The sequence below is a fragment of the Pectobacterium versatile genome (assembly GCF_020166435.1).
Classification (GTDB): Bacteria; Pseudomonadota; Gammaproteobacteria; order Enterobacterales; family Enterobacteriaceae; genus Pectobacterium; species Pectobacterium versatile.
Genome location: NZ_JAINZP010000005.1, coordinates 57672 through 115342, shown reverse-complemented (window position 1 = coordinate 115342; position 57671 = coordinate 57672). Strand labels below are relative to the sequence as shown.

Below are 57671 nucleotides of genomic sequence, written 5' to 3'. Positions count from 1 at the left end.
TGTGGATTGAGGGGGAAACGCGGTGATGAGGTTCCCGCAGGGATACCTCGCACCGTGGTAGCCCCCGGTATCTCGATCTTTAAACGATCGGCATGAGTTTTATCCACGGTCATGCCACTTACCATAACAGTGGCACAAACAAGAAGAAGGATGGGAAAGGACGATGATCATCTCTGCTTCAACGGATTACCGGGCGGCGGCGCAGCGTAAGCTGCCGCCGTTTCTTTTCCACTACGCCGATGGCGGTGCGTATGGCGAGCACACGCTCAGGCGTAATACCGCCGATCTGGCGGATATCGCGCTGCGTCAGCGTATCCTGAAAAATGTCTCCGATCTGAGCCTGGAAACCCAACTGTTCGGCGAAAAACTGGCGATGCCGGTGGTGCTGGCACCCGTTGGCCTGACCGGGATGTACGCCCGACGCGGCGAGGTTCAGGCTGCCCGTGCGGCGGCGCAGAAGGGGATTCCCTTTACGCTGTCTACCGTTTCAGTCTGCCCGATTGAGGAGGTCGCACCCACTATCGATCGGCCGCTGTGGTTCCAGCTCTACGTGTTAAAAGACCGCGGCTTTATGCGCAACGTGTTGGAACGTGCGCAGGCGGCGGGGATCAAGACGCTGGTCTTCACCGTGGATATGCCGACGCCGGGCGCGCGCTATCGTGATGCCCATTCCGGCATGAGCGGCCCGAATGCGGCAATACGTCGCGTTTTGCAGGCGATGGTGCATCCACAGTGGGCATGGGACGTTGGCTTGAACGGCAAACCGCACGATTTGGGGAATGTTTCCGCCTATCGCGGTACGCCGACGACGCTGGAGAACTATATCGGCTGGCTGGCCGAGAATTTCGATTCTTCTATTTCGTGGCAGGATTTGGCGTGGATCCGCGAGATGTGGAAAGGGCCGATGATCATCAAAGGTATCCTCGACCCGGAAGATGCCAAAGAGGCGGTGAAGTTTGGCGCAGACGGCATCGTGGTCTCCAATCACGGCGGTCGCCAACTGGACGGTGTGCTCTCGACGGCACATGCGCTGCCTGCCATCGCCGATGCGGTGAAAGGTGAGATCACCATTCTGGCGGATTCCGGTATTCGTACCGGGCTGGACGTAGTGCGCATGATCGCGCTGGGTGCGGATGGTGTGATGCTCGGACGCGCGTTTGTCTACGCACTCGCGGCAGCGGGCGAAGCGGGCGTGGTTAACCTGCTGAACCTGATCGAAAAAGAGATGCGTGTAGCGATGACGCTCACAGGTGCCAAATCCATTGCCGACATCACCACGGATTCACTGGTGCAGGCGACCCAGCGGCGACTGGATGGCCTGTAAGCACGGATGATGCGGTGAGAGTCTCTCGCCGCGTGATGGCTTTTGAACCTTCCTCTGAACGTTGATAACCTTTACGGGATAGGACAACGTTGGGGAAGATAAGCGAATGGGCAAGCGCACGATTGCCGTGGTGGATTACGATCCACACTGGGTGACGAATTACGCAACAGAGGCGAGTGCGATAGCGCAGGCGCTCGGTGACGTTGCGGTGAGAATCCACCATATCGGTAGCACGGCCGTGCTGGGGTTACCCGCTAAACCGGTGATTGATATGCTGCTGGAAGTGGTTTCGCTGTCCGATTTGGATAGGTTGGATCACGTCATGGTCGATTTGGGCTATCGCCCCCGCGGCGAAAATGGGATAGCGGGGCGTCGTTACTACACCAAGGGCGGTGACGCTCGTACTCACCATCTTCACGCCTTCGTGGTGGGTGACGAACCTATTCAGCGACATTTGGCTTTTCGTGATTATCTGCGGGTGAATCCTGACGTGTGTGCGGAATATGCGGCAATAAAGCGCGCCGCTGCGCTGGCATGTGATAACGATGCTGCGGTGTATAGTCAGTTAAAAGATGACTTTATTGCCACTCATGAGGCGCTCGCATAGCCATCTCCTCAGAATCCGGCGTTTTTTCCTATATTGCAAACGCCCCACTTCGTTCTATATTTCGAGAGCAGATTGAACGAAGGGGAAATCGTTGTGAATATTAAAGGGCTTACGAAGGGATTCTTCATCCTTATCTTATTTATCGTCACGCTGGCGTTTTTTGACATCTTGGCACCGTATTATTCCGCCATCTTATGGGCAGCGGTGCTGGCCATTATCTTCCATCCGCTGAAAAGCAAAATTCGGCAAAAATTAAACGATCGCAACGGCGTTGCCTCGTTGCTAACCGTCCTGATCATCTTCCTGCTCGTCTTCATTCCGTTGGGGATCATTGTTTCCTCGCTGGTGGTTGAAATTAACGGGGTTTACACCCGATTGCAGGACAGTAATACGCAATTCCCGGTGGTGTTGGCGGAGCTAATTCAGCATCTGCCGAAGTGGGCGCGACATTTCCTCGCGGAACACAATCTGGATAACGCCGCCAAAATACAGCAGGAGCTGTCTCAGGTTGTGCTGAAAGGTGGGCAATATCTGGCGGGAAGCGTGCTGCTGATCGGCAAAGGGACATTCACCTTCTTCATTGGTTTTGGGGTGATGCTCTACCTGCTTTTCTTCCTCCTGAAAGACGGTGCCTATCTGGTCAACCTGATTTTGGAATCGCTACCGCTTTCTACCCATGTTAAGCATCATCTGCTGGTGAAGTTTGCTGCCGTATCTCGGGCGACCGTGAAAGGCACCGTGGTGGTGGCGATTGTGCAGGGGACATTGGGCGGGATTGCGTTCTCCATTGCAGGGATAGAAGGCAGCCTGCTGTGGGGGTCGCTAATGGCGTTCCTTTCCCTCATCCCCGCTGTGGGGTCGGCAATTATCTGGGTGCCGGCCGCCGCCTTCCTGTTCGCGACGGATATGCTCTGGCAAGCGATATTCATCGTCGCTTTCTTCGTGTTGGTGATTGGGGTGGTGGATAACGTTCTGCGCCCACTGCTGGTGGGGAAAGACACCAAAATGCCGGATTACCTGATTCTGATCGCCACGCTGGGCGGCATGGAAATCTACGGTATCAACGGTTTTGTGATTGGCCCGCTGATTGCGGCGTTGTTCATCGCCTGCTGGAACATCCTCTCCGGTCGCGACAATCAGGAGAATATTGAAGGCATCGACGAAGATTTTATCGAGGAAGGTCGCCAGCATCGTGTGGCGAAGCCGGAACAGAATGAGGTGCTAGAAAGTCAGGCAGCGGAAGGTCAGGAGGTTGAACGTAAGACCACGGAGTAAGTTCGCTGCGAGTGGTGATATCTGGTCATGAGTAAGAGGAATGGGTGCGGTTTGGCTGATTCTTCTTACGTCCAACTCTCTTGTCCCTCGGGCGTGATCCACACGACACCTGCGGGGGCTTTGGCTAAGAACCACAGGCCGTATTCGTCGACATCATCAAATTCATTATCGGACGTTTCAGGTGGAAAGGCGTTGCGGAGCCGATCGACCTGATTTTTCGGGTCACCTGGCAGAGTGTCTCCCTGACTGGCAAGTTTGATTCTTCCCTCTGCGATGAGCCGTTCCAGCAACGTAAAAAACAGAACCTGACGTTGGGTGTAGGTTCTGGGATTGCTCCGACACTCCACCGCAATATGTTGCCATATCGCGCCCATCGACAGCCCGTATGCGCTGGTTGCGACAGCATCGTAAATGTCGTTGTCGTCCATCTCGCCCTCCCTGTTTCCTATTTTTGTCAGAGGCTCACGTTTCTAACGCGCAGGGTCATAGGCATTGACCTCATGGCTCCACGGAATAGCACGATCGTCGACCGCGACGTGCCATTCACAGTGTGTCAAAACGCCGCGTATTTCGGATAAACACTGGCACCAGTGCTGTACGCCAATCCAAGTTGCTTCTTCATCATTGTCGGGAAGTTTGGTTGAACCGGAGAGGACAATCCCCCTCCTGAATACGTTACCGATTTTCACGTTGAGGGTGAAATCAAATGATTCCCAATTCAGGCCTTCACCGGTCGTCAGATATTTCTCAATGTGGTCATTAACGGAATGGCGTTGGACGATATCCTTCACGGCAGATATCTCTGTCTGGCTCAGAGATTTTTTACGTCGAGCGGTGTAATAGAGCGAAATTGCCACGTTGCCTCGTTTATACCCGTCATACTTCAAGCTGCTTGTGCGTTGGCTGCCCTTACTCACCCCAGTCACTTACTGCTGTAAGCTCCTGGGGATTCGCGCAGTTGCCGCCTTCACGCAACTCGAATTATTTAGGGTATATTAATAGTGTTTAAGGTGAGGTAATAGAGCATAAATTTTCGAATAAAAAACGGCGTAAAATAATCAGGAAGTTCTGATTTTATAAAGGTAAGGGATGGTTATGTTTGGGAAAATTCTTCTGATAGGAATAAGCGCGATATTACTCAGTGGATGTTCGGTTGCGACCTATAGTCATAAACTGGAGGATTATCAAGGCGCTGACCGTGTGGGTATGACGTTCGATAATCGCAACCTCGACTATGTTCGCGTTTATCCGACGACTGACAGATGTATTAATATTGATGCACCAGAAAATGGCTATACCAATAATGCGTTTGGGTTCCAAACTAAACTCAATAATAAAGAACTCGGTTTCCCTGAAATCCCAGAAACGCCAACGATGATTCGTGAATTTTGGGTGAGTGCGAAAAACAATATCGCGGTAAGAATGATTGCGGGCAATGGCGGATTTAGCACCGTGACGTTTAAACCTGTAGTGGGGAATTACTATTACGTCACTGGCAAGTTTGATGGACCTTATTCGCCCCGACGCATTGAAGTCTACGAAGTGTTCAAGACAGAGAAAGGCTACTACGACCGCCGCCCCGTTAAAGATTTGATGCTGAAAAACTGCGGCCAGTTTACTTCCAGAATGCAGAAATTCTAATGCCGCTCTTGGCCAGACGTGACCAGTCTGGCCGCCTCAACTGAGTTTTACGTCAGCTGTTTCCCGGTAAACGTACCGGCATACCAGGCATCCATCACCGACAGCAGATTTTTCACTTCCTCGACGGTCAAGCCATAAGAATCAGCCGTTTGATGAGGTTTAACGACGAGCAGTGCAACATCGGCACGCGTATGCAGATAATCGAACTGATATTCCACTTCGCTATTGTAAAACAGGCTTCCGCCTACGTTTCCGGCCTTACGTAGCTGCTTGATCTGTTTATCTTGCGCGTTCGGATCGTCTGCCCAAATCAGGAAATCACGCAGCGGCTGCGTCTGGCGGGAAAAATCATCACGCGTGAAGCCGAAATAGGCATAGCGTTTTCCTACCACTAATGCAATTTTGCTTTTATCGTCCGTAATTCTGACGTTAAAAGAACGCTTTTCTACGGTACAGTCGCGAAACTGCGGCTTGTACTCACAGGCGGAAAGATTCTTCGCTTCATACACTTCATAAAGCCGCATCGTGGCATATTTATCGAAGGTGGTAACCGCCTGACAGCCGGTTAAGGCAAAAAGGATGAGCGGGAGGACGAGATAACGCATGACGGTTGTTTTTCCCTGTTTTGCTGCTGGTGAAGACGTTCTAAAGATAGTGTCGGTGGTTTGGTGAATCGATTGGTACTGCGATGATGGGACTATATTCCCATTTTTGATGGGATTGTAGGAATACAGTCCTATTTTGTTGTATGTATTATCGGTCGTTCAGCGTTTTGATAGTATGACCATAGCGCTGCATGATGAGAGCAAATTCGGCGTCTAGCTTGGCATTTTGGCGATCTTTGGATACCGTTCTGCTGCTCGCCACTGTTACGTTTCTGTCCTGACGAGTAATTCCCACCGATTCTTCCGTTCATTCAATTATTTTTTCCACTCAATAAACATTTTTTCTGTAATGCCAAGTCCAACGATTGATCCAACATGAAGTTGAGCTAAATCACTGAGTGTCATGGTAATAAATTTATCGGCAGAAGGAATGTTATTTTCTGCACAATATTTCTTAAGATATTGTTCTGCAAACGGTTCATTAAGATTTTCCCGGATAATGCTCCCCATCGCCACTTTTCGTGCCGCACGATGTTGTATGCGATAAATATCAATTTCGCCAATCGACTCTTTTACTACATCATATTGTTCGCAAGATCTCGTATAGGCCCATTTGAACAGCTCTAAAGCGGGCAGGAGCTCATTGGTTTCATAGAAGTACAGCAGTGACTTAAAGTAATCCTCTTGCGGTACATCAATAAAACTTAAAGGGCAAAAATTGTGCTTAATAAAAGGGATATTGCAGGATAATCGAGCGGTTCGCTTGTTTACGTCTTCAAAGGCTTGTAGATAAGATAAATGAATGAATAAGAAAAAGCTTTGTTCAAAGGGGTTGTGGATTTGTTCTGCTTTGCGTAGCAATAGAGAGAAGTATTCCTCGAGTTGATGGGGGTTGTTTAGCGGAAAATAGGCCGATCTTCCAATAGAGACTTCTATTTGCCTGATATTACCGCATGCGTTGGGATTGGCGAGTAAATCTTGCGAAAGTAGGGCGTGAATGTTTCTGATCGTGAAGGCATTAATTATTATCTCTTCAGCATTTTCAATTAAAAATTCAATCGCTTCTTTGTGGTTCATGATCATGATGGTTTCTTCATGAACTTTACCATCGGCTGTCAGCCCCTGTTCTATAAGTTTTTGTGTATCAAGCTTGGAGTAGGTATTACCTTCTAGTCGACTAGAGTTATAAGACAAATCAATGAGTAGGCGTTGACTAATATTCCTCGCGTAAGTACCGGCTGCAAGTGTGTCATCAAATCGTTTCCCCATTTTCGCCAGCGTCGTTTGTATCTGATCCGGTAGGTACTGGGTTACGTTGGGTAAATAATTATTCAACATATCAAATTGATAGCTGGATTTTTTACGCGCGTATGAAGGCGTATCTAAATAGGCGAGCTGTGAGATAGCCTCTTTGGAAAAGATGGGGTGATTGTCCTCATCTGCCCGTATTGTCCCTATGTTGTTATCGGTAGTGTCCTTATCGAATGACTTAAGGACATGCAATGAAGGTGAATTGTCCTTATTTGCATAATATTTAGTATTGCGTTTTTCCCCTACCGTCACGATCTGTCCGTCGTCGTACAGCTCTTTAAGTCGGCGCTGTAGTGTTTTCTTATTTATTGAAAATAATAAAAATTCTTCAATTTCTCCCAAGCTTTTTGCTTCATCGAACTGAAGCATTGCTTTCAAAATTGATGTTTTCTCTTGCCGTATACGATTGTCTTGGCTCATTTTTATAAGGACAGAATGGTAGTAGGTGTCTCTAAATGTAGTAAAGATAAGGACAAGATGCAAACCAATAAGGACAGTTTATAGGAAAGTTGTCCTTATTGGCTCTGATAGGGACAGTTTAGGTGAGGTTTGCTGTGCGAACTGATGTGGCCTGTTCGCTGATTACCAGCAATGCCGGAATCAAATGTGCACAGGCGTTGAAATAGGCGCTGAGTTGTTGAAGATTTTCTGTGGCCAGCGATTCGCTTAGATACTGTAAACCGTGGCACAACCCTTCAACCGACTCTGCGGCGATTGCGCTGAGATCGTCCCGCTGAGCATGACTAAGGTGATCAATGGGTAACGAAGCGATCAGGTCGCGGAAAATGGTAATGGAACTCTCGGTAGCGGCAGCATTTATGGTAGTCATTGGCGATCCTCCTTGAAAGTCAGTGCCGCCAATTGTCGATGCTTTTTACGGGTTCAGATACTACGAGTTTCGTAGTCATGTAATCGAAATTGATGGCTTAAATCACTTTCGATTACATGGGGTGAAGAATACAATACTTGCCTAAGTATCATCAGATGATAATATGAATATTCATGTATAAATACACAGTTATATATTGCGGACTGAGTGTCAATGCCAACAGGTTTTTATAAAACCATGCCAGAAGTTGATGGCCGAAAACGCTGCGTTGTTGACATGATGGCTGCTGAAACACTTGACGTCTCCGTGTGTAGTAGAAAGAAATAGTATTGCGTAATAAAATAAATGGCTGTTGTGGCGAGATATCATAAATTTATTGTCTTAATTTAGGAGCTAGGATGAGCCTGCAAGAAAAATTTCAGATAATAACTAAAGGTTGGGTTGCGGCCACAAAAGAGGGGTTTACTAATAACCCAATTGCGAATTTATTGAGAAAAGAGTTAAAAAAAGAAATAGAAGATATAGTTAGTCAGTTTGATTTGACTTATGAAGTAGAGGCTAGTGCTGGAGCAGGGAATTGGGCAAATGTTCCTTGGATATCTATTCTTAATCCAAAAATTACAAGTACCACTCAAGAAGGAATCTATCCAGTATACCTTTTTAAAGCTGATGGCTCAGGATTTTATTTGTCCCTTCATCAAGGTACAACAAGCCCAGCTAAGAAATGGGGAAAGAAAGTTGCCGAAGAACGCGCTGAATATATAAAGAAACAGCTATTAAACAAAATCCCTGATTTAGAGCGCTGGGGCGTTAAGGATATAAATTTAAAAGCAGATACACCTCTTGGTAAATCGTATGAAAAACCAAGTGTTATCGCAAGATATTATTCTGCTGACAGTATTCCGTCTGATGAAATTCTAAAAAGTGATTTGTATTCATTACTGAAATTCTATAAAGAAATAGAAGGGATGGGATTTGAAATGCAAGAAATATCAATATCCACCAAAGAAAAATTGATTGGAAAAGATAGCGACAGTATTCCCCTCCCCAAACCTTTCCTACTCCTCGCCGGCATCTCCGGCACGGGGAAATCGCGTTTTGTTAGTAAACAAGCGGAAACAACGGGAAGCAGTGAAGAAACCTACTGTTTAGTTTCCGTCCGGCCGGATTGGCATGAACCCAGCGATTTATTAGGTTATACCACCCGCTTGAATAACAATGCCGAGTACGTCACCACCGATGTGTTGCAATTTATTGTTAAAGCGTGGAAAGCCATTGCAGAGACCGGTGTGCAAATCGCAGAGAACAAAACGGCAGGCCACCGTAATGATTTACACGCAATACCGCCGTATTGGCTATGCCTAGATGAAATGAATCTCGCCCCTGTTGAACAATATTTCGCTGACTATTTATCCATACTGGAAACCCGCGAATGGGAATGGAAGGGTGATGAATTTATCTACCAGTGCGACCCGCTATTAAAAGCCTCGGTGATTAAGTTACTTTCTCCTGATAAACAGAATGCGTTGTGCACGAGTTTGGAGTTAGACCCGACTTCTGCGTTATGGCTTGAATTTTCTGAGAATGGTATCGGCATTCCCTTTAACTTACTGGTGGCCGGCACGGTGAATATGGATGAGACCACGCACGGCTTTTCCCGTAAGGTGATTGACCGCGCACTGAGTTTTGATTTTGGTGACTTCTTCCCTAACGATTTCGACGAATATTTTTCACCCACCATCATTCCGAAAAAGCTGTCCTATCCCATTTATTCAAGTGCTGTGAAGAATAAAGCACGCTTGCCTGCAATTGATGCAGATGGCAAAAAGAGTATTGCCTTTTTACAATCGCTCAATATCGAGCTGGATAACACGTCCTTTAAATTGGCCTATCGTGCCTTAAATGAATTGCTGCTGAGTGTGATAAGCCTACAGCCCGAAAACGACGAAGCGCTACAAGCCGTTTGGGATGATTTTTTAATGTGTAAAGTGTTGCCTCGTATTGAAGGCGACAGCGATAAACTGGCTCAGCATAATATTGATCAGTCCTTGCTCGTGCGCTTATCCGGTATTCTGCGTGAGCAATTGTCTCTGGTGTGGCCTAAGCAACAAGCGTCGCCTGAGCAACAAAATTCACCTGCTGTTCGGCCCGATTTTTATCGTGAAAAGCAACAGGATGGCGCGACGATAATGATTGCTTGCCGCAGTCGCGCTAAAATTGATTGGATGCAAAATAAGCTTGTTCAATCAGGTTTCACCAGTTTCTGGCCATAACCCATAAGGCGGTACGAAATGCCCGAATTATTGCGAGTACAAACTGAGCATTTTGAACTGTCGATTTGGTGTAATGATATCGCTAAACGGCAACAGGTTTATCGTAATACGTTGGCTAAACGAACCCAGTACGCTGACGCGAATAATCCCCCTATCGTGGGCTCGACGGTGCGTTTTTCCCCTGCGATGGATTTACAGGAAGTGGCGGTTCTTGATGAAACCCTCATCTCTGACGCGTTGGGGAACGCGCCCAGTGTGCAGAGTGAATGTGTTAATTTGCGGGAACCCTTATTTTTTGAAAATGCGCAATATCAGTTTGAGTGGGTGTTTTTTAATGATGTGGAGCAAGCCTGCTTAACTCATCGCGTTAGGTTAGTGAATGAAGGTTTTCGCTTTGCGGCAAAGAAACGCGACATTCCCGCTCGCTTAACGGGCACCATCAACACCGGTAATGATGTGGGCTGGATGCGTCTGCCACTTAGCTATCACCTTGCAGGTCAGGATTATCGGTTTACCCTTGCTTTTGACGTGTTGCCGACCAAAATGGATTTACACCGTGATTTGCCCGAGATGTATCGCGTACTTGACGATAACTATCCGCTATGGCGTTTTAGCCTTGCCGAAAAAACCGAGCAAGAGGCAGAGCAAAGCAAACAGCGTGGTGATTTTCCGTTACTCTGGTTAGCTAATTTCACGGCACTGAGGCAGCGTTTCGAACAAAGTTTAAAAATTATCTGTCAGGCGCCTCATAGCCGCCTACAGCCCAACGTTTCATTTGTGCGTGCGGATCGTTTAAAAGGCCGGTTGCCTCATCGCTTAGCCGAAAACGTAATCAAAGACCTTGAAAAGGGTCAGTTCGATAAACGCTATCGCGTTGAAAAAAAGCACTTAAGTGTTGATACGCCAGAAAATCGTTTTATCAAGATGGTGGTCACCCAGTGCAAAAATCGATTAGCTGAGTTTGAACGTAAGCTGCGAAAAAATAATCAAGCCCCAGAGAATCAACGCCTTTCCGACTCGTTCCTCAACGAAATTGGCAGTTGGCAAAAACCATTGAGCAAAATGCTAAACCACAGCTTTTTACGCGAGGTTGGTGCATTTAACGGTTTGGCTAAATCCTCACTAGTCCTACAACAAAAAACGGGATACAGCGCGGTATATCGCATTTGGCAAGAGCTTAAATGTTATTTGGATGTTTTTGCCAATCAAACCAGTATCTCGATGAAGTCGGTTGCCGAAATTTATGAGGTGTGGTGTTTTCTGGCATTGCGCAACATTTTAGTCGACGATCTTGGCTTTAAGGATGTCACGCCGAATCGCCAAGCCTTAGTATTAAAAAATGACGTTGAATATCAATTAAAGAATGGCTTTGCGGGCGCGTTTGTTTTTGAACGCGATGATGGTTTAGTGGCGAGATTAGCGCACGAACCGAGTTTTACCCCAAATAGCAAGGATATTCGTTCTTACTTCGTCTCTCATTGTCCTGATATTGTCTTGAAGGTTGAATTCCCTACGCCGAGTGACAAATGCTTTATTTGGCTGTTCGATGCAAAGTACCGTATTCAAACCAAACCGAGCCAAGTGGATGGTAGCGATGCGCATAAATACGATATTGATAAAATCGATTTGGTGCCGGACGATGCGATTAACCAAATGCACCGTTACCGCGATGCGTTGATCCGTATTACGCAAGATAAATCGTCCACGATAGGCCATAAAAGTCGTCCAGTGTTTGGGGCCTTTGCCCTCTATCCCGGCTTTTTTAACCAACACGTGGACGACAACCCTTACCTTGATATGATTTCTGAGGTGGGGATTGGGGCATTTGCGCTTCTTCCAAACGACAAGGAGCAAGTTGGGTGCCGCTGGATGGTTGATTTTTTAAAGCGTCAACTTGGCGTTGCGGGAAGTGATTACAGCACGCAAAAATTGCAAGAGCGTTTATATTTGCAAGAAGCCGCACGAATCCCTTATTACGGTATGGAGCAAACGCTTTATCCCGATTTAGTGATGACGGCATCCTTGGGGGGTACTAAAGGGCGAGCCAGCACGTATTTTGATAATTTTGAAAACGGCACATCAGCATGGTATCACACCAGAGTTGAGACATTTAATCAGGCGATGAAGAATGCCAGAAGCCACATTGTCGCAGAAATACGCTACCTCGCTATCGCTTCAACGAGTGACCTTGATCACCACTGGAAATCGATTAAGAAAATATGGCCGATTAAAAGCCAGAGAATCGTTAAAAGGAATGAATTAACGGTGGAGCACGCAGGGAAACTAAGCATCGATTCATACGATTGTGTTTTGTTTGAATTAGGTAAACCATTGACGTTAAACACACCGATTGAAAACGTTCCTCATCGGCCGATTCGTCATTCGATGAAGTTGACAACATTAAGTGCGCTGGAGGCGGCTCAGCAATTTAATTCTGTGAAAGACGTCTATAAGGAAGCCTTGACGGTATCACATGCAGGAGAGGGTGAAGGGAAATAACGCGACAAAAACGCTCTGAGCGTTGTATCTAATACTGGCCACTTATCAAGCATAGTGTGAGCGCACCTTGCGCTCTTCAAAGTAAGCATCCAAAAGCATGCCTTGCCCATTCAAAATGGGTATCACCGTGTCCAAATTTTATAAAAATGCTCAATATGGGCATATTGGTGTCCCTGGCTGGCGATATACAAGAGTCGAGAGCGAAGGTTACTCAGGTTTAATAGGTCTACACTAAGTTACTTATCACGTAACAATCTGTAGACCTTTCTCTTGCGCAGGTCTACACTACATTACTTATTTGGTAATGTAGTGTAGACCTATGGCTAAATCTGATGAGCTATTAAGCGCGTTGGCTAAATCAGTGAACGCTGGCGGTGGCATTCACAGTGTAGCAGAGCTGGCTTTTATGCAGGGTGTGCCTTGTGACTCAGCCTTTAGAAAGTTCCTGGCAGATTGCGTAAAGAAGGGGTTGCTAAGACGAGTGGTGAAAGGCTTCTATGAAAGTGTTATTACACCACCTGAGCCTGAGACTGCCATTTATAAAATCATCAAAAAGTTGCGCAGTGGCGTATTGAACTACATCAGTTTAGAAAGTCAGCTCAGTCATACTGGTGATATTTCACAAGTTGTGATGGGTAGAGTCACAGTGGTGACTAAAGGTCGAAGTGGTTGTTTTGATACGCCTTATGGCGTGATCGAGTTTACCCATACTAAAAAGCCAGTCGAGCAAATTGCACCTAATTTGTACTATGACCCCGACATCAACATGTATCGCGCATACAAGGAACAAGCGATTGCAGACCTAAAGCACTGCCAGCGTAATCTACATATGTTGGAGAGCTAAGTATGGGGAAGTGTGTGGGAGATAACGTATGCTGAGGCAACAAATTCGCCAAATCGTCCAGTCAAACCCTGACTATGCCGCAGTGACACCCGTCATAGAAAAAGAGATCTTGCATCATGACATTATCGATGTGCTGATCAAACAGGGCGTCATGCAGCGGTTAACGTTTATTGGCGGCACCTCATTACGAATGTGTTACAACAGTAGCAGGCTATCAGAAGATCTTGATTTCAATGGTGGTCATGATTTCCAGCCCTCAGCGTTTGAGGGGCTGGAGTCCGAAATCCAAACCTATATTCAGAACAAGTATGAAACCGAAGTTTGGGTAAACAAACCTTCTGGCGAGCAGCAAGGGGATACTGTTTCTTGGAAAATTAGTATCGTAAAAGAAGCTAATCGTCCTGATTTGCCACGGCAAAAAATGCATATTGACGTCTGTGCTATTCCGTCATTTGATATTGAAAAACGCCCACTAATCAATCATTACAACATCGTTGTACCGACTGAAGGGATCTTGGTTCCGGTACAGTCGTTACAAGAAACATTGGCCGATAAGTTGATCGCGTTAGCGTATCGGGCAAGGCGTATTAAACCTCGTGATATCTGGGATATTGTTTGGATTAAGCAGCGCGGTATTGATTTATCCAAAACACTGGTTGAAAAGAAACTCACCGCCAGACAGAAGCAAACAGTAGACTTTCGACAGGCGCTGTCTATTCAGTTAGCCAAGCTAATGTTGGAAGATGAAGTCCGTGACGACTTCAATATGGAAATGAGCCGCTTTATCCCTAAGCCAATTAAAGAGAGAACCCTCGATAATCCTGAATATTGGGCTTATGTTCAGGGCGAGGTACATGCCATCGCGTCTGAGTTACTGAATGACGGAACACCAAAAAATCCATTTGATATGGGTTAGCCCCATGTTTTTGTCCTCCATCATAAAACAAAAAAGACCATTATTTACAATGGTCTTTTTATCCTGACGCGACTTAGTGAGAGAACGCGAGAGCGCGTGATGAATCTGAATGTTGAGTAATGCTATATATGCGTTGATTTACAAGTGTTTTATATAATCATCTTTTCGATTAGCTACACCCTTAAGTACACCGTAAGCAGCATGCTATGCTGTATATGCTGCTTAATTGCTCAACGCAGCGTGGCCACTGATTCCAGAGCTCGCACTCATCGAATAGCACTGTTCTGTGTCGGGTTAGTAAGGCAGTCAAGCATGAACGCCCTAGCTGTTGTCTAAGACTGGCTTTCAGCGCTATTACGCTGGGTTCTTTTGGGAGGGTAAGATCAAGCAGATGATTATAAAGTCGACCTGGACAGAAGAGCGATACAACATTACTAATGTTTATTCGTGTGTTAATTGCAGAAACACCTATAATACTCAACGTATGGAAATACGAAAGCAAGGATATTCTAGTACAAAATTATATCGGTAATAATTTGTTGGTATAGACATTTTTATATTTAACAGTATATAAAGGAGTAATAATGAAAAAGATAGTCCTAACTTTGCTATTGGCCAATGGCTTTACTATGGCGCATGCAGCTAAATACGTTAAGCGAAATGGCGCTTTATCGTTGTCGACGGGGAATGACACTGCTGAATTTAATATTAATGCATCTCACGGTAATGCTTCTGGTGTTTGTAATATGGAGGGCATTGCCGAACGTGTCGGTGCAGGCGCAGGGCTGCGAAATCGTTGGCTTCACAGCGACTCATCGAGTGCATGTGTAGCGGTAATTAGTGAATTGAATAATGGCTCATTTAACGTAATGACCCGTAGTTGTGAAAACTATTGTGGCGTTTCTGCTGAAGGCTCTATGGAGGGGAACTACAGAAAGAAATAATCAATCAGGCATACATAAAGAGAAATAAGAATTCTTCCATATTGGTGTAACTAAATTACTTGCAATAATATGTGACTGTTTTATATTAATTACTCACCGCATTGAAAATTTTTGTTATTGGTTCTGCTAATTGCATTCATACATAAAATAAGATAATAGCAAGTGTCAGAATATTATATCGGCGTTGCCAATTTAAACGGACAATATTTATTGGCTCATAGAAAAAAAAGAGCAACCGCATTTATTTTAATCTTCATTTTCTTTAATTTCTTTATAGTATGACTTTAAAGCCAAATCACCATACTCCTCCAGGTCAATTTCTATATATTTTGAATGTATGTAATTCAGTAAATTATCCAATGAATAATTGAGTTTTTTAAGAGCTATTATGTAATCGGATTCTGATGTTACTTCATTCGCTTTGAACTTATATATATCATCCCTGAAATGGTGGAAATTTAGACCAAATGAAAGACTTTTCTCAAAATTTTCCATTAGTAAATTAATATGTTCTTGAAGCTTTAAGTCATAAAGTCTAAATCCAATAAATGACTGAATTGATTGCATATTATAGAGGGCGGTAAAAGTGTTGAAATTCATTATCATCATATCAATTCCATAATTGATATGTTCTTGGATTATTTTTGATGGCATCTGTTCAAGGAATCTTTTAAGCTTCATTAAATCCCTATTTCTTTTTATTTCTTTAGTTGGTGGTTTATTTACTGAAAGTTCAGTTTCAGGCAGCGTATTGATTAACTCTAAATTTTTAGCTATAGCTGAGGTTAACACTTTAACTATGTTATCTTTGTTTTCAGGATCACTCAAATCACTTTCGCTGAGATTATATTTGAGGATTCTTTTTGTCTTTAAGTCAAATGGTAAGGTCTCTACAGCTGCATAGGCCTCATTAACAATGAAAAATGTTCTGTTAAATCCCTTTTTCCCTACAGAGTAACCTGATTCAAATAATACGTTTGAGTTAGGCATGTTTTTCCCAGTACTTGAAGTTAGTATTGGGGTTATATCAGCAATAAAAAATGAACATCTATCTATTTTTCGCATTATTGTATCAACGATATCTGGGGAACCTGACTCATTTAGTGTATCTTTATCAAGAGTGAAATGTGACTCTTTACTTTCTGATGTCGAGTTAACTTTTTTTATTGCGACTGTAATAGATTTTTCTATAACATTCCTGTTTGTTTTTGAAGATATATCTGATTGCCAAGAGTAAAATACTGTTTGCATATTTCCCCATTATAGTCTCAATTAGCGTGAATAGTATATTGAACTTTTAAAAATAACTATGATTGTAAATCGGTGATGATTGACAAAGCGTTATCATTAAACCCAACCAAATCACCACCATCTATAAACCGCTCAAGAAAGATAAAAACTTGGGTGATAGGATCGGACCATCTCTTCTTTATTTCTGTAACGAAGAAACCAAATTCATCATCAGGGCAGCTATACTTCATCTGAGGGCCACATAGGAAAAAGAATTTTAAGCAGTTTAACACTTCTAAAAAATCACTGATAAAGAAATGTGATTTTTCAAACAAAAGATGTACTCTTGGTATTCCTTTATAATTGGATTCTTCGAAATACACCAATTTCTCATCACCATCAACAACGCCAATACCAAAAACACAGAATTCTTGTTTACCTCCCCAAAAAGCTTCAGTCCTCATCTTGTTTCCATGGTTTCCTTCAACCTCACCAAATATTCCAACTGATGAGCCAGTTAATGTGTTTTCTAATACTAAGCAAAGATCAGAATATCCAATAAGATCAGAAGTAGAATTTTTCATTTCTTTATAGGGAAATATTTCTGTGAATCTATCTTCAAGTTTATATCTTAGATGAGAATCATTTCCTGATATATAAAAGGTAAATTGTTCCAAGTCTCTATTAAAACAAACACCATATAACTCCTCAAGCCTCTCAATCAGTTCGATAATGATATGGCTGCCCACTTTTTGATTAAAAAGACTTGCAAAGAAATATTGAGCACCCCAGTTTCTGATAAATGACTCAATATATTCAAAAAAATTCTGAGGTAGGTTTCCTCTTAAAAGGCTTAATGACCAAAGAGGAAACTCTTTGAATCTTCTTGGGGAGTACTGCAAATTTTTATGGTTATCCATACACTTTAAGACACTATAAAAATGCGTTGCCCAGTATGACTTTTGATCTGGTATAAAAATTGGGTTGATTGGTGTGAGGATACTTTTTTTTCCGCTTCTCATAGGTCTCTTTGATATCTCCAAATACAAACTCGATTATAATTGATTCTTTTAAACATTTAAAATGCGTCGAGTTAGTATCATATCCTTTACTTTCAGATACTAGCAATCCCCATGACCTGCCCCCAGCATTAGATACAACCATCAGTTAGTAATGTCGGTTTGTTTAAAGAAGATCACAAAGGCTCCGTTGTATACTGTATGAGTCATATGAAAGACTACGTTTGTACTAGGCTTCAGGCTATACTTTTTCTAAACAGTGTCACGTTATAGTCCTCACCTCTTTCTAAAGAAACAAGCAAGTCAGCCCACAATTCCAACGCTTGCTTCCTCTCATTGAAATACTGATAGCGGTTGTAAATCCCCTCAACACCTTTGATTCTGTGATTCAGGCAGCGCTCTGCAACTAGATCAACCCCTAACGCCGCCAGATGTGAACGCGCGGTACGCCGAAAATCATGAATAGTAAAATTAGGTACATCAGGTAGATTGCCCTTTACCTTGCTCAACGCAACAGGCAGTGTGCTTTCTTGAATATGCGGAATCATGCGGTGCTGCATCTTTCTTGCTGGAAGCACCCACTGGCTATTGCAGGACATTTGATGCAGTTCTTTCAACCATTCAAGCGCAGGTGCAGGAATAGGGATGTCGATCGCATCACCATTCTTAACTCGTTCTGCTGGTAAGTGCCAAACCGCTTCATCAAGATCGAACTCCTCCCAACGCGCACCGCAAAGCTCCATTTTACGGCAGCAGAACACCAGCAGAAGTTTCATTGTTAGCTCATTTTGACGTGAGAAGCCTTTTGTCATGGGCATAGCCTGAAAGAGCTTCATCAATTCGTCACGGCTGAGCCAGCGTTCTCTGCTTTGTTCCTGTCCGCCAGCATCTGAGATTTCAAAGGCGCTAGTAGGATTGCTTTCAAGCATATGTCGCTTGATACCGAAATCAAAAATACGGCGCGTCCAGCGAAGAACGTCATTAGCAACTGTAGGCGCTCCACGTTGGACGATTTTTTGCAGCATATCGTCGATATGCCAGGCTTTAACTTCTTCGATTCTGAAATGCCCGATATTAGGGTTGATGTCTTTGTCTATGCGGCGGCGCAGAATGTCAGGGTGCTTCCACCGGTTGAGGATCTGACGCTCAAAGTATTCCGCAGCTAGTTCTGAAACACGGAGCACATGTTTCTCTTCTTCCATCTTCTTCAGCGCTTCAGCTTTACGTTCCTGCTTCTCTCCCGCTACGTCATGTCCCAGAGCAACACGAGCGGAAAGTTCTTTTGCGATTTCTCGCGCTTTCGCGAGCGAAATGCTGGAGTAATAGCCAATCAGCATAACTCTGGCTTTGCCCGCCATTTTGTAGCGAAATCGCCAGAATGGGGCGCTATAAGTCTCTGGAAAACATATGTATAACCCATTCCCGTCAGAGCGACCCGCAAAGTGCTCATTGTTTCTAATCCATGTACGGATTTGTATGTCTGTCAGTTTTCCCATATGTCCCTCATCATCAGAGGAGGTGTACTTAAACGAGTGTACTTAAGGCTAAATAAGTACACCTTTAAGCACACGCAGAACACGCGCTGTAGTGATACGATATGAGACTATATAAAACAAAAAAGGCCATGATTTACAATGGCCTTTTTATCCTGACGAGACTTATTGAGACTACGCGAGATCGCGTGAAACGTTACTCGATGTTCTGAATCTGTTCCCGCATTTGCTCGATCAGCACTTTCAACTCAATGGCTGATGCGGTGACGTCGGCGTTGATGGATTTCGAGGCCAGCGTGTTCGATTCACGGTTGAATTCCTGCATCATGAAGTCGAGGCGGCGGCCGACGGCTTCTTCTTTTTTCAGGATTTTGTAGGTTTCTTTGACGTGAGCGTCGAGGCGGTCGAGTTCTTCCGAGACGTCGACGCGCTGTGCCATCAGAACCAGTTCCTGTTCCAGACGGTTATTTTCCAACTGCACCTGCGCATCTTCCAGCTTGCTTTGCAGACGCTCGCGCTGCCATAGCAGGATGTTCGGCATCTGGGCGCGCACTTTGACGACTTCGGCGCTGACGCCAGCCAGACGCTGTTCGATCATCCCTTTCAGCGCATCACCTTCGCTTTCACGGGCGGCGATGAAGTCATCCAGCGCGCCTTCCAGTGCTACCAGCAGTTCGGCGCTGATGGCGTCCAGATCCTGCTCTTCCGCCGACATCACGCCGGGCCAGCGCAGAATATCAACCGGGTTGATTTCCCCTTCGTCGCTTTGCATCTTGACCCAATTGGCGGCATTAACCAGCTGTTTCGCCAGTTTTTCGTTCAGGATCAGCGCACTTTGCGCACTCGGGTCGAGCTCAAAACGCAGGTTGCATTCGATTTTGCCACGGGTTAAGCGGGCGCGGATGCGCTCACGAGCGACGGGTTCGAGGCTGCGGAATTGTTCCGGTAAACGAAGATAGGTTTCCAGATAGCGCTGGTTAACGGAACGCAGTTCCCAGGCTGCGCTTCCCCAGTTGCCCTTGATCTCTCGGCGGGCGTAAGCGGTCATGCTGCGAATCATTGGTGCATACCTGTAAAGCAAATGATGAGAAGGATTATAGCGTTGAGTCCCGCGCAGGGGATAGGAAAAACCGTCTGTGGCGTAGCATCTGTCGTGAATCAGGCGGCGTAAAGCAGCGTCTCGTTCTGTCTGGCGATGTCGCGACAGCGATTTTTCATCATCTGTTTCAGTTGCAGCGTCGCCTGTGACTGTGGGTTGTCGCGGCGGCTGATCAGCGTGACTTCAAAAGGCAGCGGCTGATCGATAGGGACGATTTTGAGCTGATCGGCATAGCGACAGGCGGTAAAGAGATCGACGATGCCCGCACCGCCGCCCGCCAGCACCATATCGGCAATCACTGAGTAGGTTTTGATGTAGAGCGAGGCAGCCGGCTGTAGCGCCTTGTCGCGTAGTGCACGGTGTACCACCTGGCCGAGCGGGTCCTGATGCTGCATCATCAGCAGATTGTTGTTGCACAGCCATTCCAGCGAGACGGGGCCGTTTATCGGGCTGTCTTTCGGCAGCAGGGCAACCATTGTGGACTGGAACAGCGGTTCTGCCAGCAGCTCAGGTGGCACCTGCTGACCAAAGATCAGCGCGAAGTCGAGCTGGTTTTGCAGGATGTTCTGGCACAGCGTGCTGAAGTGTTCGGTGACGAGTTCGACGTTAACCGAGGCTGCCTGCTTATGAAACTCCACCAGCGTTGGGGCCACGATCATTTGCCCGAATGCATGTGCTGCACCGAGCCGTACGGAGTGTGCCTTGCTGGTTTTGATTTGTTCGGTGAGGGAACTGATGCTTTGCAGATGACTGAAAAGCTCCTGCACTTTCGGTATCAGGCGCAGCCCTTCTTCGGTGGCGATCATGCCCTGTGTGCGACGTTCAAAGAGGGAAAAACCGAGCTGCTGTTCTGCGTGATTCAATACCCGGCTGACGTTGGGCTGAGAGACGTTGAGTAAACGGGCGGCGCCGCTGATGGTACCTGCCTGAACAATGGCCTGGAAGATTTCAATATGGCGTAATCGCATGGTTGCAGGCTCCGGCTGACGCTTTCTGATGAGCATCGTATGAGTAATGACCAGAATGCCTGCAATTATTACGCCAGGTTATAAGCACCTGGTAATAGTGCATAAGCTGCCAATGAGAAAAATTTATGCACTACCGTGATGCACTTAATTGGTGCTATAGCACCAATTAAGTGCATTTATCTTTTATATCACCTGCCATTGCTAACTTAGCGATAGATATCGGCGACGGGAGCTTCTCCCACGTAGCCATAGCCGCGATACATGCCTTCGCTGTTAAATGGCAAGGCGATGTTGCCTGCTTTATCGACGGCAATCATCCCGCCGCTGCCGTCCATTTGCACGAGTTTCTCCATGACTACGCGATCGCTGGCCTGCTGTAGCGTGAGTCCGGCATACTCCATCAGCGCCGAGACATCATAGGCGGCGACGGCACGCATAAAGACCTCGCCAGTACCGGTGCAGGAAACGGCTACCGTCTGGTTATTGGCGTAACAGCCAGCACCAATGATGGGGCTATCGCCCACGCGTCCGGCCTGTTTGTTGGTCATGCCGCCCGTCGAGGTTGCCGCCGCGAGGTTACCTGCGCTGTCGAGCGCTACCGCGCCCACGGTGCCGAATTTACGGTCGGGATCGATCGGGTCGTTCTGACCATCATGATCGAGGATGACGCGGCCTGAGCCTGCCTGCGCGTTATGGAGCTGCTGACGGCGTTCATCGGTGGAGAAAAACGCCGGATCGACCCTTTCCAGATCGTGCTGCTGTGCAAAGGCTTCCGCGCCGTCGGCGGTAAACATCACATGCGGGCTGGCTTCGAGCACGGTGCGTGCCGCCAGAATCGGGTTACGGATATGGCTGACGCAACTGACCGCGCCAGCATCCAGCGACCGTCCGTCCATGATGCTGGCGTCCAGTTCATGGGTTTCTGCGTGGGTGAAGACCGAACCGTGTCCGGCATTGAATAGCGGGCACTCTTCCAGCAGACGGACGGCTTCCGTTACGGCATCCAGCGCGCTGCCGTTTTCAGCCAAAATACGCTGTCCGCTGGCGACAATCTCGGATAGCGCAGCCAGATAGCGTTGCTCTTTTTCAGCGCTCATGGCCGAACGGGTCAGCGCACCTGCGCCACCGTGGATCACAATCACGGGTTTTGTCATGCGATAAATTCTCTTTTCAAGCGGTTTACACCCCAGAATCAGGGGCGGATAGACCGGAATCAGTTTTGCGTCGTTGCCAGATAGGAAAAGGCACCCAACAGGCTGGTGATTTCCCGCATGTTTTGCGCGGTATAACCTACGGTTATGGCATCCAAGCGTTCAACGTTCGGCAGTAGACAGAATAGATCGGCCAGTACCGGTTTTGCCACCATCAGTTCGAGACGGTAGGGCGCCTGAATCCGTGAATTTAACGTACGGTGTGCTTTTTCCACCGCCGCTTTGGCTGCATCTCGAATCACCTGACGGGCCTGCTCGGTGCTGAGGGACTCCGCCGCATGCTGTGAAATGGCGCGTTTGACGCAGGCGTAGTCGGTGGCAGGGTAGTAGCGGGCGATCCAGCTTTGGAGTGTGTCGTCACCGCTGACCAGCCAGATCGGTGTTTTCTGTTCCACACCAGCGGCAGCGTAGATGTCGCTCTCGCCCATGATTTCACCGTTGATGCGCACGCGGTAGAAAGCACGACCATTGATGGTATGCGACAACACGCCAAACTCGCCTGCCGCGCTGTGATAACCGATGAACATCAGGCCGTCGAACTGTTGTTGCTCCAGCCCTTCTACCATCGAATAGCCGCGCGGTTTACCTTGTACCAGCCGGGCGCGGGCGTCGATGTTCTCCGCACGCAGATTGACCATTGCCGCATGGCTGTCGGCGACCACCACCTCTGTTGCGCCACCCGCGAACGCACCGTCAATCGCGGCATTCACTTCCTGCTCCATCAGGCCGCGTGCCAGTTGGTATTCCGCGGTTCCGGGGCTGCACTGTTCCGGGCGCATCACGCCAGCGATCCCTTCGATATCAGCAGAGATAAACACTTTCATAATCAGTTTCCTACGGGAGAATTTGCTTATGGATAAAGAGTTGCAGCCAACCGATCCAACGCCTGTGGCAGCGTCGGGCGATGATGGCCGCGAAAACCGGTCACGGCGTCTGCCTGAAGCATGGCGTCGAGCACCGCGTGTTCTGTAGCATCGGCGGCGGCGCTTAACAGCGATTCAAGCTGCGCATCCTCCGGCGGTTGCGGCTGTGGGCAGGTGGAAAACGCAACGGCGATATCGCCGGAGCCGTGTCCCCAGTAGCTGCCGAGCCGACCTAATCCTGCACCAGCACGCTTGGCGATGCGCTTGAGCTGTCGGGCATCGAGCGGGGCATCCGTCGCCATGATAATGATGATCGAACCGGCGTCCTGCTGCGGTGCGAGCCCTGGCAGGATAGGGGCGAGGGCGTCTCCTATCTGCACGCCGTCCAGCGTCAGCGAAGAAAGCGTGCCGAAGTTTGCCAGCGCCAACACGCCGAGCGTGGCGTTTAATTCGGGAATCAGGCGCGATGCGGTGCCGATGCCGCCTTTCAGGCTAAAGCAGCTCATACCACGCCCAGCCCCCACGCTGCCGCGTGCAAAGGTGTCCGTTGCATCGTCCAGCGCTTGCCGTGCCATCGGTTCTGTTACTGCCAGCGCCTGAATGTCGTTCAGCCAGCCGTCGTTGCACTCCAGCGCCAGCGGGTTAACTGTGGGCAGCGTGCGGCCCAGTTCTGGATTACGGGAAATGGCATCGCGCACCAGCGCGGTAAACAGCGTGCCGGTTGCCAGCGTGTTGCTGAGTAAAATGGGCGTTTGCAACAGCCCCAATTCCTCAATCTGTACCAGCCCAACGGGTTTAGCGAAACCGTTCAACACGGCCGCGCCGCAGGGCAGGGGCTGAGTGAACAGGTTCTCACCGGGCGGCACAATCGCCGTGACGCCGGTTTGTACTTCACCCGCTGCCAGCGTGCAGTGGCCGACGCGCACGCCCGCTATGTCGCTGAGGCGGTTATGCGGCCCGCTGGCCGAGCGCGGCGTACCCAACTGCCGCGTCGTTTTCCAGCGTTGTAGCAACAGCGCCTGCTGCTGCTGGTGATAGTCGTTCATCTGGTGATCGCCGTGCATCGCCTTCCTCAGCTTTTCAGTTTGGGATCGAGCGTATCACGCAGCGCATCCCCGAGCAGGTTAAACGCCAGCACGGTGAAGAAAATCGCCAGACCGGGGAACACGCTGACGTGCCAGGCACCTGCCATCATCAAGCTGCGGCTCATGGCCAGAATGTTGCCCCATTCCGGTACGTCCGGCTCCGGGCCTAGGCCGATGAAGCTCAGGCCTGCCGCGGTCAGGATACTGGTGCCGATACGCATGGTGAAATAAACGATCACGTTAGGCAGCGTGCCGGGCAGGATGTGGCGCATCAGCACAATGCGATCCGGTGCGCCGGCGCAGCGTACCGCTTCCACATAGGCCGCCTGTTTCAGCGACAGCGTAGAAGCACGCACGATGCGGGCGAAGACCGGTACGCTGAAGACCGCGACGGCGATAATCACGTTATTCAGGCCGGGGCCGAGGATCGCGACGACCGCAATCGCCAGCAGCATGCCGGGGAAGGCGAACAGCACGTCGGAACCGCGCATGATCAGCGTATCCACCCAGCGGCCGTAGTATCCCGCCAGCAGGCCGAGCACGATGCCGACCAGCATGCCCAGCGTGACGGAAAAGATGCCGATATATAACGAGATGCGTGCACCGTAGATGATACGGCTCATCACATCGCGCCCGAGATCGTCGGTACCCATCCAGTGCGCTGCTGAAGGCGGTGAAGCCAGCGATGCCCAGTCAGGCTCCATCGGGTTCCACGGTGCCAGCCAGGGGGCGAAAATGGCGACAAGTACCAGCAGCAGGACGAAGCCGCTGGAAACCAGCGCCATCGGGTTACGGATAAAGACCTGAACGAAGTCGCGCCACGGCGAACGTATCGTCTCTTCATCAAGCGTGGCAACAGCCACGACGGGTTCTGGAGGAAGGTGCATCGTGTCTCCTAACGTAGGCGAATCGCCGGATTGACCACCGCGTACAGCAGGTCCACCAACAGATTAATGACAATAAATTCAAACACGAACAGCATCACCAGCGCCTGAATGACTGGTTGATCCTGCGTCTTGATCGATTCAATCAGCAGCCAACCCAGACCCGGCCAGCTAAACACGCTTTCAACCACGATGGAGCCACCGAGCAGGAAGCCGAATTGCAGCCCAAGCATGGTGATGACTGGAATCAGCGCGTTACGCATCACGTGCTTCCAGGTGACTAGCCGATTGCGCAGCCCCTTGGAGCGCGCGGTACGGACGTAGTCTTCCTGTGCGACTTCCAGAAACGCGGAGCGGGTAAAGCGTGCCATAACGGCAGCTACCGATGCCCCGAGCGTCAGCGCGGGCAGAATGATGTCGCTGGGCTGATTAAAGCCGCTGACGGAAAAGACGCCGAACGGCATGGCGACAAACTGAATCAGCAACAGGCCGAGCCAGAACGGCGGCATCGAAATTCCGCCGACCGCGAAGCTCATCAGCGTCCAGTCCTGCCATTTGCCCCGCTTGAGCGCGGAAACCACGCCAATCAGCAGGCCAAGCAGCACCGACCAGACAAAGCCTGCCAGCGCCAGCCACATAGTGGGCATAAAGCTCTTGCTGATGACGTCGATGACGGGTTGCTGGGTGCGGTACGTCACACCCAGATCGCCGCTGAACATGCCGCCGAGCCAGTGGACATACTGCTGCGGCAGCGGGTCGTTCAATCCTAATTGCTGACGGGCGGCTTCCACCGCCTCAATGGTCGCGTCAGCACCTGCGTAAATACGTGCCGGGTCACCCGGCAACAGTTTTATAAAACCGAACACTAACAGGGAGACCACCAGTAGAACCGGGATCATTTCCAGCAAACGTCGGACGATATAAGCAAACATGGCATTCTCCCTGACCGATTACTTAAATTCAGCCTGATCGAAGATCAGTGAGCCATCAGCCAGCATGTACACGCCGTCGAGGTTCTTGGTTTTGCCGACAACGTTGTCCGGCGAGCCCAGGAAGACCACAGGCGCATCCTGCCAAATCTGACGTTGTGCATCAGCGTAAGCCGCGGCACGTTTGTCTGCATCGGCAGTTGCCAGCCCAGCGGTAATCGCTTTATCCGTTACCGGATTGCTGTAGTAGGAAACGTTATACGCAACCGGAACCCAGGACTCTGTCGCGAACAGCGGACGCAGCGCCCAGTCAGCATCACCGGTAGACGGAGACCAGCCGTTGTAGAACAGGTCAAATTCGGCGTCTTTCGGATCTTTTACGCCAAACAGCTTGGCGTTACGCATCCCAGAATCCATCGGGGTGACGGTGACCTTGATGCCGACCTGCTCTAACTGCTGCTTGAAGAACTGCGCGCTACGGATGTAGTCGGTGCGGTTCGTCGTCCACAGCTTCAGGCTCAGGCCATTGGCGTAGCCCGCTTCTTTCAGCAGCGCCTTGGCTTTCTCTGGGTTATAGGTGTAGTTCGGTGAGCTTTGGCGTGCGAAGAACTGCACGTCTGGTGCCATCGCAGAAGAGGCAGGAACGCCCATGCCTGCAAAGCCGACTTTCAGCCAGATGTCGCGGTTGATGGCGTAGTTAAGCGCCTGACGCACGCGGATATCGTTCAGCGGCGGACGCAGGTTGTTCATCGCCAGCCAGAATTGATAAATACTCGGGTCGCGCTGAATCGCCAGCTTGTTGTCATTTTGTACGGTGCCGATCAGATCGGAAGGCAGCGGATATACCGCATCAACCTGACCGGATTTCAGCGACGCCACGCGGGTGGAATCTTCCGGCGTCGGGTAGAAGGTCACGCTGTCGACTTTCGGCCAGCCTTTCTGCCAGTAGTTGTCGAATTTCACCAGCTTCACGTCTTTACCCTGCTGCCATTCGGTGAACTTGAACGGGCCAGTACCAACTGGGTTCACGCGCAGCTGTGCTTCGTCTGGGTATTTCTTCAGCGCTTCCGGGCTGTGCATAACGGCAGACGGGTGCGCCAGTGTGTTCACAAAGGCACCGAAAGATTTGTTCAGCTCGATTTTGACCTGAGTAGGCGACAGAACCGTGACGGTTTGTACCATGTTAAACAGGCTGTTGCGTTTTAAGCCTTTGCTCTGATCGGCCAGACGGTCGAGGTTAGCTTTAACGGCGTCGGCGTTGAAGGGGGCGCCGTCCTGGAAGGTGATGCCTTCGCGCAGCGTAACGACGAACTCGGTGGCGGTGTCATTACTGGTGTAGCCCGTCGCCAAACGCGGCACCAGCTTCATTTTGTTATCGAACTGGAACAGACGCTCGAAGATGCCGCTCTGAATGGAGTAGCTCAGCGTATCCGAGGTGTCGTGCGGGTCGAGCCCGGTGATATCGGCATAGATGGAAATACGAAGGTCTTGCGCCTGGGCAACAGCCGCCAGACAAAGTGAGAGCCCGAGGGCAACGGCAGAGCGACGAACGAATGGCTTCATGGTTTCTCTCCTGGTCAGTATTGAACGTGTGTTGTGTTTTATAAATACGTTGTTTTTTATAAATAAATTGTGTTTTATGGCTATTTTCTTGTCATGACGTCGTGTTTCAGGCTGCCGATTCGTTGTCGGCGACCCAGTGCTGCGGCGCGACCTCTCGGTAGCGCGTTTTGGCGACGGCCTCGCCTGCTTTACGCAAGGGTGAGGGGATTTCGCTGTCGTCAAACTGGCGTGCGCCGCGACGGGTTGGATCGGCAATCGGAACCGAGGCCAACAGGCGGCGAGTATACGGGTGCTGCGGGTCGTTAAACACCGACTGGCGCGGGCCGATCTCCACAATCTGGCCGAGGTACATCACCGCGACGCGGTTGGCGATGCGCTCGACTACGGCCATATCGTGCGAGATGAAAATCCACGACACGCCGGTTTTCTTCTGGAGATCCATCATCAGGTTGACGACCTGCGCCTGAATTGACACATCGAGCGCCGAAACGGCTTCGTCAGCAATGATGACCTGCGGCTGTAGCGCCATCGCGCGGGCAATCGCGATACGCTGACGCTGCCCGCCGGAAAATTCGTGCGGATAACGACGCGCGTGCTCAGGCAGCAGGCCGACGCTTTTTAACAGCGCCTGTACTTGTGGTGTGGCTTCTTCTAGCGATTTCACCAGCCCGTGCAGCAGCAGCGGTTCTGCAATGGTGAAGCCGACCGTCAGGCGCGGGTTGAGCGAGGCGTACGGGTCTTGAAACACCATCTGCATTTCCCGACGCAGCGGCTGGAAATCACGCTCTTTCATCTGGGAAATTTCGTTGCCCTGAAAATGGATGCTCTCGGCTTGGCTCTGCACCAGACGCAGCAGGGCGCGTCCGGTGGTGGACTTGCCGCAGCCGCTTTCCCCGACGATAGCCAGCGTTTCGCCCGGCCAGACGTTGAAATCGATCTGTTCTACCGCGTGAACGTGGTGGGTGATAGTGGATAAAATCCCACTGCGCATGGGGTAATACACGCTCAGTCCGCGAATATCCAACAGCGGTTCGGCATCATAGCGGGCGGTAACCTGTTCACTATTTTCGGGATCGGTAGCCTGTCCCAGTAAAGGAAAGCGCTTCGGCCAGAGGCTATCGCGCATGTCGCCCAGCTTCGGTACGGCGGCCAGCAGCGACTGGGTATAAGGGTGTTGCGGTGCGGCAAAAATCTGTTCGACGGTGCCTTGCTCCACGATCTCGCCGCGGTACATCACCACCACGCGATCAGCGATTTCCGCCACCACGCCCATGTCGTGCGTGATAAACAGCACCGACATGTCACTCTGCTGTTGCAGGTCGAGCAGGATTTGCAGAATGCGAGCCTGCACGGTGACGTCCAGCGCGGTGGTCGGTTCATCGGCAATCAACAACTGCGGATCGCAGGCCAGCGCCTGTGCAATCATCACGCGTTGACGCATCCCGCCAGACAGCGAGTGTGGATAGCTTTTCATCACGCGATCGACATCTGCGATGCGCACCTTGTGCAGCAGCTCACGGGCTTTTTTGTCCGCGCTGGCGGCATCGCAGATTTTGTGGTCAAGCAGGGCTTCGGTGAGCTGATCGCCGACTTTCAGCACCGGATTAAGCGAGGTCATCGGTTCCTGAAAAATCATCGCGAGATCGCGACCACGCAGCTTACGACGCGCTTCTGCTTTCATGCTCAGCAGGTCATGCTGTTTGCCGTCGCGTGCGGTGAAACGGAGCGCGCCGCGTTCGATGTTGGCAGAATCCGCCAGCAGCCCCATCACGGCGAGTGACGTCACGGACTTGCCTGAACCACTTTCGCCGACCACGGCGACCACTTCCCCTTTATTCACGGTAAAGGAAATGCCTTTTAGCGCCTGATGCGTACCGGAACGGCCGCTAAAGCTGACGCTCAGATCGTCGATTTCCAGTACAGGTCTGGGGGCGTTACCGGGTGCTGTGGCGGCACCCGCGTGCATGATATCCGTCATGGTCACTCCGGTGGATGGTTTCATGGTTGCTTCGATTGATAGCGTCATAGCCAGATTCGGCCGAGGTTATAGGTCAGATAAGGCGAACTGTCGGCGGCTAGCCAAATAGGGCCATCGAGATCGACGTGCTCGGCATCTGCGGCGACGGGCAGGGCGGCTTCCATTGCCATTGACGAGCCCAGCGTGCAGCCGACCATAATGCGCAGGCCGTGAAAGTGGGCTTCGCGCACCATCGCCAGCGCTTCGGTCAGCCCGCCACACTTGTCCAGCTTGATGTTGATCATGTCGTAACGACGGCGCAGCCCGACGATGTCTCCGCTGTGGCGGCAGCTTTCGTCCGCGCAGATAGGAATCGGGTGAGAAAACCGCTGTAAATCCTCGTCTTTACCGACAGGAAGCGGTTGCTCAATCATGGCGACCTGATAAGGCAGCAGGGCCGTGGACAGGCTATGTAAATCCAGCCCGCTCCAGCTTGCTCTTGCGTCGATAATCAATCTGGCATTGGGCGCGGCGGCACGAATGGCGGCGATCTTCTCCAGAATCAGCTCGCGATCCAGTTTGATTTTTAGCAGCAGGGCACCGTGGGAAACGGCATTGGATGCGGCGGCGGCCATTTTCTCCACGCTGTCGAGCGCCAACGTTTGCGCACAGACCACGGACGTGGGGGGATGAATGCCGATGCGCTGCCACAGTGTCTGTTTTTCTAATGCGGTGTTGAGCCGCCACAGGGCGCAGTCCAGCGCATTTCTGGCCGCACCTGGCGATAAATCTTTCTGGAGCTGTTCGATGGTCAGGCCGTGTTCTATTGCCTCACGGACCGCAGAGAGCTGGCGACATACGCTGTCGGCGGACTCGCCATAATGGGCGACTGGCGTACATTCGCCTTGTCCAATAAATCCTTTTTCTTCCAACGCGACGCGGATAACGGTAACCGCGCGACGCGTCCCGTTATCAACCGCCATAGGACGGGCTAGGGGCAGATTGACCGTTTCAATTTGCATATGCCGCATCATGATTTTTTCTCATCAACGCTCAGGGGATGAACGGACTATTTCATGATGCATCATCACTGACGAATACTTGTTCATCAGTAGGGTATAACCTCAGGTTATACCATAAGTTCAAGGTATGGCTTTCTGATGCCGCTTTCCTGCAACGCGAGTGATTTCGTGTATAATACGCGGCAGTTTTCATTGACCCACCGGAGATGAGCCATGCGCCCAACAGGCCGAAGTGCACAGCAAGTACGCCCCCTTACATTCACCCGTCATTACACGAAACACGCTGAAGGTTCCGTTTTAGTCGAATTTGGCGATACCAAAGTGTTATGCAATGCCACGGTAGAAGAGGGTGTTCCGCGCTTTCTGAAAGGCCAGGGACAAGGATGGGTCACCGCCGAATACGGCATGCTGCCGCGTGCGACGCACAGCCGTAACTCGCGTGAAGCCGCCAAAGGTAAGCAAGGTGGGCGGACGCTGGAGATTCAGCGCCTGATTGCACGTTCCCTGCGTGCGGCAATCGACCTGAAAGTGCTCGGTGAATACACCATTACGCTCGACTGCGATGTCTTGCAGGCGGATGGCGGCACGCGTACGGCGTCCATCACGGGTGCCTGCGTGGCGCTGGCCGATGCGCTGAACCAAATGGTTGCCAAGGGTAAGCTGAAAAAGAACCCGATGAAAGGCATGATCGCCGCCGTTTCCGTCGGCATCGTGAACGGCGAAGCGCTGTGCGATCTGGAATACGTGGAAGATTCCGCTGCGGAAACCGACATGAATGTGGTCATGACCGAAGACGGCCGCATGATTGAAGTGCAAGGGACGGCCGAAGGCGAGCCGTTCAGCCACGAAGAATTGCTCACCCTGCTGGCGCTAGCCCGAGGGGGAATTGATACCATCGTTCAGGCGCAGAAAGCCGCCTTAATCGATTGATTTTTAAAGCGACCAATTGGTCGCTTTTTTATGGCGTGCCATCCCTGGCCGCCACCCTTACGGGCCGTCGCAAGCGACGTTGAAAATTTCTCCCGGAAATTTTTTATGTCTGACCAATTTTATTTCTAATTAATAACTTAATTATACTCTAAATAATTCGAGTTTCAGGAAGGCGGCAAGAGAAGGAATCCCGATGAGCTTACTCAAGTAAGTGATTCGGGTGACTAAACGCAGCCAACGCACATGCAACTCGAAGTATGACGAGGATATCTGTAAGACGAGGAGATGCAGTATGAAAGCCTACCAGCGCCAGTTTATTGAGTTTGCACTCAGCAAGCAGGTATTGAAGTTCGGCGAGTTCACCCTGAAATCCGGGCGTATCAGTCCCTATTTCTTCAACGCCGGGCTGTTTAATACTGGGCGCGATCTGGCCTTACTGGGGCGTTTTTATGCGGAAGCCTTGGTTGATTCCGGCGTAGCGTTTGATTTGCTGTTCGGACCGGCTTACAAAGGCATTCCGATAGCCACTACCACTGCGGTGGCGCTGGCAGAACACCACGATCGCGACCTGCCGTACTGTTTCAACCGTAAAGAAGCTAAAGACCACGGTGAGGGCGGTAGTCTGGTCGGTAGCCCGTTACAGGGCCGCGTGATGCTGGTGGATGATGTGATTACGGCGGGTACGGCGATTCGCGAATCGATGGAGATCATCGGTGCGCACGGGGCGACACTGGCTGGAGTGATGATTGCGCTGGATCGTCAGGAACGCGGCCGTGCCGAGCTGTCCGCGATTCAGGAAGTGGAACGCGACTATCAGTGCACGGTGATTTCGATTATTACGCTGACGGATTTAATTGCTTATCTGGCGGAAAAACCAGAGATGGCAGCGCATCTGGATGCGGTGAAAGCCTATCGTGAGCAGTACGGGATTTAACGTAGTGAGTCAGGAACCCGCCGGAAGAGAATATCTGGCGGGTTTTAATCTCTAAGAGCGGTGTTTAGTTCAACTGTGCCGCCAACAGCGGCCAGCGGGTGTCGAATTCCTGCGTCGGACGATAGCGGAATTCAGAGCGAATAAAGCGCGACAGCATCCCTTCGCAAAACGCTAACAGCTGGCTAGCCAACAGCGTTTCATCATGCTGGAAACCTTTGCCATCGCGTAGCTTGTGCTCGCGCAACACCTGACGCAGCTGCGATTCAATACGCTCAAACAGCTGGTTAATACGCCCCTGCAAGCGATCCTGTTCAAACATCAGCGCGTGGCCAGTCATGATGCGGGTCAGACCCGGATTTCGTTCCGCAAACCCTAAAATAAGCAGCAAAATCAGACGAAGACGATTAAACGTTTCTTTTTCGTCTTGCAGAATCAGGTTAATGCGAGTGGTCAGGCTATCCTCAATAAATTCAATCAGGCTATCAAACATCCGCGTTTTACTGGGGAAATGCCGGTAGAGTGCCGCTTCGGACACGCCGACGTTCGCAGCTAATTTTGCCGTGGTGATACGTTGGCTACCGTCGCTGGATTCCAGCATCTGCGCCAGCGCCTGCAAAATTTCCTCGCGGCGATTCCTTTTCGTATTTTCTTTTTCTGCCATGTCTGAAAAGACCCTTGCTAAATATTTGACTGACAAGCACCCGTTAGCGCCACAGTAGCCATTTCTTTTTGAATAGATAGGCGCTGTGGCTTATAGGAGTTTTTTACACTATGGGTGGCTGGATCGCGTTAGCTACGGCCAGAGTGGCCGAAGCCGCCTTCTCCACGTTCGCTGCCGACAAAATCTTCGACCAGATTGAATTCGGCCTGAACGACGGGCACAAAAACCATCTGTGCGATACGCTCGCCCGGTTCAACCGTAAACGTTTGTTGACCACGGTTCCAGACGGAAACCATCAACTGTCCCTGATAGTCCGAATCAATCAGCCCCACCAGATTCCCCAGCACCACGCCGTGCTTATGGCCCAGCCCAGAGCGGGGCAGGATAACCGCCGCCAGCCCGGTATCGGCAATGTGAATCGCCAGCCCGGTTGGAATCAGGGTCGTTTCCCCTGCTTTGAGTTCAATCGGCTGATCCAGACAGGCACGCAGATCAAGCCCAGCAGAACCTGGCGTGGCATAGGTCGGTAACGGAAATTGCTGCCCAACGCGCGGGTCAACAATCTTAACGTCGATTTTTTTCATCATAACGGCTGATAATCTCGTCGATTAATTTTTGGCCAAGCAGACGCTTGTCGCATTGCGGCAACGGCGTGTCACCATTTTGCCAAAAAAGGTGTAACGCATTGGTTTCACTGTTAAAACCATGCCCGGAAAGAGAAACGTTGTTCGCGCAAATCAGATCCAGCTTTTTACGCGCCAGTTTTTGTCGGGCGTATTCTTCCACATTCTGGGTTTCGGCAGCAAACCCGACAACATAAGGACGATTTTTCGTCATGGCTGCGACACCGGCGATAATATCTGGATTTTTGACCAGAGTGAGAGTCATTTCATCGCCCTGCTGGTTCTGTTTTTTAATCTTCTCATCGGCGATGTGTTTAGCACGATAATCTGCAACCGCAGCACAACCGATCACAATGTGCTGCTGAGCCGCATGCTCCATCACCGCGTGCTCCATCTCCAACGCGCTGCCGACATCAATACGCGTGACGCCCTGCGGTGTGGCAAGTGAGACAGGGCCACTTACCAGTGTAACCTTAGCGCCACGAGCGGCAGCAGCCTGCGCGATAGCAAAGCCCATTTTCCCAGAGCTATGGTTGGTAATAAAGCGAACTGGGTCCAGCGCTTCTCTCGTTGGCCCTGCGGTGATCAGAATGTTCAGATGTTGCAGATCGTTGATGGCAGAAAAATGACGCTGCGCCAGCCCAACAATGTCCATCGGGTCGATCATGCGGCCTGGCCCAATATCACCACACGCCTGACTGCCGCTATCTGGCCCCCAGATCGGTAAACCTCGGGCGGCCAGCGTGCGCAGGTTGTCCTGCGTGGGCTCTGCGCGATACATCTGCTGATTCATCGCAGGGACAACGGCGATAGGGGCGGATGTTGCCAGACAGATCGTGGTCAGCAGGTCATTCGCCATGCCAGCAGCGACTCGTGCGATCAGATCGGCAGTCGCTGGGGCGAGAATGACTAAATCAGCCCATTTTCCTAACTCGATGTGGCCCATTGAGGCTTCTGCCGCGGGGTCGAGCAGGTCGTCTGATACCGGGTAGCCGGAGACGGCTTGCAGCGTCAGCGGAGTGATGAAGGCTTTAGCGGCAGGGGTCATGACAACTCTTACGTCGGCTCCGCCATCGCGCAGGCGTCGCACCAGTTCCGGGCACTTATACGCGGCGATGCCGCCGCTGATACCCAGCACGATTCGTTTGCCGGAGAGTGCATTCAGGCTGGAAAATTCCGTCATCATCATGGTCCGATTGAAAGTCAGAAGATGCGTCATTTTACCATAACCTTGAGGCCAGATAGGAATCTTAAGGTTACTGCTGTGGTTTCCCGAAGAAGATTGCAAAGCGTTTCGCAGCTTTTTATCGCAGATATCCTTCTGTTTTTGTGGGCGTGGCATGATGTTGTCGAGCGGTATAGGGAGGGATGATGGGCTGGGAAAAGGAATTGGCACCGCGTGAAAAGCTGGTGCGCTTAGGGGCGGAATCGCTGACGGATGCCGAACTGTTGGCGATTTTTTTACGCACAGGGTTACCTGGCGTGCATGTGATGCAGTTGGCAGAGGGCTTGTTAGCGCAGTTCGGGTCACTCTATCAACTGATGATGGCTGATCAGTCAGCGTTTCAGAATGCCAAGGGCGTGGGGATATCAAAATATACGCAAATCAAGGCGATCTCAGAGCTGTCACGGCGGCTGTTTTTCTCTCGTCTGGCGAAAGAAGATGCCATGCTAAACCCAGAAGCGACGGGGCAATATTTGCAATTCCTCTTGTCTCGACGTGAACGCGAGGTCTTTTTAGTCCTGTTTTTAGACAATCAGCATCACGTTATTCGCCATCAGGAGATGTTTGTTGGTACGATTAACAGCGTGGAAGTCCACCCACGTGAAATTGTGCGTGAAGCGCTAAAGGTGAATGCTGCAGCGCTGATTCTGGCGCATAATCATCCGTCGGGAAAAGCGGAGCCGAGTCAGGCTGACCGTGCGATAACCGAACAGATTGTCAAAGCGTGCCTGTTATTGGAGATCCGCGTGCTCGATCATTTAGTCATTGGGCAGGGTGAATATGTTTCTTTTGCCGAGCGCGGCTGGATTTGACAGATATTTCCGCGATCCAATGGGATCTTTAGCTGTTCGGGACTTGAGCACTTACGCTTCAGAGCGTATACTACGCCACCTTTGAGAATCTTGGGTGTGGCGTTAAGAGCCTATCTCAGCAGGTTTATCATGATGACAGAGTCTTTTCAGTGAAGTTGCTGAGATGGGCTCTAAAGCCTGACGAGGCGGCCAAACCCTATACGAAGCTCGAGCTGATTTGATTTTTGGAGAATAGACATGTCCCGAGTCTGCCAAGTTACTGGCAAGCGTCCGGTGGCCGGTAATAACCGTTCCCACGCAATGAATGCGACCAAACGCCGTTTTCTGCCGAACCTGCACTCACACCGTTTTTGGGTTGAAGGTGAAAAACGCTTTGTAACGCTGCGTGTATCTGCGAAAGGTATGCGTGTTATCGACAAGAAGGGTATTGAGACGGTTTTGGCCGATCTGCGTGCCCGTGGTGAAAAGTATTAAGGAACTGAATCATGGCTAAGGGTGTTCGCGAGAAGATCAAGCTTGTTTCTTCTGCTGGTACTGGTCACTTCTATACCACTACGAAGAACAAACGTACTAAGCCGGAAAAATTGGAATTGAAGAAATTCGATCCTGTTGTCCGTCAGCACGTTCTCTACAAAGAAGCTAAAATTAAGTAATTTCTGCTTCTTGATAAAAACCCGGCCTTGGTCGGGTTTTTTTTCGCCACATGCCAGCCAGCATGTCGGTTTGATTTAACGGTTTTGTGTTAAATACTGTGGGTAAAATACGCCAGCAGTGACCCTATTTCTCATCGTATCCCCCTGTCTTGCGTGCTGTCACAGAGGGTATCCTGTTGTTTATGAAAACGTTGTTTATGCTAACGTAGCCACTTTTATCAGGAGACGCACATGCCTGAATTACCTGAGGTTGAAACCAGTCGTCGGGGTATTTCCCCTTATCTCGTTGGTCACACCATCCTTTATGCTGAAGTGAGAAACTCGCGCCTGCGCTGGCCGGTATCGGCTGAGGTTCTCTCGCTGAGCGATGAACCCGTTCTCAGCGTGCGTCGGCGGGCAAAATATCTGCTGATTGAGTTGACTCGCGGCTGGATTATTGTGCATCTCGGCATGTCTGGCAGCCTGCGGGTGTTGCCGGAATATAGCGAACCGGAGAAACACGATCATGTTGATTTGGTGATGGATAGCGGTAAGGTGCTGCGTTATACCGATCCTCGGCGTTTTGGTGCCTGGCTGTGGACGGATAACCCTGAAACCTGCTCGGTATTGGCGCATCTCGGGCCAGAACCGTTAGAGGCGGAATTCTCAGCAGATTATCTTTATCAGGCTTCACGCGGTAAAAAGACAGCAATCAAACAGTGGATTATGGATAACAAAGTCGTCGTCGGCGTAGGTAATATTTACGCGAGCGAATCGCTGTTTGCTGCGGGTATCCATCCTGACAGAACGGCTGGATCGTTAAATGAAAACGATGCAGCCATATTGGTGAGCGTGATTAAACAGGTGCTACAGCTTTCGATTGAGCAGGGGGGCACGACGCTGCGTGACTTTTTGCAATCAGATGGCAAACCCGGTTATTTCGCGCAGGAGCTGCGAGTCTATGGCCGCAACGGTGAACCTTGTCGGACATGCGGAACGCCGATAGAAATCGCGAAGCATGGGCAGCGCAGCACATTTTTCTGTCGCCGCTGCCAGAAGTAATCGGTATTGTGGATAAAAATTCAGATAAGTAACAATGACGATAATACTTATTAAGGGAAAAGAAGTATGCAGCGCATTCTGCTGATAAGAATCGATTTTCTGGGTGACATGGTATGCACTACAGCATTGATTCACTCTCTGAAAAGAAAATGGCCGACTGCCGACATTCATGTATTGGCGAATAAGTATAATTCATACGCGCTTGAAGATAACCCAGACGTAAAAGAAGTGCATCGTTACGTTTACAGCAAAAGCCGAGAGAGAAATAATCGTAGTGGTTTAATCAGTTCATTAATCGATAAGTTTCTTTTGATTATGCATTTAAAACGTTTGGATTTTGATTTGCTGATTATTCCTAATGGTGGGATGAATAAGAATGCAATTCAGTTCGCCAGATGGATGAATATTCCTGATAAACGTTGGCACACGGCCGAGACAGAGTTTGACGATCGCAAGATCGAACATGTTGCTAATCGGCCAATAAAGCATGAAGTATTAGCGGGGTATGATTTAGTGCCTGATCTTGGTGTAACGAGCACTGACGATCTAAAGCTTTATATTTATCCTAATCCAGAATTAAAAAAACAATGGTCAGAAAAATTAGAAAATAACGGTAAAGCGAATATCGGATTTTTTATATCAAATAAAGCACATGAGCGCCGTTGGCCGTGGGGAAATTGGTATTCGCTCGCTAAGTTACTTGGCAATGATTTCAATATTATTATTTTCTCTAATCCTGGCGAGAGGCCGGAACAAGATGCGCTTAATGGCATTACGGTTCAGTGTATCGATACTGAAACAGTGCCTGATCTTATCGCAGCGATGAGCCGATTAGATCTGGTTGTTTCGGCTGATAGTGCACCCGTTCACCTTGGTGCGGCATTGCAGATACCGGTTGTCGGTCTATTCGAAGCAAGACCAGAGAAATATTTGCGTTGGTATCCGATTGGTGTCAATCACGTCTTGCTGCATTCAGGCAAATGCATCGACAGCATTAGTGTGGCTGATGTCAAAGAGGCCGTCATTTCTCTTATCCCGTAAACGGATTATCAGCGGAGCTTTTCCATTAAGGCACTAACGATGGCATCGGGCAAGAAATGCGATACGTCACCGCCGTGGCGAGCCACTTCCTTAACCAAAGAAGATGAAATAAACGACCACTCTTCTGATGGCATCAGGAAGACGCTTTCGAGAGTCGGCATCAAGTGGTGGTTCATCTTTGCGAGTTGGAGTTCATATTCAAAATCGGCAACGGCTCGCAAACCACGCACAAGAATATTGGCTTTTTGCTGTTGTGCGAAGTGCACCATAAGATCGCTGAAACCGACTACTTCGACGTTCGATAAATGCTGTGTCGCACCTTTTGCCAGCCCCACGCGTTCATCCAGAGTGAAAAGCGTACGTTTACTCGGGCTGGCAGCGATGGCCAGCACCACATGGTCGAACAGGCGTGATGCACGTGTCAGCAGATCCAAATGACCATTGGTTAATGGATCGAATGTTCCAGGATAAATCGCTTTAGTTGTCATCACGTCAGCCCTTCATTCACTGTCTGGGTAGCTACTGCTTTACTGTGTCCGCTGGGGCAAATAAGGTTCCAGTAGCGTAAGCAGCATCTGTAGTGCGCCCTGGTTTTGGTGTAACACTTCCACGGCGTGTCGACCATAGTAAAGACGATAGTCTTCGTCAGCGAGCAGTTTCCCGACTTCTTTTCCAAGTGAGTCTGCATCGGTCACGGTAATCAGCCCGTCGGCCTGATCGAGTTTGTTGCAGATATCTTTGAAATTGAACGTGTGTGGCCCCATCAATACTGGGATCGCATGAGCTGCCGCTTCTAGCGGATTATGTCCGCCTCGTTCAACCAAGCTTCCACCGACAAAAGCCAGATCGGCGATGCCGTATAACAGCATTAGCTCGCCCATGGTGTCCCCAATGACGACCTGTGTATTTGCGGGAGGCTGTTCACCGCTGCTGCGCAGCGTGTAGGTGAATCCCAGATTTTCTGCCAGCGCCTGCGTGGTGGAGAAACGTTCTGGGTGGCGAGGCACAAGAATGAGTAGTAAGTCAGGGTAGGTGGCAAGCAGCTGTCGGTGAGCGGCTAGAACGATCGCTTCTTCACCTTCGTGCGTACTGGTGGCTATCCATACTGGACGGTGTGGCGCCCATTGTCGACGTAATGTAATCGCTCGTGCTGCCAGTTCCGGCGTCACGGAGATATCAAATTTGAGGCTGCCAGTGACTTTCAGGCTGGAGCGCTTCAGACCAAGCTCGATAAATCGATTCCCATCTTCCTGATTCTGTGCGGCGACGAGGGTAATGCGCTGCAAGATATGGCGCATGAGCTTTCCAATTTTTTTGTAACCTGCCGCAGAGCGTTCTGACAGTCGTGCATTGGCAATGACCAGCGGAATGTCGCGTTTATGCAGCTCTGCGATCAGATTTGGCCACAGCTCAGTTTCCATAATGATGACGATTTTCGGGCGAACCTGATCAAAAAAACGCTTCAGGGCAGAGGGTAAATCATAAGGCAGGTAAACGTGATAGACCGTGTCGCCAAAAGCCGAACGCACGCGCTCGGAGCCAGTTGGCGTCATGGTTGTTACCGTGATCGGCAGATTGGGATAACGATGGCGCAGTGCTCTCACTAAGGGAATGGCGGCCAGTGTTTCACCCACCGACACCGAATGCAGCATGATACCGTCTGGTTTGACCTTCTCTGCACAAAAACCGTAGCGTTCACCCCAGCGTCGACGATAGGCCGGAGCCTTACGGCCACGAAGCCACAGGCGAAGCCAAATCAACGGTTGGATGAGGTACAGGATAATGGTGTAGAGAGTTTGTAGCATAAGGTTTACTGTTATCGGTTATCGCTGGGGTGATTTTATAGGGTTCGTGAGGATAAGGCTATTTGTAAAACGGATGTCGTTTATTCCTCAGCCGATTTTCCTAAAAATTGCAGGCGGATGTGCACATGGCCGCAATCGTTGAATTTGGTACGGGATAAACAGACAACTGAACGAACAAGAAGATCCAACTACATCCACCTGTACTTTACTTGTGAGACGTTTGTATCTATTTTGAGTTTTTAAGTAAGACACGTTTCATTTTTCTTATGACACCTTTGCTTTCATTAATAATATTTTTCTTTAGGCGCTGCAAAGGGTAAATAAAAAACAACCATAATTGATAATATAATTTATCTTTTCCTTCCAGAATAACAATAGAGTCTTTGAGTTTACTGTAGTGGTTTCTGTTAAGCTTTCTTAGTGTGTCTTCGGTAACATTGCGGTATGTTAACCCTATGTTACGATGATTTTCTTCATGATGGAAAAACTCAGTTTTATTGATTTTTTCAATGCCAACAGAAAATGGTACTGGGCCTGTAGTATTTAACACCCCTTTCATCCCTACACCATAAATCCAAGGTTTGTAGCGTTTTAATCTATGCACAACTTCGTCTATAGCGGATTTAATGTAAGGAGATTCTGGTACTGAAATTAGGTTCCATTGTTGGTATTCTCCACACTTTAAGAAACCTAGCTCTTTGTGCAATCCCATGTTTCGATCACAACCACATTCTTTATTATCCCAACTGCATAGCAATATGTCGCAATCTTCTTTAATGACGTCATCGAGCGGGATCAAACATGAGCTTTTAATGTCCGAGTAAACGCCACCCTCGATGTAAATCAACAGATAGCGAAATAAACCAGCCCTGGCTGCACCATACTTTGATTCGATGCTTAAATAGACACTCAGCATCTCTTTTCCATAATGCTTGTCTATATATTCAATTGTGCGAATTTCATCGTAGAAATAATATTCCCAACCCGGATTGAGCTCTTTTAATTTATCCACAGACACTAAAATTTCTTTAGGCAGATTGTGTACGCCTTTAGTGTATATCTGATGAATTCTCTTAGGTATTTTCATCACCGTGTCGTCCTTGGTGAAACTGGGAGTATTTCTAATAGTAGATTGTTTATTTTTATGGTTAAATGAAAAATCATATTTTCATATAAAATTAAAAATCACACTCAGATCAAGGTATAGTTTCTCATTTTATTTCTTCCTGACTAAGTATGATAATTGGTGTAAAAACTCTTGAAAAACAGTGATGAAAACTATACACGGCTTTCTATAGCCAGATTTATTTTCATTAGAAAATTATTATCGGTAAGGCTGCTAGGTTTTTCTATCATTCATGTTTTTTATCGATTGATAAATTTCTTTTCTGTTATTGTCCCAATTTTTATCAAATGGTGTTAATATTAGTTTGCATTTCAGGATAAGTGCTTAATGATGGATCATAGGGGGAAATAAATTTTGGCACTGACAAAGCCACATTTTGTTTTGTCAGTGACCTGCTATGGATAGTTGTGAGAGTAATTTTACCCCTGATACTCATTTATTGCCGTAATAATAGCTTTTACTTCTATATCAGACAGTGTTGGCCCTATAGGTAAACTTAATACTTTATTATGAATGGACTCTGTAATCGGTAAAGTCCCTTCTTTTAGACCTAATTCACGATAAGCTTGTTGAAGATGTGGAGGCGTGGGGTAATGAATTAATGTCTGAATCGCTTTATCGGAAAGAAATTCTTGTAATTTATCTCGGTTATCACATTGGATCACAAAAAGGTGCCATACATGTTCACTGGAAAAATCTGGTAAATGAGGTAATGAAATTAAGTTGTTCACAATGTCAGTACAATACTTTTTAGCTATTTGCTGTCTTCTGCTATTGTTCTCATCTAAGTATTTTAATTTTATAGTTAAAAAAGCAGCTTGAAGTTCATCAAGTCTGCTATTTACACCTTGATAAAGATTTTCATATTTTTTATGTGAACCGTAGTTTCTCAGTGCTTTTAACGCATCTGCTAATTCATCATTGTTGGTTGTAATAGCACCAGCATCACCTAGTGCACCAAGGTTCTTCCCTGGATAAAAACTGAAACCAGCTGCATCTCCCCATGATCCTGCCTTCTTACCATTGAGCACTGCACCATGAGCTTGGGCACAATCTTCAAGAACAAGAAGATTGTGTTCTTTGGCAATGGCCATAATTTCATCCATAGGGCTGATTTGACCATAAAGATGCACAGGCAAAATGGCTTTGGTCTTTGGCGTAATTGCTGCTTTTATCGTATCAGGTAAGAGATTGTAGGTTACAGGACTGGGTTCAACTAATACAGGGACTAAATCATTCTCAGTAATGGCAAGTACAGATGCAATGTAAGTATTTGCTTGAACAATAATTTCATCACCTTTTTTTAACCACCTTAATTCTTTCCATGCTCTGATTGTTAATATAAGAGCATCTAACCCATTCGCTACTCCAATACAATGCTTTGTTTCACAGTATTCTGAGAATTTTTCTTCGAAATTATAAAGCTCTTGACCTGCAATATACCACCCGGATTTTAATACTCTCAAGAAATTTTCAGTTAACTCCGTTTCATGCGGGGAATTAACCTCTTTAAGATTTAAAAAATCAATCATTTTAGTCTCCAAAAAATTCATAAAAAATTTTTATATTTTTCTTTTAATTTCAAAAAAGCTTCGTGTGTATAAACAAAAAATAAATCTATGTCGCTTTCAGTTACTAACTGCGCACCACTTTTTTTATGAAAATCAATAACGTGAATATTGTTTTTTCTGACATCAAAATGACATTTTTTAAAACCAAGATGCATAAATCCAACTTCATAGACTAATAAAGCACTTTCTATTGCAGCAGATCGTGTTTTATTTTCGTTCAAAATCCAGCTTCCCCAACAAAAAGACTCCTTATGATTTATAAAATCATACAGCCTGACTGTCCCAATAGGCAGTTTGGAATCATTTCTCATAATAATATAATAATATTCGAGATTGTTATTTTCTTTTATTTTATAGTTGGTTAACCATTTTTTTTGGCTTTCTATATCCCCATCAACTAATGATATATATTTATTTAATTTATCATTAACGCGGAGTTGAAATATAAATTCAGCATCACTAGTTGTAGCTAACCTTAAGGAAATTGTCTTGCTTGATATATCAGACACCATGTGTTGTTACTCCTGACTTGAATTTGCTATATTCTCTGATATAATCGGACTCATCATAAATCTGATCGGCTAGCACCATTAATACGCAGTCATCGGTAAAATCATACATTTCTCGCCAAATACATGAATCAATAAGAAGTCCTTGAGCTGGGTTATCTAATAATAACTCTACCTTTTCAGTGCCATCATCAAGTAAGAAACGACAAGAGCCACGAACGGCAATTGCTATTTGTTTTAATGATTTATGGGCATGAAATCCTCTTCTGACACCCTCTTTAGTTTTAAATAAATAATATACACGTTTAATTTCAAATGGAATATTTTTACCTTGTTCTAGTGCAACTAATGCACCACGGTCGTCACCGTGTGTTTGTAACTGTATTATTTTTACTTGCATAAACTTATTCCAATATTATTTAATAACATGTTTTAAATATTGCGCATACTTAAAACTTATCTCGATAGGATTTTTTCTGGCAATGAGTCTATAGCGCAGGGGAAGCACGCTTCATAGTCCTCGAGCCTTTTCATCATAAACTAACTTTCGATGAAAGCGATTCGTTCAGTCTGTCTATTCTTTTATTTTTATAAATATTAATATAAAGCTATATGAAGTTGGCTTACATTTACTTTAATGGCATTCACTTTAGCGAGAGTGTTTATATTCTAAACAGGATTTTATTAATTTATCAAAGGGCTTTTTTACGGTTTTTTTATAAATTAAATATGAAATCTTATTGGCTTTCTCTTTGAATGTAAGATATTTAAAGCAAATTGGTGCTATATTGTTTTTACTACGTATTGATATAGGAAAGTCCATTATTTTTTCCTTCTCAAGGAAACTGATATCGCCTGACCATGAAAGATGCTTATTACAAAGGTTTTCAGCATAGATATTATTTGTTAGGGCATCAATAAATCTATTTTTTATAGACTCTTGAGCGTTTATTTCTTTCAGTACTTGATATGTTTCATCTATTTCTTCTGATGTGCTCATGTATTCAAACATATCTTTTATGTTTTTTTTCTTAAGGCGTTCTACAGGAGAGTACCCTTGCAGAGGGCTAGTCAGACCGATGCATTTTTTCCCATAAATAAATTGTTCAGGAAAAGCCGTAGCTCCGGGGAGTGGGTGGCTATCTATATAGACGGATGCATTTTCTGTTATCTGCAAAAAAATATCATGTGGAATACTTGCCATCAGTTTTAAACGTTTTGTATATTTTATTTTTTCCACTATCCACCAAGGATCATTAACAATATCGCACCCTATTACATAAAATGTAGATTGAGGATAGTTTTTCATTACGAATGATATTATTTCTTTAAATGATATTTCTTTATTTTTATTAAATTTATAAGACGTGCCTGAAGTGAAAAAACTATCACCATCCTGTATTATTTTAGATTTATTGAGTATGCTTTTTGATGTATTCCCCATGTCTAGTGGTATGCCAAGGAATGATTTTTTAGCATGTAACTCTCTTTTATCGTCTATTCTTTGGCCGAGCGAACTAATTTCAAACCAAACATCTGCGACACTCACCCCATAACTGAACGTATGATCTGAATGGTTTACAAAATAAATTGTTAAATTATCGTTTATTTTTTTTGCTAAAGCACAGGAGATAACAGTGTGAATATCGTCTGGGTGAATATTTAGTATTAATTTTTTATATTGACTAAGCGATTTAGCAACCTCAAAAATACGATTAATACCATCAGGAAATTCATCTTCTGTATATGAAATTACATTTTTGAAATATTGCTTCATTCTAATTTTTTCATCATGGCCAGATTTTCTTGTAATAATTAAATCTGGTTTGTCATCTAGATATGATGAAATACGCTCCATTAACCTCGTGTGACCACCACTGAGATAAGGTTGGGAAATAACAAATAAATTTTCATGAGTACTTACTGGTGAAATTTCTTTCATTACTACTGTATCTATTTCGTTAATATACCTGTTGGATAGTGAATTCTCAATCTCGGTTAAGCTATAAACTCCAATGTTGTTATTAGATAAAATTTCACCGAGAATTTTCGCGTCAATTAGAGATTCATTTAAGGATTTACCATTTATAACAGTATCTATTAATTCTTTTAACTGACGTTTGCTGTTTTTTAACATAGCCATTTTCTCTTTGGTGATATACTTATTCTGAGATGAAATACTGATAATTATTTTATATGTATAACACCGTACTCAAAAAAGAGTGCATGAATGCCTCTTCATTATTTTCTATAAATTAATACGATGATGTTAAGTTTTTTAGATGGTCTATTATTAGGGAGGTTTGTTAAAAATGAGCGCAGAGGTTATTTTTTTCTTTAAAAAAAACCAAATAATAATCATCACTTTTATAGATCGAATAAAAATAATTATCTCGTAAAGGCATTGGGTTTTTCTGGCACAAAAGCTCTATTATTTCTTTAGGATCACCGTCCCAAAGCTGAACTGTATTTTTATGTCCATAAGCAAGGAGAAGCGGACGAGCAATCCAAGGTTCAAGAGGACTAAGAATCTTACCTATAATTGGTTGATGAGAGCTAATTACTTCAGATATTGGAGATAAGCCTGCGCTTCCTGCAACATAGATTGGTTGCGAGGTAATGTTTAAGTTACTTAAATCATAAGATATATATGATATGATTTCTTTTTCATACTCGCGTTGCGCTTTTAAAGCGTTTGCGAATTGAAATGAAATTACGCATGCTATGAAAATAAAAATTCCTGTTGGAACAAATCTTCCTCTTTGATGGATATATTTTGTTATGCCCACGACAAAAAAGAAAGGAACTGCTGAAAATCCAACTAACACTCTGACATCAGTAATTTTTTCTACTAATAAAAATGATACACCTGTTGTTGAAAAAAATAAAAGGAACGGTATAGACACTAAGCATGCAATTATTTTAATAATATAAATTTTATCTTTTTTACTAAAAATATAAATTTTATATGTATTCTGCATGGAAAAAAATAAGAATAAAACCAGTAATATGCTGGCTATCCATTTTATATAACCAGTATAAAGTAGTTTTAGTATTTCCCATGTTTGATAAAAAATTATTTCAAGGGATGGTATAACGTCTGATAAAGGAATAATGTTTGCCCGCCCGCCACCTATATTCCCCAGCTTTATTTTTTCAAATATATAGTAAATAACATAAGATGTGATGAAAACTGAGCTATCTTTTAATAAAGACTGAAATTTAGATTCATCTGTTTTTTTGATATTAAAAGCAATGTGCGTGGCGATTAATCCCAAAAATATATTAACGCAGGGTTGATATATAGTAAGAGATAAAAATAATAAAAATATAGGCTTTAATCTGTATTTATTTTCTTTGTTTTTCGATAAATAAAATGCGAGCACTGATAATGCTAACGAAATAACCATTCCTGCACTATCAAAACGATAGGCAAGGTTCTGGAGAAATAAAGGGCTAGCAAATAATAAAGGTAATGTTATTTTTGCATATATAGCATCTATAGATAGATTTTTGTTTGCTATAAATGTAAGTGTGTAGCAAATTATTGCAATAGATACTATATATCCTAATGGATAAGAATCAATGTTTGCTCTGCTCAAGTAAAAGATATGAGCTATCAGGTCAGCACCTTGCCTGCCTGCCCATCCCCAGGGACCATCTCCAGTGACAACTCGAAACGCATCATCTCTATAATAAACGCCTGTTAGCATTATTGGCAATGAGAAAATTATGCATGAAACCCATATAAATATATTTATATTTTTCGTTTCTTTTTCCATTAGCCTTTCTTCCTTAAAAAATACCGAGGCCGTCTTTTTGTTTCAATGTATACTCGTCCTATATATTCACCAAGGACACCGATTCCAATTAATTGAACACCGCCAAAAAATAAAATAGATACGAGTAAGGAGGGATAGCCAGGGACTGGGTTACCTCGAATTATAGTATCAATAATCATCCATATACCATAAGTGAAAGATAACAGAGCAATCACTGAGCCAATGTAAGTCCATATGCGTAGAGGAAGCGTTGAGAAACTCGTAATCCCTTCGAGAGCAAGATTCCAAAGTTTCCATCCATTAAATTTTGTTTTTCCTGCTACTCGTTCAGCTCTAAAGTATTCAACAATTTCCGTTTTACCACCTACCCACGAAAGAACTCCTTTCATGAAAAGATTTCTCTCTGGCATTTCTTTTATATGTTCAACAATTTCCTTTGACATTAAACGAAAGTCGCCAACATTCTCTTCTATTTGAGGAGTGCTGATTTTGTTTTGAAGTTTATAAAATAATTCTGCTGTTCTCCGTTTAAAGTATCCATCAATGGAACGGTCTGAACGTTTTGCTAATACAACGTCTGAACCTGATTTCCACTTTTCAATCATCAGAGGAATAATTTCGATTGGATCCTGTAAGTCTACATCAATTGGGATGATGGCATCACCTGTTGCATGTTCTAACCCTGCAAACAATGCAGATTCTTTACCGAAATTTCTGGTAAAAGATAGCGATATAACTAAAGGGTCAGATAGAGAGAGTGTGTTTATTATATATTCAGTAGAATCTTTACTGCCATCATTTACAAAGATCATTTCAACATCATATTTTTTAAGCTTTTCAAATTCACGTACTGTTTTATAGAAAATTGGGATAGTATCTTCTTCATTAAAGACAGGTACAACTAGCGATATTTTCATCTTACGCCCCTAAATATCACATATTTTGAAAATAGAAAACCTAGCACTAAACTTATTCCAGAGAACTCAATTAATGTCACCAGAGGATTAATGTTATAGTAATCTGAAATACTTCCACAAATAAAACTTACCATGCCAGTAAAAATGACAAAAGCTATGTATTTTTTTGTTGTTGGTCTGGCTTTGAACGTGAATTTAGCATTTGCAAAAAAAGAAAAAGTCACTGCTGTTGAAAATGAAATTAAATTGCTTAATGCTTGATTAAGAGAGCTTACATAAAACATTATAGAAAATGTAACCCAATGAATTATTGTATTTATTACACCAATTGTAATATATTTATAAAATAATCTAATCATATTTTTTATGGGTGCATGATATGTCAGTTAATTGTAATTTTATTCTGTTTTTTTAATTATTTTAATCTTTTTTTAAATCTTTTAAATTCGCGTGATATTTTTCCCAAAATGCTTTTTTTATTTAAATAATTAGCTACATAGCTATCGTGACTTTCACTAGATGCCCTGATAATGTATTTTCTGTAATCAATTTCTCCTTCACTTGAGGTTATATCATTAGATATTTGAATGAAGCAGTCTATGAGATCTTTATTTCTCGACTCAAAAAGATGAAGATAGCTATGTTCGTAAATAGTAAATAAACCACAGATGTGGTTTTCCCCTATCAACCATTTTGGGACTGCGACATCTGAAGGGTAAACGAATTCAGGTTGGTGCCCTGCTTGTATTGCAGCGTCTGTTAGACGGCCTCCAACATCAAATTTATCATCCGCTTGTAATGACGGTGCCCCTGCATTTCTCCAAGTTTCTCCTGTTAGAGCAATAAACATTGGTCCTACATAGACATAATGGTAATCAATATGATTCGCTGATTGGGCACATCCAAACACTTTTCCATTACGTGCAGATATTATGGCTTTTTTAATCGCATTCGAGTTTAGTGGGATACAGTCAATATCAACAATGATAATAACATCTTCATCTTTTGCTGCATTAAGAATTTCCCTCATCCATATTCCATGATCCATTCCATGGCGATTGTGTTGCTCAATTTTGAAGCCAAATTTTTCAAAAACCTTTCGCTGGGCATTAACTAGCTGTAAATCGACATTGTTCCAATAAAGAGTAAATATTCGAACATTAGAATTATCGAAAGAATTTAACTCATCCATACCTATGGCCTTATGTTGAATTTAAATAGGAATATTTTATTCTCTAGAAATATAATTAAATAATATATTCCATCAACGCTATTATAAGAAATAATTTACAACTCTATTCTTATATATTCGTAGAATGAATGGTTTTTTATTAATTCGATGTGTTCTTTTTTTGTAGAGACCACAATTCCGTATATTTATTAAAAGTATACTGAGAGTTCACTATGGCTAGTAGCAATCCTTGTTTTCCATCTAAAAAACCAGCCCTAAATATCCATGTTTTAAGAAATGCAAAGGCTGTATGAATGAATATGTCTGAATAGCGGCACCGTTTCCCTCGACTGTGTCGTTCTTCTGCCCATGCCAAAGCGTAATGTAGTTGTTTTTTCTGGAAGCCTGAGAACTCACGGCATGTTAAATGCAATAAGTCACCTGATAATTTTTTAAGGGATGCACTACCATAATTTAGAGATTCATGTACAGTATTATCGTTATAAGTAAAACAGTTATTGGCATAGAAGCGAATGACATTATCTGGGTACCATCCACTGTGGCGCATAAATCGGCCAAGGAAGAGATTCCTTCTAGCACAAAAATATACATTTCTATTATCAATATCAGGCTTGGCTAGTATTTTTTCAATAGAATTGCGTAATTCAGGTGTTACTCTCTCATCTGTATCTATCACGAAAATATAATCGCCGTTGGCATAGCGTTGAGCTTTTTGCCTCTGTTTTCCATATCCTGGCCAGTCATTTGTATGATAGACTCGGGCACCATAATTTTCAGCGATCTCTACAGTATTATCGGTACTTCCTGAGTCAACAATAATTATTTCATCTGCCCATTCTACTGAGCGCAAGCATTCTTCAAGAAGTTCGGATGCGTTTTTTGCAATAATAACAATAGATAATTTATTTCGGATTCCCATTATTTATTGCCTTTATGATTTCTATGCCTTGATTTTTTTGGTTTTATAAATCTATAGCTTGGAAGTGATATAGTGAACGACTTCACTTTCTGGTATCTATTAGATGAAGAGTTACCATTTTAATGAACGTAAGAATTTTTTTATAATAAAGAAAAAATCATTAATACCTTTTTCAATATTTCCTTTCTTTCTACTCTCTTTTTTTATCTCTTGATCTAATTTCGCTAATCGTTCTTTCTCAATGTTACTGTTGGATATATCTACTATGGGGTGAGATATTATTTCTGTTAGATATATTTTTTTAAAACATTTTTTTTTGTATAGATAGTCCCACTTATCAGCAATGTAATAGTTACTGTTGAATTCTTCATGCAAATTTATTGCTAACTTTCTACTTACAAGATAACAACATGTTCTTGTTATATATATTGGCTTATAGGTTAGTTTTTTAAAAATAATACCATTTATATTTATTTTGTTAAAAAATGACAAGGATATTTTTCTTCTCTGGCTAAGGCCATCTTGCCCGCCCAGTATATAAAGATCCTCTTCGCTCATTTTGAGAGTTGACTCCTCAGATAATCCGTTTATAAGATGCTTCAATGAGGAGTTAATAATTGCATCATCTTCAAGAATAATAGCCCATTCTATTTTTTCATTAATTATTTTGGAATATATTTTTTGATGGCTTAAAGAGCATCCTATTTCCGATGCTGTTGGATTAAACTCTTTTGGCGAACTAGCCTTAATCCTGTCTAGCTCCTCTCTTGGTAGATCAGAACCTAGTATCGCGTCAATAAACTCAAAATCAATACTCTCTTTTTTTAGAGTATCAGCGATGGATTTTCTTCTGTTGGTGTCTTTAGCTAAAGATACAATGAATACTGGAACTTTATTCTTTTCCATTTTTACTTTCCAAAGAATGCTTTAATGAAAAAATACTTGGCATAACTTTTTACGCCTTTTATATATTTTCTATTGTGAAACTGATGCTTAGCACAATACCGCATATTACTTGCTGTCACAGCATCTAAGAGAGGCTCATTTCTCCATGGCGAATTATCTTTGGCTTTTAAAAAATATTTTGTGCAAGTGTAATTGACAGCCCATTTATGCCAGGGCTTAGTGGGGCCAATGTAATGAATAAATACCGTTTCTGTGGAGATAGGTGTTGGCGCAGATTCGCCATTATTATATTTTAATTCATAATTTATACTAAATTGGATGTTGTATTTATTATCCAGTTGATGAAAATTCCCTGCCAAAAGTATATTTAAAATATCCTGATCAGGATGGGTAATGACTTTCTTCATCTCTGGATCGACCAAAAAACGCATGCTGTTTTCTGTTACAGATGCTTGATGCCAGTTATTGATTTCAATTAACAACACGCCGGAATTAAAGTAGCCATTGCTGAGTTCAGGATGTTGAAGTTTTTGTGCGCGGTTTTCCCACCAACTGCTATCACCATCTAAAACAGCAGAGGCAATATGGTTACTAATATCTAATTTTATTAATTCTTGCAACGAGCCATTACATATAATGTCCGCATCAAGGTAGAGAACTCTATCGAGTATCTGATAGAAATAGTCGGCAATAATAAAGCGGAAATAAATGGCATAGCTCCAGAGTTTGGTTTCTGGTAACGTTTTTAACCAAGAACAATCAACGATATAGATGTTAATGGTTGTATTATATTCCTTTGCCATTTCCTGGAATCTAGTTTTGTCGCCATCACTGAGTTTATCGGTAAACACGTGAAAGGATAAACCATAGTCCTGATTTTTTAATAGAATAGAGGCTATAGCGATGGCGCAGCCATAAATGAACTTTTCATCCGTGCCAAAGGCTATGTCTAACTCGGCATTTTTTTTAGAATAGGAGAATGAGTGTACAGTTTTTATGACTTTTTCTTTGTCAAAGTACATGTGCTTACCGTGTTGGATAAATAGCGGAAAGAATAACGTGTTGTAAGAAACAGGTCAGAATATGTCTTTATTTATCATTATGATTCGATAATCAACTGTGCCGCTTTTTCTGGCAAACTATAAATATCTTCTGTATCGGCAAAATGGCGGGCATTTTCTGCCCACTGTTTCAGCGTTTCTGGCTGACTAAGTGCGTGTGACAACGCGTGGTTCAGTGCTGTCTGACTAAAAGGCTCTGGGATGACCTGCCCGGCCTGCGAGCGCTCAATGTAAAAAGCATAACCGCACGCATCGGTAACGAGTATGGGCAGTCCAGCCGCGATAGCCTCAAGTAAAACGATGCCAGCGGCTTCCTGATGTGCCGGATGAAGTAACAAGTCTGCGGCTGCCATGAAATCAGGAATGTCGTCTCGGCCAGAGAAGAAGTGTATTTGTTTGCCGATGCCGAGCTGCTCTGCCTGTTGTTGAAACGGTTTTGGATCGTCCTGGCCGACAACCAACAGCGTTACGTGTTGACGCAGTTCCTGTGGCAGGCTGGCGATAGCGGTCAGACTACGGCCAACACCTTTACGTTTGAAGTCGGAACCGACCTGTAATAGAACAAATCCGTTTTCATCCAGATGATGCTGCTGACGGAACTGTGAACGCGTATCTGGAGAGCGTGTGCTGTACTTTCTATCCAGCGAAATACCCGGTGGTAGCATAAAAAAGCGTTCATCTTGTGTGCCGTAATGCTTCTGAAAATGGGCGATTTGCCGCGGCGTCAGCATCAGCATGCGTGTGTGGCTATTTTTATCGAACACGTCTCGTTCAAGTGCCGCATATCCGCGGTAGCGAGGTGTGAGTCGATAAAAGAAACCTTTTTCCTGAACCGCCTTTTCTGCCGTACATCCTTCTGCGGCATAGTAGAAGTCCAGTCCTGGCATTTTGCTAAACCCGACAACGCGGTCGACAGGGTGCTGTTGTAAATGGTGATGTATCCAGTCGGAAAAACGGCGATGTCGAGTATGATTACCCAGCCCTGAGAGGGGGACGAGAACGATGTCGAACCCTTCCGGGTTGTCACCTTGCCATTCGCTAGTGTAAACACGAATGTCGTGGCCTTGTTTTTGGCACGTTAGTGCAATGCTCAGAAAATCCCGCTGTAGCCCGCCGAAAGGAAAGAATTTATAGACGCAGAATGCGATTTTCATTGGGTGTTCTCTTCCTGCGCCTCTTGTAGCATGTCTTCTGATGCCTGAATAACCGCTTGTGCTGGAATGCAGGACAAATATTTGACCGTCTGATCGTAATTCTGTTGGGCTGGCATCTGTTGATATTCACCTGCCCAAATTTGCTTATAGCGGTCGCACCACGGACGCCATACCTTGTAGTCTGTTGGGCCAAATAAGCTGACGAGTGGCGTATTCAATGCAGCAGCCATATGCATTGGGGCGGAATCTACACCGATATACAACACGGCGTTGTCAATTAACGCAGCCAGTTCCAGAAAACTCGTTTTACCCGCAAAGGTCATATCGGGTTTATGCGTGCACTGTGAGTGAATATCCCGCACCACGTTTAAATCGTCTTCTGAAGGACCACAGGTCAAAACGACTTCCAGATTTTTGGTTTTAAGATAGTCAATGACCTGAGCGAATTTGTCGTTGTCCCAGTATTTGTAGTATTGGCGAGTCGTGGGTTGGATGACGACGTAGCGTTGTGTTAACAGCGTAGGGCGTTGATCAGCGATACTTTGGGCGTCTTCCTGACGATAATGCAGTGATAATGTCGAGCATGTATTTGACGCCGGCAGGTTGAGCGGGGTGAGGAGATGAAGATTTTGCTCAACAATATGCGCGCCCATTGGCGGAACGCAGGTGCTGAAAAATGAACGCCACATCTTTCCTTTCAGATTATCGCCCCGATCGAGAGCAATACTGCGACACCCCAATGATTTTACTAATAGGGCAATGGGCCACTGGTCAGCTAAATTGACGATCAGATCGTAATTGTTTTGCTTAAGTTCTTGTCTGACGCCTTTGAAATTACAGATCTTTTCCAAAAGCGTACTCGTCTTTCTTTTGAGCCCATAAAGCTGATGTATCTCTGGGTTTGCAGAGAGAATCGGCATCGTATCCTGGTACAGCAATACGTCGATTTTGGCGTCAGGATAATTGGCTTTCAGCGTGCTGATGAGCGGAGTGGTCAGCAGCATATCGCCGTGATATCTGAGCTTCACCACAAGAATTCGGTGATAAGAGATGATGCGTGGACTCACTCGTTTTCCTTCATGCAATCAATAAATTATGATTTATTTACAGGCACGCTACCGCCTCTGGCTCTACAGCTACCAGTTAACTGAAATAATCCGAAATTTCACGGCGATGTGCGGTGTGCAAATGTATCGCGCGAAGTGCTACAGCACATATTGTGCTAAACCCCGTATGGTACTAGAACCCACATCCCTCTCACAGTAGTAATTAAGATTATACCCGTCATCTCGAAAGCTGCGCAGATGTGCTCTGTACCTGTCGCTTTCCGGCCACAACGTTTCTACAACCTCTCTACGTTCTCAATGTGTTGTAAGAGTGCTACGGCTCATTTCACTGGATAAATTTTCTTTCGCATTCATTAAAAGAGATCGTGAATAGGGACTAAGAACCTGACATCGTTTTGCGTTGTCATGATTGATATCGTTTGTCGAAATAGATTTGGCGCACTAGACTGACGTTGTCATCAACTTAATTGTACAACTTAGTTGATATGAACCCGAAACAACTTAAAGGAACCTCTTATGTTGACCATGACTTTCTCTGATGTTCGTCAGAAATTTGCCAAAGTATTGGACACTGCTATTACGCAGCCAGTGACAATTACCCGTCGTTCTGCACCGGATATGGTGGTTATTACCGCGCAACAATTTGCGGAGTTGCAGCAGGCTAAATTTGAGGTTTCTCTTGCCAAGGTCATGAGTAAGCCAAAGAATCAGGCGCTGTTCAAGGAACTTGCTGATAAATGATCTTCTTCTTAACGGTTGAGCAGGTCATCGCCATTCACGACTGTCAGTTAGAAACGTACGGTGGTTTGGCAGGGTATCGGGATATTGGTTTGGTGGAAGGTATGGTTGCCCGCGTTGAGAATCTGCACTCATACCAAGGTGAGAATGACCTGTACGTGCTTGCCGCATCGCTGTTGCTTTCGATAGCACGCGGGCATGGCTTTAATGATGCCAACAAAAGGACGTCAGTCGCGTCGGCTATGGTGTTTCTTGATATGAATGGCTCGCCAATCACACCGTCAGAAGACTTTGCTGACTTCGCGGTAATGGCTGCACAAGGGCTTCACGATGTGTATGCCGTAGCGGAAGCATTGAAAAAACTCGCTGATTAGAATCCGCAGGTAGCCCCGCGAATTTTTACGATCATCGTGGTGGCTTTAGCCATTTTCCGGTCAGCGTTGTGCCGAGGCAAAATGCCATAAGCCACGCGATAAGCATGTCTCGTGAATAGAGAATGACATCGCTAAGTCCATACATCAGCAGGGCAAAAAGCAATGCGGCCGAGAGGTGGCTGCGTAGAACAAAAAATGAAAAATAAAATAAAGCGGCATAGAGCAACACAAGCAATATTGCGCCCAGCAATCCCTTAAGGGAGAAAGCATCAATCACTTCGTTATGCAGATGGACATTCAAATATCTCAGCGCGCCGGATAATTCAGACTCTTGCTTTGCTTGTGCAATGATATGCTCTGCACGCTGTTCGGCGGATTGCCCCAATAGCGCTTCTTCCCCGGCTTCGATTCCTGATTGATACATCGCGATTCGTGCACCCACCGATGTCATGCTGTTGTCCATACTATAGCTGTGTATATCGTTGATCAGGTCGTTGACTCGTTGATGAAGCGTATCCTGGAAAAGGAATAAACACAGGAAAATAGTGGCCGATGAACCGATAAATGCCTTGATGAACAAACGCTTATTGTGCCTGACCTCTGACAATAAAATGGTCGCACCAACAATAGGATAGACGAGTATAGCCGCTCGAGTTTCTGTCAGGAAAATAGCGATGGTGACTAACAGAAAATGCCCCAGATAGAGATAATACTTATAAGCTGAGTCGAGCTTGAGCAGCGCTTGTGCGCTTAACGCACCAATGAAGGTAAGAAAATAGGCTGCGCTCGTTGCGGTACCAAATACTAATCCAATACGGTGCATCCCGCTGAACAGTGACTGGTAGAACGCATAGCCCAGCGCGAATACACAGATTGCGATGATGTAGAAGAGCGATATCTTTTGCTTTTTTGGCGTGATATGTAGGGCTGTTAGCAGGATAAATGCGCCCAAAATACCCGCATGTGCAGATGTTTTATAGGCGTTGTACACATAAGGGAAAAGGCTATCGGGTTGATAATAGTGGTGATACCAAACGAGATTGGTTAAGCCGATGGCAAGCAGGCAAAGTGGAATCAATAATAACCGCCTAGCGGCTATTACTGTTCTTAAGTGTGTCACCACATAGAAAACAGACAGCGAACCCGTGAGATAAAAAAGCCATCCGGCAATAATGCTACTAAATGGCATAATGGCTAATGTGAGTAAACAGCCGGGGAAAACCGCTTTAAGCGCGACAACCGAACTTATGCTGGGCGTTTTTCCCAGTTCGTACCTTAATTCATTGAGCATGTATTTGTTCACAGTCGGGAGCGATATCACTCGTCTGATGCAGGTAATTCTATACCCGTCATACTTCAAGTTGCATGTGCGTTGGCCGCGCTACTCGGCCCACTTTCGTGGACCTCGCCCCGCTGGGGCCGCTGCAAGCCGCGTTCAAACCTGCCTCTGGCAGATTTGTCAGTCACCCGAATCACTTACTTGGGTAAGCTCACCGGGATGAGGGAGAGACATCCTGTCTCTCACCGAAGGCCAGCCGCTGGCTGAGCAAATTCGTTCCCGACGAATTTGTCCTTCTCTTGCCGCGTTATTCGGCCTTATGGCCTCACCCCTTCGGGGTCAGCGCAAGCGCTGTTCAAAAACGCCTTGCCGTTTTTGTCCTGAAACTCGAATTATTTAGTGTATATCAGCTTCTCTACTTTCTGATGGATGAGGCTAGCGGGAATGGTCTCCATTTTCTGGCTTTCAGACATTTCCACCACCTGATTCATCCCATAACCGCCAATCAGCCCTGGATCGGTTGGCCCGTATAGGGTGATATTCGGACGATCCAGCGCTGCTGTCAGGTGGCTAAGCCCAGTATCGACGGAGACAACCGCGCTGGCGCCTGCGAGTACCTCGGCAACCTGTTGCAGCGTAAGGCGTGGTAAGACGTCAACGTGTGGAAAGCCTTCCGCCAGCCGCAATGCACGCTGGTGCTCATGCTCCGCTCCCCAAGGGAGTTTGATGTGTAATCCACTCGGTGCTAATAGAGCAATCAGCTCACGCCAGTGCGCTTCCGGCCAGTGTTTTTCATCACGCGTTGTGGCATGGAGAAACACCAGATAGCGGTTGGCGTCTGCGGGCGACTGGGTGAGGAAGCGTGAGGCAATGGCATAATCGCCACGCTCGGTGGGTTTCCGATAGCTCAGGCTGGCGGCAAACAGCTCCCGCACGCGCTCGACAGCATGTTGTCGGCGG

58 protein-coding genes (1 of these 58 only partly in view) are annotated in these 57671 nt (G+C 46.2%); 18 read left to right on the top strand and 40 right to left on the bottom strand.

Annotation, left to right across the window (positions count from 1 at the left end):
• The first annotated feature begins 163 nt into the window (after positions 1-163).
• The 3 genes from lldD (at position 164) to K7X24_RS08440 (ending at position 3206) form a co-directional block, all read left to right on the top strand.
• Positions 164-1324, top strand: coding sequence for an FMN-dependent L-lactate dehydrogenase LldD (gene lldD, locus K7X24_RS08450; RefSeq protein WP_103943091.1), 1161 nt, complete (start codon positions 164-166; stop codon positions 1322-1324).
• A gap of 106 nt (positions 1325-1430) precedes the next feature.
• On the top strand, positions 1431-1931 hold the full coding sequence (locus K7X24_RS08445) for a GrpB family protein (RefSeq protein WP_130623743.1): 501 nt from the start codon (positions 1431-1433) through the stop codon (positions 1929-1931).
• A 93-nt stretch (positions 1932-2024) separates the two neighbouring features.
• The gene (locus K7X24_RS08440) at positions 2025-3206 is read left to right on the top strand and encodes an AI-2E family transporter (RefSeq protein WP_224554244.1); all 1182 of its coding nucleotides are present in this window, start codon (positions 2025-2027) and stop codon (positions 3204-3206) included.
• A gap of 65 nt (positions 3207-3271) precedes the next feature.
• Here K7X24_RS08440 and K7X24_RS08435 read toward each other — a convergent pair whose 3' ends face one another.
• Positions 3272-3634, bottom strand: a complete 363-nt coding sequence (locus K7X24_RS08435) for a DUF596 domain-containing protein (protein WP_224554242.1) — start codon at positions 3632-3634, stop codon at positions 3272-3274.
• A gap of 42 nt (positions 3635-3676) precedes the next feature.
• Entirely contained in the window at positions 3677-4063 is a 387-nt protein-coding gene (locus tag K7X24_RS08430) for a hypothetical protein (protein WP_224554241.1), read from the bottom strand.
• Between the two features lie 238 nt (positions 4064-4301).
• Between K7X24_RS08430 and K7X24_RS08425 the strand changes: the two genes are divergently transcribed.
• Complete coding sequence (locus K7X24_RS08425) at positions 4302-4847, top strand: hypothetical protein (protein ID WP_224554239.1); 546 nt, start codon at positions 4302-4304, stop codon at positions 4845-4847.
• A gap of 47 nt (positions 4848-4894) precedes the next feature.
• Here the strand turns inward: K7X24_RS08425 and K7X24_RS08420 are convergent, their stop codons facing one another.
• From K7X24_RS08420 to K7X24_RS08405, 4 genes are all read right to left on the bottom strand, one after another.
• Positions 4895-5452, bottom strand: coding sequence for a hypothetical protein (locus K7X24_RS08420; protein WP_044207364.1), 558 nt, complete (start codon positions 5450-5452; stop codon positions 4895-4897).
• A 148-nt stretch (positions 5453-5600) separates the two neighbouring features.
• Positions 5601-5747, bottom strand: a complete 147-nt coding sequence (locus K7X24_RS08415) for a type II toxin-antitoxin system prevent-host-death family antitoxin (RefSeq protein WP_224554237.1) — start codon at positions 5745-5747, stop codon at positions 5601-5603.
• 20 nt (positions 5748-5767) lie between these two features.
• Positions 5768-7132, bottom strand: a complete 1365-nt coding sequence (locus K7X24_RS08410; RefSeq protein WP_224554427.1) for a Fic family protein — start codon at positions 7130-7132, stop codon at positions 5768-5770.
• A 169-nt stretch (positions 7133-7301) separates the two neighbouring features.
• A complete protein-coding gene (locus K7X24_RS08405) occupies positions 7302-7592 on the bottom strand; it encodes a hypothetical protein (protein WP_224554235.1) in 291 nt (96 codons plus the stop codon).
• A gap of 398 nt (positions 7593-7990) precedes the next feature.
• Between K7X24_RS08405 and K7X24_RS08400 the strand changes: the two genes are divergently transcribed.
• From K7X24_RS08400 to K7X24_RS08380, 5 genes are all read left to right on the top strand, one after another.
• Complete coding sequence (locus tag K7X24_RS08400; protein ID WP_224554234.1) at positions 7991-9865, top strand: MrcB family domain-containing protein; 1875 nt, start codon at positions 7991-7993, stop codon at positions 9863-9865.
• A gap of 18 nt (positions 9866-9883) precedes the next feature.
• Positions 9884-12364, top strand: a complete 2481-nt coding sequence (locus tag K7X24_RS08395) for a restriction endonuclease-like protein (protein ID WP_224554232.1) — start codon at positions 9884-9886, stop codon at positions 12362-12364.
• 319 nt (positions 12365-12683) lie between these two features.
• On the top strand, positions 12684-13208 hold the full coding sequence (abiEi, locus tag K7X24_RS08390) for a type IV toxin-antitoxin system AbiEi family antitoxin (RefSeq protein ID WP_224554230.1): 525 nt from the start codon (positions 12684-12686) through the stop codon (positions 13206-13208).
• A 28-nt stretch (positions 13209-13236) separates the two neighbouring features.
• The gene (locus K7X24_RS08385; RefSeq protein ID WP_224554228.1) at positions 13237-14124 is read left to right on the top strand and encodes a nucleotidyl transferase AbiEii/AbiGii toxin family protein; all 888 of its coding nucleotides are present in this window, start codon (positions 13237-13239) and stop codon (positions 14122-14124) included.
• Between the two features lie 584 nt (positions 14125-14708).
• The gene (locus K7X24_RS08380; protein ID WP_224554226.1) at positions 14709-15068 is read left to right on the top strand and encodes an acyl-CoA dehydrogenase; all 360 of its coding nucleotides are present in this window, start codon (positions 14709-14711) and stop codon (positions 15066-15068) included.
• A gap of 246 nt (positions 15069-15314) precedes the next feature.
• Here the strand turns inward: K7X24_RS08380 and K7X24_RS08375 are convergent, their stop codons facing one another.
• The 13 genes from K7X24_RS08375 to ycjG all read right to left on the bottom strand — a co-directional run bounded on the left by K7X24_RS08375 (position 15315) and on the right by ycjG (position 30400).
• Positions 15315-16319 (bottom strand): TIR domain-containing protein, encoded by a 1005-nt coding sequence (locus tag K7X24_RS08375; RefSeq protein ID WP_224554225.1) that lies wholly within the window; start codon positions 16317-16319, stop codon positions 15315-15317.
• 56 nt (positions 16320-16375) lie between these two features.
• Positions 16376-17320, bottom strand: coding sequence for a hypothetical protein (locus K7X24_RS08370; RefSeq protein WP_224554223.1), 945 nt, complete (start codon positions 17318-17320; stop codon positions 16376-16378).
• 233 nt (positions 17321-17553) lie between these two features.
• Positions 17554-18813, bottom strand: coding sequence for a tyrosine-type recombinase/integrase (locus K7X24_RS08365; RefSeq protein WP_224554221.1), 1260 nt, complete (start codon positions 18811-18813; stop codon positions 17554-17556).
• 193 nt (positions 18814-19006) lie between these two features.
• On the bottom strand, positions 19007-19870 hold the full coding sequence (locus K7X24_RS08360; protein ID WP_224554219.1) for a YicC/YloC family endoribonuclease: 864 nt from the start codon (positions 19868-19870) through the stop codon (positions 19007-19009).
• A gap of 98 nt (positions 19871-19968) precedes the next feature.
• Complete coding sequence (locus K7X24_RS08355; RefSeq protein ID WP_039542502.1) at positions 19969-20877, bottom strand: LysR family transcriptional regulator; 909 nt, start codon at positions 20875-20877, stop codon at positions 19969-19971.
• 206 nt (positions 20878-21083) lie between these two features.
• Positions 21084-22031, bottom strand: coding sequence for an isoaspartyl peptidase/L-asparaginase family protein (locus K7X24_RS08350; protein ID WP_224554218.1), 948 nt, complete (start codon positions 22029-22031; stop codon positions 21084-21086).
• A gap of 59 nt (positions 22032-22090) precedes the next feature.
• Positions 22091-22912: a M55 family metallopeptidase gene (locus K7X24_RS08345; RefSeq protein WP_224554217.1), complete on the bottom strand. Its 822-nt coding sequence runs from the start codon at positions 22910-22912 to the stop codon at positions 22091-22093.
• A 26-nt stretch (positions 22913-22938) separates the two neighbouring features.
• On the bottom strand, positions 22939-24015 hold the full coding sequence (locus K7X24_RS08340; RefSeq protein ID WP_411961340.1) for a P1 family peptidase: 1077 nt from the start codon (positions 24013-24015) through the stop codon (positions 22939-22941).
• Between the two features lie 8 nt (positions 24016-24023).
• Complete coding sequence (locus tag K7X24_RS08335; RefSeq protein ID WP_224554216.1) at positions 24024-24923, bottom strand: ABC transporter permease subunit; 900 nt, start codon at positions 24921-24923, stop codon at positions 24024-24026.
• Positions 24924-24931: 8 nt separating this feature from the next.
• Positions 24932-25852: an ABC transporter permease gene (locus K7X24_RS08330; protein ID WP_010300711.1), complete on the bottom strand. Its 921-nt coding sequence runs from the start codon at positions 25850-25852 to the stop codon at positions 24932-24934.
• A gap of 18 nt (positions 25853-25870) precedes the next feature.
• Positions 25871-27412 (bottom strand): glutathione ABC transporter substrate-binding protein, encoded by a 1542-nt coding sequence (locus tag K7X24_RS08325; protein WP_224554215.1) that lies wholly within the window; start codon positions 27410-27412, stop codon positions 25871-25873.
• Positions 27413-27518: 106 nt separating this feature from the next.
• Complete coding sequence (locus K7X24_RS08320) at positions 27519-29390, bottom strand: ABC transporter ATP-binding protein (protein WP_224554422.1); 1872 nt, start codon at positions 29388-29390, stop codon at positions 27519-27521.
• A gap of 44 nt (positions 29391-29434) precedes the next feature.
• Positions 29435-30400 (bottom strand): L-Ala-D/L-Glu epimerase, encoded by a 966-nt coding sequence (ycjG, locus tag K7X24_RS08315; protein ID WP_170310048.1) that lies wholly within the window; start codon positions 30398-30400, stop codon positions 29435-29437.
• Between the two features lie 204 nt (positions 30401-30604).
• Between ycjG and rph the strand changes: the two genes are divergently transcribed.
• Both rph and pyrE read left to right on the top strand, forming a co-directional pair.
• Positions 30605-31321 carry a ribonuclease PH gene (rph, locus tag K7X24_RS08310; RefSeq protein WP_014913743.1) on the top strand — a complete coding sequence of 239 codons (717 nt, stop codon included), beginning with the start codon at positions 30605-30607 and terminating at the stop codon, positions 31319-31321.
• 292 nt (positions 31322-31613) lie between these two features.
• Entirely contained in the window at positions 31614-32255 is a 642-nt protein-coding gene (pyrE, locus tag K7X24_RS08305; RefSeq protein WP_039490174.1) for an orotate phosphoribosyltransferase, read from the top strand.
• 64 nt (positions 32256-32319) lie between these two features.
• Here pyrE and slmA read toward each other — a convergent pair whose 3' ends face one another.
• The 3 genes from slmA to coaBC form a co-directional block, all read right to left on the bottom strand.
• Positions 32320-32916, bottom strand: a complete 597-nt coding sequence (slmA, locus tag K7X24_RS08300) for a nucleoid occlusion factor SlmA (RefSeq protein ID WP_005967978.1) — start codon at positions 32914-32916, stop codon at positions 32320-32322.
• Positions 32917-33044: 128 nt separating this feature from the next.
• A complete protein-coding gene (dut, locus tag K7X24_RS08295) occupies positions 33045-33503 on the bottom strand; it encodes a dUTP diphosphatase (protein ID WP_039278621.1) in 459 nt (152 codons plus the stop codon).
• Positions 33481-34758, bottom strand: a complete 1278-nt coding sequence (gene coaBC / locus K7X24_RS08290) for a bifunctional phosphopantothenoylcysteine decarboxylase/phosphopantothenate--cysteine ligase CoaBC (protein ID WP_411961339.1) — start codon at positions 34756-34758, stop codon at positions 33481-33483. Before coaBC ends, dut begins: the two co-directional genes overlap by 23 nt.
• A 152-nt stretch (positions 34759-34910) precedes the next feature.
• On the opposite strand from coaBC, the gene radC reads away from it, so the two are divergent.
• The 5 genes from radC (at position 34911) to K7X24_RS08265 (ending at position 38311) form a co-directional block, all read left to right on the top strand.
• Complete coding sequence (gene radC, locus K7X24_RS08285; protein ID WP_224554214.1) at positions 34911-35576, top strand: RadC family protein; 666 nt, start codon at positions 34911-34913, stop codon at positions 35574-35576.
• 237 nt (positions 35577-35813) lie between these two features.
• Entirely contained in the window at positions 35814-36050 is a 237-nt protein-coding gene (gene rpmB / locus K7X24_RS08280; protein WP_039278630.1) for a 50S ribosomal protein L28, read from the top strand.
• Between the two features lie 11 nt (positions 36051-36061).
• Positions 36062-36229: a 50S ribosomal protein L33 gene (gene rpmG / locus K7X24_RS08275; protein WP_002208990.1), complete on the top strand. Its 168-nt coding sequence runs from the start codon at positions 36062-36064 to the stop codon at positions 36227-36229.
• Between the two features lie 231 nt (positions 36230-36460).
• Positions 36461-37270 carry a bifunctional DNA-formamidopyrimidine glycosylase/DNA-(apurinic or apyrimidinic site) lyase gene (mutM, locus tag K7X24_RS08270; RefSeq protein WP_224554213.1) on the top strand — a complete coding sequence of 270 codons (810 nt, stop codon included), beginning with the start codon at positions 36461-36463 and terminating at the stop codon, positions 37268-37270.
• 66 nt (positions 37271-37336) lie between these two features.
• Entirely contained in the window at positions 37337-38311 is a 975-nt protein-coding gene (locus K7X24_RS08265) for a glycosyltransferase family 9 protein (RefSeq protein ID WP_224554212.1), read from the top strand.
• Between the two features lie 8 nt (positions 38312-38319).
• Here K7X24_RS08265 and coaD read toward each other — a convergent pair whose 3' ends face one another.
• From coaD to rfaQ, 16 genes are all read right to left on the bottom strand, one after another.
• Positions 38320-38799, bottom strand: coding sequence for a pantetheine-phosphate adenylyltransferase (coaD, locus tag K7X24_RS08260; RefSeq protein WP_198999019.1), 480 nt, complete (start codon positions 38797-38799; stop codon positions 38320-38322).
• Positions 38800-38838: 39 nt separating this feature from the next.
• Entirely contained in the window at positions 38839-40116 is a 1278-nt protein-coding gene (gene waaA / locus K7X24_RS08255; protein WP_224554211.1) for a lipid IV(A) 3-deoxy-D-manno-octulosonic acid transferase, read from the bottom strand.
• A 226-nt stretch (positions 40117-40342) separates the two neighbouring features.
• On the bottom strand, positions 40343-41203 hold the full coding sequence (locus K7X24_RS08250; protein ID WP_224554210.1) for a glycosyltransferase family 32 protein: 861 nt from the start codon (positions 41201-41203) through the stop codon (positions 40343-40345).
• Positions 41204-41661: 458 nt separating this feature from the next.
• On the bottom strand, positions 41662-42774 hold the full coding sequence (locus K7X24_RS08245) for a DegT/DnrJ/EryC1/StrS family aminotransferase (protein ID WP_224554209.1): 1113 nt from the start codon (positions 42772-42774) through the stop codon (positions 41662-41664).
• 17 nt (positions 42775-42791) lie between these two features.
• Positions 42792-43325 carry a GNAT family N-acetyltransferase gene (locus K7X24_RS08240; RefSeq protein WP_224554208.1) on the bottom strand — a complete coding sequence of 178 codons (534 nt, stop codon included), beginning with the start codon at positions 43323-43325 and terminating at the stop codon, positions 42792-42794.
• Positions 43315-43722: a sugar 3,4-ketoisomerase gene (locus tag K7X24_RS08235; protein WP_224554207.1), complete on the bottom strand. Its 408-nt coding sequence runs from the start codon at positions 43720-43722 to the stop codon at positions 43315-43317. Before K7X24_RS08235 ends, K7X24_RS08240 begins: the two co-directional genes overlap by 11 nt.
• A 249-nt stretch (positions 43723-43971) precedes the next feature.
• A complete protein-coding gene (locus K7X24_RS08230) occupies positions 43972-45459 on the bottom strand; it encodes a hypothetical protein (protein WP_224554206.1) in 1488 nt (495 codons plus the stop codon).
• Between the two features lie 169 nt (positions 45460-45628).
• Positions 45629-47104, bottom strand: coding sequence for a glucosyltransferase domain-containing protein (locus K7X24_RS08225; protein ID WP_224554205.1), 1476 nt, complete (start codon positions 47102-47104; stop codon positions 45629-45631).
• Complete coding sequence (locus K7X24_RS08220; RefSeq protein WP_224554204.1) at positions 47104-48021, bottom strand: glycosyltransferase family 2 protein; 918 nt, start codon at positions 48019-48021, stop codon at positions 47104-47106. The genes K7X24_RS08225 and K7X24_RS08220 overlap by 1 nt, the downstream gene beginning before the upstream one ends.
• Entirely contained in the window at positions 48018-48305 is a 288-nt protein-coding gene (locus K7X24_RS08215) for a GtrA family protein (RefSeq protein WP_318013135.1), read from the bottom strand. The genes K7X24_RS08220 and K7X24_RS08215 overlap by 4 nt, the downstream gene beginning before the upstream one ends.
• Before the next feature lie 131 nt (positions 48306-48436).
• Positions 48437-49213 carry a hypothetical protein gene (locus K7X24_RS08210; protein ID WP_224554202.1) on the bottom strand — a complete coding sequence of 259 codons (777 nt, stop codon included), beginning with the start codon at positions 49211-49213 and terminating at the stop codon, positions 48437-48439.
• Between the two features lie 139 nt (positions 49214-49352).
• Entirely contained in the window at positions 49353-50132 is a 780-nt protein-coding gene (locus K7X24_RS08205; protein WP_224554201.1) for a glycosyltransferase family 2 protein, read from the bottom strand.
• Between the two features lie 111 nt (positions 50133-50243).
• The gene (locus tag K7X24_RS08200; RefSeq protein ID WP_224554200.1) at positions 50244-51038 is read right to left on the bottom strand and encodes a glycosyltransferase family 25 protein; all 795 of its coding nucleotides are present in this window, start codon (positions 51036-51038) and stop codon (positions 50244-50246) included.
• Between the two features lie 2 nt (positions 51039-51040).
• Positions 51041-52060: a lipopolysaccharide 3-alpha-galactosyltransferase gene (gene waaO, locus K7X24_RS08195; protein WP_224554199.1), complete on the bottom strand. Its 1020-nt coding sequence runs from the start codon at positions 52058-52060 to the stop codon at positions 51041-51043.
• Positions 52061-52137: 77 nt separating this feature from the next.
• Positions 52138-53253: a glycosyltransferase family 4 protein gene (locus tag K7X24_RS08190; RefSeq protein WP_224554198.1), complete on the bottom strand. Its 1116-nt coding sequence runs from the start codon at positions 53251-53253 to the stop codon at positions 52138-52140.
• Positions 53250-54320: a lipopolysaccharide core heptosyltransferase RfaQ gene (gene rfaQ, locus K7X24_RS08185; protein WP_224554197.1), complete on the bottom strand. Its 1071-nt coding sequence runs from the start codon at positions 54318-54320 to the stop codon at positions 53250-53252. The genes K7X24_RS08190 and rfaQ overlap by 4 nt, the downstream gene beginning before the upstream one ends.
• A gap of 516 nt (positions 54321-54836) precedes the next feature.
• On the opposite strand from rfaQ, the gene K7X24_RS08180 reads away from it, so the two are divergent.
• Both K7X24_RS08180 and K7X24_RS08175 read left to right on the top strand, forming a co-directional pair.
• A complete protein-coding gene (locus K7X24_RS08180; protein ID WP_224554195.1) occupies positions 54837-55061 on the top strand; it encodes a type II toxin-antitoxin system Phd/YefM family antitoxin in 225 nt (74 codons plus the stop codon).
• The gene (locus K7X24_RS08175) at positions 55058-55432 is read left to right on the top strand and encodes a type II toxin-antitoxin system death-on-curing family toxin (RefSeq protein WP_224554193.1); all 375 of its coding nucleotides are present in this window, start codon (positions 55058-55060) and stop codon (positions 55430-55432) included. Before K7X24_RS08180 ends, K7X24_RS08175 begins: the two co-directional genes overlap by 4 nt.
• A gap of 31 nt (positions 55433-55463) precedes the next feature.
• On the opposite strand, the gene K7X24_RS08170 is transcribed toward K7X24_RS08175, so the two are convergent.
• Positions 55464-56723, bottom strand: a complete 1260-nt coding sequence (locus K7X24_RS08170) for an O-antigen ligase family protein (RefSeq protein WP_224554191.1) — start codon at positions 56721-56723, stop codon at positions 55464-55466.
• A 380-nt stretch (positions 56724-57103) separates the two neighbouring features.
• Positions 57104-57671, bottom strand: partial view of a lipopolysaccharide heptosyltransferase RfaC gene (gene rfaC, locus K7X24_RS08165; RefSeq protein ID WP_224554189.1) — the 3' portion only. It continues 404 nt past the right edge of the window; 568 of the gene's 972 nt are visible here — the last part of the coding sequence; its start codon lies beyond the right edge, outside the window; it ends in the stop codon at positions 57104-57106.

Bases quoted from the DNA above. Each gene is read 5' to 3' on its own strand.
- lldD (WP_103943091.1), top strand. From the start codon at position 164: ATGATCATCTCTGCTTCAACGGATTACCGGGCGGCGGCGCAGCGTAAG.
- K7X24_RS08445 (WP_130623743.1), top strand. From the start codon at position 1,431: ATGGGCAAGCGCACGATTGCCGTGGTGGATTACGATCCACACTGGGTG.
- K7X24_RS08435 (WP_224554242.1), bottom strand. From the start codon at position 3,634: ATGGACGACAACGACATTTACGATGCTGTCGCAACCAGCGCATACGGG.
- K7X24_RS08425 (WP_224554239.1), top strand. From the start codon at position 4,302: ATGTTTGGGAAAATTCTTCTGATAGGAATAAGCGCGATATTACTCAGT.
- K7X24_RS08420 (WP_044207364.1), bottom strand. From the start codon at position 5,452: ATGCGTTATCTCGTCCTCCCGCTCATCCTTTTTGCCTTAACCGGCTGT.
- K7X24_RS08410 (WP_224554427.1), bottom strand. From the start codon at position 7,132: ATGCTTCAGTTCGATGAAGCAAAAAGCTTGGGAGAAATTGAAGAATTT.
- K7X24_RS08405 (WP_224554235.1), bottom strand. From the start codon at position 7,592: ATGACTACCATAAATGCTGCCGCTACCGAGAGTTCCATTACCATTTTC.
- K7X24_RS08400 (WP_224554234.1), top strand. From the start codon at position 7,991: ATGAGCCTGCAAGAAAAATTTCAGATAATAACTAAAGGTTGGGTTGCG.
- K7X24_RS08395 (WP_224554232.1), top strand. From the start codon at position 9,884: ATGCCCGAATTATTGCGAGTACAAACTGAGCATTTTGAACTGTCGATT.
- abiEi (WP_224554230.1), top strand. From the start codon at position 12,684: ATGGCTAAATCTGATGAGCTATTAAGCGCGTTGGCTAAATCAGTGAAC.
- K7X24_RS08385 (WP_224554228.1), top strand. From the start codon at position 13,237: ATGCTGAGGCAACAAATTCGCCAAATCGTCCAGTCAAACCCTGACTAT.
- K7X24_RS08380 (WP_224554226.1), top strand. From the start codon at position 14,709: ATGAAAAAGATAGTCCTAACTTTGCTATTGGCCAATGGCTTTACTATG.
- K7X24_RS08375 (WP_224554225.1), bottom strand. From the start codon at position 16,319: ATGCAAACAGTATTTTACTCTTGGCAATCAGATATATCTTCAAAAACA.
- K7X24_RS08370 (WP_224554223.1), bottom strand. From the start codon at position 17,320: ATGAGAAGCGGAAAAAAAAGTATCCTCACACCAATCAACCCAATTTTT.
- K7X24_RS08365 (WP_224554221.1), bottom strand. From the start codon at position 18,813: ATGGGAAAACTGACAGACATACAAATCCGTACATGGATTAGAAACAAT.
- K7X24_RS08360 (WP_224554219.1), bottom strand. From the start codon at position 19,870: ATGATTCGCAGCATGACCGCTTACGCCCGCCGAGAGATCAAGGGCAAC.
- K7X24_RS08355 (WP_039542502.1), bottom strand. From the start codon at position 20,877: ATGCGATTACGCCATATTGAAATCTTCCAGGCCATTGTTCAGGCAGGT.
- K7X24_RS08350 (WP_224554218.1), bottom strand. From the start codon at position 22,031: ATGACAAAACCCGTGATTGTGATCCACGGTGGCGCAGGTGCGCTGACC.
- K7X24_RS08345 (WP_224554217.1), bottom strand. From the start codon at position 22,912: ATGAAAGTGTTTATCTCTGCTGATATCGAAGGGATCGCTGGCGTGATG.
- K7X24_RS08340 (WP_411961340.1), bottom strand. From the start codon at position 24,015: ATGCACGGCGATCACCAGATGAACGACTATCACCAGCAGCAGCAGGCG.
- K7X24_RS08335 (WP_224554216.1), bottom strand. From the start codon at position 24,923: ATGCACCTTCCTCCAGAACCCGTCGTGGCTGTTGCCACGCTTGATGAA.
- K7X24_RS08330 (WP_010300711.1), bottom strand. From the start codon at position 25,852: ATGTTTGCTTATATCGTCCGACGTTTGCTGGAAATGATCCCGGTTCTA.
- K7X24_RS08325 (WP_224554215.1), bottom strand. From the start codon at position 27,412: ATGAAGCCATTCGTTCGTCGCTCTGCCGTTGCCCTCGGGCTCTCACTT.
- K7X24_RS08320 (WP_224554422.1), bottom strand. From the start codon at position 29,390: ATGACGGATATCATGCACGCGGGTGCCGCCACAGCACCCGGTAACGCC.
- ycjG (WP_170310048.1), bottom strand. From the start codon at position 30,400: ATGCGGCATATGCAAATTGAAACGGTCAATCTGCCCCTAGCCCGTCCT.
- rph (WP_014913743.1), top strand. From the start codon at position 30,605: ATGCGCCCAACAGGCCGAAGTGCACAGCAAGTACGCCCCCTTACATTC.
- pyrE (WP_039490174.1), top strand. From the start codon at position 31,614: ATGAAAGCCTACCAGCGCCAGTTTATTGAGTTTGCACTCAGCAAGCAG.
- slmA (WP_005967978.1), bottom strand. From the start codon at position 32,916: ATGGCAGAAAAAGAAAATACGAAAAGGAATCGCCGCGAGGAAATTTTG.
- dut (WP_039278621.1), bottom strand. From the start codon at position 33,503: ATGATGAAAAAAATCGACGTTAAGATTGTTGACCCGCGCGTTGGGCAG.
- coaBC (WP_411961339.1), bottom strand. From the start codon at position 34,758: ATGACGCATCTTCTGACTTTCAATCGGACCATGATGATGACGGAATTT.
- radC (WP_224554214.1), top strand. From the start codon at position 34,911: ATGGGCTGGGAAAAGGAATTGGCACCGCGTGAAAAGCTGGTGCGCTTA.
- rpmB (WP_039278630.1), top strand. From the start codon at position 35,814: ATGTCCCGAGTCTGCCAAGTTACTGGCAAGCGTCCGGTGGCCGGTAAT.
- rpmG (WP_002208990.1), top strand. From the start codon at position 36,062: ATGGCTAAGGGTGTTCGCGAGAAGATCAAGCTTGTTTCTTCTGCTGGT.
- mutM (WP_224554213.1), top strand. From the start codon at position 36,461: ATGCCTGAATTACCTGAGGTTGAAACCAGTCGTCGGGGTATTTCCCCT.
- K7X24_RS08265 (WP_224554212.1), top strand. From the start codon at position 37,337: ATGCAGCGCATTCTGCTGATAAGAATCGATTTTCTGGGTGACATGGTA.
- coaD (WP_198999019.1), bottom strand. From the start codon at position 38,799: ATGACAACTAAAGCGATTTATCCTGGAACATTCGATCCATTAACCAAT.
- waaA (WP_224554211.1), bottom strand. From the start codon at position 40,116: ATGCTACAAACTCTCTACACCATTATCCTGTACCTCATCCAACCGTTG.
- K7X24_RS08250 (WP_224554210.1), bottom strand. From the start codon at position 41,203: ATGAAAATACCTAAGAGAATTCATCAGATATACACTAAAGGCGTACAC.
- K7X24_RS08245 (WP_224554209.1), bottom strand. From the start codon at position 42,774: ATGATTGATTTTTTAAATCTTAAAGAGGTTAATTCCCCGCATGAAACG.
- K7X24_RS08240 (WP_224554208.1), bottom strand. From the start codon at position 43,325: ATGGTGTCTGATATATCAAGCAAGACAATTTCCTTAAGGTTAGCTACA.
- K7X24_RS08235 (WP_224554207.1), bottom strand. From the start codon at position 43,722: ATGCAAGTAAAAATAATACAGTTACAAACACACGGTGACGACCGTGGT.
- K7X24_RS08230 (WP_224554206.1), bottom strand. From the start codon at position 45,459: ATGTTAAAAAACAGCAAACGTCAGTTAAAAGAATTAATAGATACTGTT.
- K7X24_RS08225 (WP_224554205.1), bottom strand. From the start codon at position 47,104: ATGGAAAAAGAAACGAAAAATATAAATATATTTATATGGGTTTCATGC.
- K7X24_RS08220 (WP_224554204.1), bottom strand. From the start codon at position 48,021: ATGAAAATATCGCTAGTTGTACCTGTCTTTAATGAAGAAGATACTATC.
- K7X24_RS08215 (WP_318013135.1), bottom strand. From the start codon at position 48,305: ATGTTTTATGTAAGCTCTCTTAATCAAGCATTAAGCAATTTAATTTCA.
- K7X24_RS08210 (WP_224554202.1), bottom strand. From the start codon at position 49,213: ATGGATGAGTTAAATTCTTTCGATAATTCTAATGTTCGAATATTTACT.
- K7X24_RS08205 (WP_224554201.1), bottom strand. From the start codon at position 50,132: ATGGGAATCCGAAATAAATTATCTATTGTTATTATTGCAAAAAACGCA.
- K7X24_RS08200 (WP_224554200.1), bottom strand. From the start codon at position 51,038: ATGGAAAAGAATAAAGTTCCAGTATTCATTGTATCTTTAGCTAAAGAC.
- waaO (WP_224554199.1), bottom strand. From the start codon at position 52,060: ATGTACTTTGACAAAGAAAAAGTCATAAAAACTGTACACTCATTCTCC.
- K7X24_RS08190 (WP_224554198.1), bottom strand. From the start codon at position 53,253: ATGAAAATCGCATTCTGCGTCTATAAATTCTTTCCTTTCGGCGGGCTA.
- K7X24_RS08180 (WP_224554195.1), top strand. From the start codon at position 54,837: ATGTTGACCATGACTTTCTCTGATGTTCGTCAGAAATTTGCCAAAGTA.
- K7X24_RS08175 (WP_224554193.1), top strand. From the start codon at position 55,058: ATGATCTTCTTCTTAACGGTTGAGCAGGTCATCGCCATTCACGACTGT.
- K7X24_RS08170 (WP_224554191.1), bottom strand. From the start codon at position 56,723: ATGCTCAATGAATTAAGGTACGAACTGGGAAAAACGCCCAGCATAAGT.